The organism is Bifidobacterium parmae (genome assembly GCF_002860365.1).
GTDB classification, from domain to species: domain Bacteria; phylum Actinomycetota; class Actinomycetes; order Actinomycetales; family Bifidobacteriaceae; genus Bifidobacterium; species Bifidobacterium parmae.
Map to the genome: position 1 here is coordinate 1 of NZ_NMWT01000011.1, position 57,671 is coordinate 57,671.

The following is a 57,671-nucleotide window of genomic DNA, read 5'->3' on the forward strand; positions in this document are numbered from 1 at the left end:
CGGGGGTTCATGGCCATGAGCTCGCGGACGAACGCGGCGGCGTCAAAACGGCCGGCCTCGTTCTTCCCGGACTCGACGACCCGCATGCCGAGCTCGGCGGCGCGGTCCAGCATGCGCTGACGCAGCGTCACCACATAGCCGGAGCCTCGCGCGTAGTCGCGCTCGTTGTCGCGCAGCAGCGCCACGGTGCGGTGGCCGCGCTCATGGAGGTAGTCCATCGCCATCGTGGCGGCGGCATCGAAATCGACGTCCACGCACGCACAGTCGCCGCGGTTCGCGGGGTAGCCGATGGCGACGCACGGCTTGCCGTACGAATCGGCCTGCATGACGCGGTCGTCGTCCTCGACGATGTCGAGCAGGACCACGCCGTCGACCATGTTGCTGCGGGTCACGCGCTGGATGTCGTCCACCGCGTCCTCACCGGTCAGCAACAGCACGTCGTAGCCGGCGTTCTTCGCCTGCCACGCGGTGTGGAGGAAGTACGCGTTGTACTTGGCCTCGTTGATGTCGCCGCGGATCGGCTCGCTCACCGCCAGGATCTGGTTGCGGCGGCCGCGCATCTTCTGCGCCGACGCGTCCGGGGTGTACCTGAGTTCCCGGACCGCTTCCATCACCTTGCTTGAGGTCTTCTCCGAAATCGCGCGCTTGCCCGACAGCACATAGGACACGGTGCTGACCGAGACCCCGGCGGCACGAGCCACATCCTTGATTCCAGCCATCATCGCCTCCTTTCCACGGTCGCGTCCGCGCGTTGACGGCACTGTCTTCGATGATATCCTCACCGAACCGTTCGCGGCCGGTCCCGCGTTGTCATGTCGACTGCCATCGCCACGTCATTGCGGTCTCGTCCACGTCGTTCCCATTCCGACAGTCACTGTCGAAACGTTTCGCGAACATCATACGTCGAATCGTTTCGACTTGTCAACAACGCGACACGCCGCCGGGGAGACACGGTGCCGCGCAGGCAACGTCCTTGCGGGCAAAGCCGCCGCCAAAACCGCTTTGACGTGCCGCACCCCTAGAGTGGAGGGCATGTCACTTGGCCTGAACATCCTGCTGATCTTCGTCTTCCTGCTGCTCGGCTCCATCTTCTCCGGCACCGAGCTGGCGCTGGTGAGCCTGCGCGGCTCCCAGGTCGACCAGATGGAGCAGGAGGACGCACGCGGCGCACGCGTGGCCAAGATCGCCCGCGACCCGAACACGTTCCTGTCCACCGTGCAGATCGGCGTCACGCTGTGCGGCTTCCTGTCCGCATCGTTCGGCGAATCGTCGATCTCCCCGTACATCACGCCCGTCGTGGAGGGTTGGGGCGTGCCCGCGCACATCGCCGCGCCGCTGACCACGATCAGCCTCACGCTCATCATCTCCTACTGCTCGATCGTCATCTCGGAGATGGTGCCGAAGCGCATCGCCATGCAGCGCACCGAGGCGATCGCCCGTGCGGTGGTGCCCGCGATCGACATCTTCGCGAAGGTGTGCAGCCCGATCATCTGGCTCATCGGCAAGAACACGAACGGCCTGGTGCGTCTGCTCGGCTTCGATCCGAACGAGACCGAATCCGAGGTGAGCGACGACGAACTGCGCGTGCTCGTCAACTCGAACACGAACCTGAGCAAGGACGAACGCACAATCCTCGACGACGTGTTCGACGCCTCCGAGACGATCGTCGCCGAGGTGATGCGCCCGCGCGCCGACGTCGTGTTCATCGAGGGCGCGATGCCGATCGCCGACGCCGCCGCGTACGTGCGCGAGATGCCGTACTCGCGCTACCCGGTCACCGGCAAGGACTTCGACGACGTACTCGGCTTCGTGCACGTGCGCGACCTGCTCGACGTGCGCGACCCGGACGCGAAGACCGTGGCCGACGTGACGCGCGAGGGCATCTCCCTGCCCGGCACGTCGAAGCTGCTGCCCAGCCTCGAACTGCTGCGCAAGCGCGGCATCCATCTGGCCGTCGTCATCGACGAGTACGGCGGCACGGACGGCATCGTCACGTTGGAGGATATGACCGAGGAGCTGGTCGGCGACATCCGCGACGAATACGATCTGCCGAGCGAACCGGGCGGCGCGCGACGCGACCGCCGCACCGCGTTTGTCAACGGCGTGGCCACCATCGAGGGCGGCATGACGCTCGAGGACTTCGAGGACCTGACCGGCATCGAGCTCGAGGACGGCCCGTACGAGACCGTCGCCGGCTACTTCCTCGCGCACACCGGCAAGATGGGCGAGGTCGGCGACGTGCTCCACTCCGACGGCTACGACATGGTCGTCACGAAGGTCGACGGCCGCCGCATCGACACGATCGAAGTCCGCAAAGCCGGCGCGCCCGATCATGCCGAAGCGTGAAACTCACAATCCAGTGGATCGTGAGTAGCTGAGGCCTGAGCGAGGCGACAGCCGAGCGAAGGCAGGTCTGAGTCTCGCCGCAGGCGAGTCCTTAATTGCTGATCGAGGCGTAAGCCGCAGTCCAGTGGACTGCGGCCTATAGGAACTTTTGTGGTGTTTTAGGCTTCGTTTCCTAGTCACCCGATTTCCATGGGGTGTGGGTGTGGAACTCGTTCCAGTCGATGCCGGTGCCGTATACCGGCCCGCCGCTGTCGCCGTCGCCCGATGGTCCGGCCGGCCTCGTCGTCTTCCACTGCTCCGGGCGGATCAGTGATGCGGGGTCCGGGTCCCGGCTTTTCATGTAGCATACCCATTCGCAGGCGCGTCTCATGTGCTTCTCGGGCAGACCGTGGTGGTCGAGGAGCACGTGCTTGAGCGGCGAGTTGACGCCGCCCTCCAGACGGTTCGTGGTGCGCGCCACCGGGCCGCCCGCCGTCAGCGAAGGCTCGAGGAACGCAAACAGCTTGCCCTCGCGGAACAGTTTCTCCAACCGCCGGTAGCAGCGTCTGACCTCCTGGTGGGTCCACCACCACTCCTGCCTGGCGGCCTTCGGGTTCGCGGGGTCGGCCTTCGCGAGGGTGCGTTCGTTGACGAAGTCCTTCCAGCGCAGGTGCCATGCGTTGAGGGCCTCGCCCCATCGGGCCGCCTGTCCGGCGTCATGGACCTTGGTGAGCCGGTCGGAGAGTCTCTTGAGCTCCCCGCCGGCCTCGAGCCTGGGCTTCGAGGTCAGGTCGGTGCGGGTGTTTCGCTGCACGTGCACCAGGCAGCGTTGGATCCGCGTGGCCGGCCATGTCTCATGGCATGCGGTCTCGGCGCCGCGCAGCCCGTCGGTGACCAGCACGTCGGGCGCGGGGATGCGGGAGAACAGCGCCATGTACGCGGCCTTCGACTCATGCTCGCACCATTGGAAGCCCAGCACCTCGCCGCTCTCGCCGTCAATCGCGACGATCAGGCACCAGTCGTGGTTCATGTACGTGCCGTCCGCCATCACCGTGTGATGCCTGACGGTCGGCGGCGGGATGACGGGCCGGATGTTCCAGCACCACGCGGTCCGCTTGCGCAATGCCCGCGCATCGCCGTTCGCGTCGCACGCGGACTGGGACGCGCGGCCGAGCAGCCAGCCGAGGAACGCGTCGAGCTGCCTGCCGCGCGCGGCCCTCTCCTGCGGCATGGTCGAGCTCAACGAACAGGCCGTGCACTTCCAACGCTGGGTCCCCTTCGCCGTCAACCCGTTCTTCCTCATCGGCAGGCCGCACACCGGGCATTTCCTCGCCTTGCTGGATCTCGTTCTCATGGACCCAGCCCACCACCGGAACGCCCCTATTTTCCCGCCGGGGAAAATAACACCCCGACACGCTTACTCCCACAAGGCCAAACCCCGGTTATAAACACCACAAAAGTTCCTATAGCCCTGGACTGCGGGTAGACTCGGAGTCAAGGCTTCCTGCGGGAGATTCCTGCAGGAGGGCGTTCCGATCACGGAAGGAAGGAACACCATGACACTTGCATTCATCGTCCCGGGTCTCGACGAAGCGACCTCCGAGAAGGCCATCGCCATCCTGCAGAACCGTCTCAGCCAGGAGCAGGAGGCGGCGCTCGTGCTGAAGCACGCGCATTGGAACGTGACCGGCCCGAACTTCATCGCCGTGCACGAGATGCTCGACCCGCAGGTCGAGGTCGTGCTCGCGCAGGCGGACGAGACCGCCGAGCGCATCGCCACGCTGGGCGGCACCCCGGACGGCCGCGCCGACGCGATCACGCGCAACCGCACGTGGAAGCCGTTCGACGTCGAGGGCCGCGCCGGCACCGAAGCCTACCTCAAGGCGCTCATCGAGTACTATGACGCGTTCATCGCCGACGACCGCAAGGCCATCGCCGAACTGGACGAGCTCGATCTCGTGAGCTCCAACATCATCCAGGACCACGTGCAGGAGCTCGAGAAGTTCCAGTGGTTCATGCGCTCCCACCTCGCGTGAGAACGTGAGAACGTGCCGGGCACGGGCGTAGAGACCCCAGCCCGAGGCGCAATCACTTCGCGTGAGGGCGCACAACTCCGAGCGGCGGAAAACACGGAGATAAGACACACCCTTCGCTCCGATGTTTCCGCCGCTCATTCGTTCCCAGCGCCGGTTCCCAGTGTCCCGTTTCCAGCGCCCCGTTTCCAGCGCCGGTTCCCGGCATCCCGTTGTCCGGAAATGACCCCATTGCTACCGACAAAGCGCCGCTGAGCAGGTGTAAGCGTCCCATAGTCGGGAACACGGCCCATTGCTCCCGACAGCGGGACGCTGAGCAAACGTCAGCGTCCCGCAATCCGGAGCAATGGGTGGATTTCCGGACTACGGGACGCTCCCACCCGGGACACTTCCACTGCGGGACGCTTACGCGGTTATTCACTGCCACGAACAACCACCATCGACCACCCTCAGTCCGACGATGCCAGACAGCTCCCGCCAGCGGGAGCGGTTTCACGGAAGCAACACCACGGGAACGACCACCCTCAGTCCGACGATGCCGGACAGCTCCCGCCAGCGGGAGCAACATCATATGGCCGTCTACCCCACCTACTCCTTCACGAGGTTCTGGTACTCGGGCAGACCCATGTAGTTGAACTTCACGTTCTTGACGCCCTTGGACGCGCCCGCGGAGACGTTGCCGTACCACAGCGGGATCACCGGCAGGTCCTTGAGCAGCAGCTCCTCGGCCTGGTGGTAGTACTTGACCGAACCGTCGAGCGTGGTCTGCTTCGCGGCCTCGTCGATCAGCGAGTCGAACTCGGAGCTCTTGTAGTCGCCGTTGTTGAGCCCCTTGCCGTCGGCGGCGGAGGAATCGTACGCCTGCACGAGGTAGCCCTCCGGATGCGGGTAGTCGGACTGGAGGCCCTGCGTGAACGCGGCGTCGATCGTGCGGTCGTGCACGGCGCCGGAGAAGTCCTTCTGCGTGGGGAACGGGTACGACTTCGCGTCGATGCCGAGCGCGTTCTTAATCGAGTTGACGATCGCGTCCACCCACTGCTTCGAGCCGGAATCGGAGGCGTAGGCGAGGCGGAACGTGCCGTCCCACGGCGAGATCGCGTCGGCCTTCGCCCACAGCTCCTTCGCCTTCGCGGCGTCGTAGGAGAGCACGTCGGAGCCGGAAAGCGACTTCGAGTAGCCGGCGATCGAGGGTGCGGTGAAGTCGGTGGCGACGGTCGCGGTGCCGCGCAGGACCTTGTCGACGATGCGGTCGCGGTTCACCGCGTACGAGATCGCGGCGCGGCGCAGACGGCCCTCCTCGCCGGTGAAGTGCTTGAGGTTCGAGGGGATCGTGAACGCCTTGAATCCGGGGCCCGCCTTGCTGAACGACTGAATCGAATCCTCGTTCTTGTACGTGGCGAGCGCGCTGTTCGGGATCGAGTCGAGCACGTCGAGGTTGCCGGCGGTGAGGTCGGCGTACGCGGATTCGAGGTTCGTGTACAGCTTGTACGTGACGCCGCCGTTCTGCGCCTTGCGCGGGCCCGTGTACTTCGGGTTCGGCGTGAGCTTGATCTCGCTGTCGTGCCTCCACGATGCGAACTGGTAGGGGCCGTTGCCGACCGGCTTCTCGCCGAACGCCTTGATATCCTTGTACGCGCTGGACGGCAGCGGCAGGAACGCCACGTCGCCCACCTTGTAGTCGAACGACGAGTCGGGCGCGGCGAGCGTGACCTGCAGGGTCTGGTCGTCGATCACCTTGAGGCCTTCGAGCTGCGCGTTCTTGTCGCCGTGCTCGTCCTGCAGCTTGTCGTAGCCCTTGATCGTCGCGAAGATCGCGGCGCCCATCTGGCCGTTGGCGGCGTTCGCGGCGAACGACCACGACTTCGCGTACGTCTCGGCGGTGATCTTCTCGCCGTCGGAGAATTCGAGGCCGTCACGCAGCTTGATTGTGTACTGGGAGGCGTCGTCGTTCGGCGTGATCGACTCGGCGTCCGCGTAGATCAGCTTACCGGTGCTGCTGAACGTGACGAGGCCTTCGAACAGCTGCGTCACGACCTTCCAGCCGGCGAGGTCGTTCGTGTCGGACGGGATGAGCCCGCTCGCCGGTTCGACGTCGTTGACGACGACCACCTGTTTGCCGTCGGCGCCGGTCGCGTCGGCGTCCACGCTTGCGCCGCCCGTCGCGCCGCAGCCGGACAGCGCGAGCGCGAGTCCGAGCGTCGCGGCGAGCGCGGCGGTGATGCGTTTCGTGAGTCCTGTGCGCATGATGGCCCTCTTCTTCCGTTACTTCCGTTGGTGTTTCGACATATCTCGAATCGACATGTGCGATGACATATCACCATACAATCGCCACGGACATTACGCTTTCGGAGGGGAAACACGCCGCCGCCGTCATCAACGTTGCCGATGACGGGTTACAGCACCGCACGCCACGACACCGCACAGCACCGCGTTACGGTGTCGCGTTACGGTGTCGCGTTACAGCACCGCGCGCCGATTGAGTTCACGTCGCAACGCGCGCCAGCCCGGCAGATACGCGTCCATGCGCGCGCGGAACCGCGGGCCGTGGCCATGCTCCCACAGATGTGTCAGCTCGTGCACGAGCACGTATTCGAGGAACCGCGGCTCCATCAGCCCCAGTTGCAGGTTGATGCGGATACGGCCGGTCTTCGGCGTGCACGACCCCCACCGCGACGTCATCAACCGCAGCGTGACGTGCGTGGGCCTTTTGCCGACGATCGGCGCCCACTTGTCGAGCAGCGCGGGCAGCTGCGACTCGATGGACGACGCCGCCTCACGCCGGCGTTCGTCCGTCCAGACGAACGCGCGAGCGAGGTCGGGCGAGCCGCTACCGCCATTGTCGCCAGAACCGGCATCCGCTGTGCCGTCGGAGCCACGGGAGTCATTCAAGCCATCTGCGCCTCCCATCGTTTTCCCGCCATTGGCCCCATCGAGGCCAGCGAACGCGGCATCGTCGAGACCTTCCAACGGCACGTCGACGGCACCGCCGCGCGCCGCCATCTCCTCGACCACCAGACGACGCGACTGCGCGATGCGCTCCCGCTGCTCGATAATCCAGTCGCGGCGTTCGCGCACGAAATCACGGATGCGATACTCCGCCATGCGCATCGGCGCGGATACTTCGACCGTGCCGGACGGCGGTTTGATGCGCAGATACAGGTTCCTGATGCGCTTGCGCGTCACCGTCACCTCGATGCCGTCGATGTCGATGACGCGGACGGGCGCGGCGGGCCGAGGTGCGGGGTTCGGGGCGGACGCGGCGGACCGCCGGGGGAACGCAGCAGACCGTGAGGCGGACGCGGGGGAAGGACGACGATACGGCATACCGTCATTGTCCCGCGCCGACGGACAAGGTTCGGCGACGCCATGGATTCACGCGCGACACGCCGAAGGGCAGCTCGCTTTGACACAACCGGAATCGCATGTAATATATCTACTCGTTGCGCTTCTGAAGCGCGATGGACGGGCCCGTAGCTCAGGTGGTTAGAGCGCATCCCTGATAAGGATGAGGTCGGAGGTTCAAGTCCTCCCGGGCCCACAGGAAAAACCAGCGGCCATGTTTGAGCCGCTCTTTTTTTCTATCCAGACAAGTTCAGATTCGTTGCGTGCATCCCATTCGGGGCATTGGCGCAGCTGGTAGCGCATCTGCTTTGCAAGCAGAGGGTCACCGGTTCGAACCCGGTATGCTCCACGAACGCAGCGATTGGACTGGTTGAACGAGGCCCTTGGAATCGGTTTGATTCCAAGGGCCTCGTCGTTATCACGCCATCCGACCGGCTTCCTGAAAACACCTGGTTTTGACACGATGTCAAAACCAGGTCTACAATAGGCGGCGAGAGAAATTGACACCGCGTCAACGTGTGTGGATCACGCGTCGCGGCGTCACGGTCCGGCAACGACGCGGACCGAATACCAGGCCCAGGAAAGGACAGTCATGCTGTTTCAGGTCTATGGCGACAACGCCGTCTACCAGTGGATCGGATGGATCCTCGTCTTCTGCTGCCTCATCGGCGCGAACGAACTCGCACGCCGTACGAAAACCGGCGGCATCATCGCCTTCCTCGTCGTACCGGCCATCCTCACCGTGTACTTCGTGACCATCTACACAGCCGCCGCGATGGGTGCCGACTGGGCACTCAGCAACCCCACCTACGTGCACATGACCAGCTGGTTCCACTACGCGAAGCTGTACGCCGCCACCGCCGGCTGCATCGGCTTCATGGCGCTCAAATACCAGTGGGGATCGATCGGCAAATCCGAATGGTTCAAGTGCTTCCCGTTCGTGATCGTCGCCATCAACATCCTCATCGCCGTCGTCTCCGACTTCGAATCCGCGATCCGCGCGTGGGGCACCACGTGGGTCTCCACCGAAGGCGTGACCCTCATGGGCGGCTGGCATAACGTATTCAACGGCGTGGCCGGCCTGCTCAACATCGCCTGCATGACCGGCTGGTTCGGCATCTACGTCTCCAAGAAGAAGCAGGACATGCTCTGGCCGGACATGACATGGGTGTTCATCGTCGCCTACGACCTGTGGAACTTCTGCTACACGTACAACTGCCTGCCCACCCACTCCTGGTACTGCGGCCTGGCACTGCTGCTCGCCCCGACCGTCGCGAACGCGATCTGGAACAAGGGCGGATGGATCCAGAACCGCGCCAACACGCTCGCCATCTGGTGCATGTTCGCGCAGGTGTTCCCGATGTTCCAGGACTACTCGGTGTTCTCCACCCAGTCGGTGAACAATCCGAACGTGAACCTCACCGTCTCGATCATCGCGCTCGTCGCCAACGTGCTCGCACTCGGCTATATCCTGATCCGCGCGAAGAAGCAGGGTGTCAACCCGTGGACGCACGAAGTGTTCAAGGGCACCAAGGATTATGAGCAGGCTATCGCCCGCGCAGAGTAACTGCCTCACGACTGCCGCCGCTCGGCGTCGCCTACGGGGAACCCACCGGGTTCCCCGCCACACGGCTCCGTGAGCAGGCTATCGCCCGCGCAGAGTAGCCGTGGTGAGGCCGGACGGGTCCGGTCTCACCACGATCCGGCATCGAAAAGGGGCATTCGAGTATTTCCTTTGGTTCTTGCTGCACTCCTTTGGTACATCACGCCGGCAACATGAACAGCCCGGAATATGGAAACCTCCACATTCCGGGCTGTTGCGCATCTGCCGACCGCCGTCTCATCGGCGGTTCCGCTGCTCAGTTACCAAAGGAAGACCACAGGGACCAAAGGAATGCCCTCACGGCTCGAATCCGGGACTCAGAACGAGATGCCTTCGCTCTTGGCCTTCGCCATGAAATCGCTGACCTCGTGATCGTCGACGGACACCGCATCCTTGTCGCTGAGCTTCAGATCCACCGTGGCATGTCCGGTCGAATCGCCGTCGACCGTGACCTCCAGCTCGTTGAGCGAGCGCTTGGCACCATAGTCGACCATCACTTCAACGGACGGCAGGGCACCGCTGTCGTAATCGCCTTCGGCGAGCTTCCGCACGGCCTTGTCGAATTCGCTGTCGGCTTCGCTGGACGAGTATCCCTCCTGCTCGCGCAGCTGCTTGACGAGGTACGCGCGCAGTTCGGGATACTGCTTCTCGTTCTTCTGCCAGTACCCGCCGATGTCCTGCAGGAACGCATCCAGGTCGAGGTCATAAGTCAGACGCGTGCTGCCGCCGGATTTCACGCGCTCCTGCTTGGGGAAGATCTTGCTTTGCACATCCTTTTTCTCCAAGTGTTCGCCGAAGTACTTGAGAGCGAACTTCGCGTACTCCTTCTGCACGGATTCGTTCATCTGGCCTTCGTTCCAACGCTTCACGTCGTAGTTGTCGTCCAGTTGCTTCGCACCCTTGTTGAACGTCTGCAACGCGCCGGCGAAGTCCCAGTGGCCGTTGTTCACGACGGCGTCCTTCGTGTCGAGGATGACGTCGTCCCACTCGCTGCCGGCGAGGTCGCGGATCGCATTGCGGATGTCGCCGCGCGACGCGTAGGCGTACTGGGTTTCCACGTCACCGGTCCAATAGGATTTGCTCTGCATGGAGAAGCCGAAGTTGCCGTTCTGCCAGGCGACGGCGATACGCCCGTAATCGTCGCTCTTCGTGGTGAAGTACAGCATCGACGAATCGGTATCCGTACCGAGCGACCACGCGCCGTCGGCGGAGAAAGCGCCGGTCTCGTCGCTGCTGCCGGAAATCTCGTAGCGCGTGCTGGAAAGCTTGCCGACCGATGCGATCGCGTCGGAAGTAACGACGATCGGGTTGTTCGGACGGAATCCGAGCAGTGCCTTCACCGCGGTGAGATTCGGAATGATGATGGCGAGCGCGATGACCACGAGCACCGCCACGATGCCGCCCACGATAGCCGCGATCTTGCCGCCACTCATCCTGCGCTTCGCCGCGACGGGACGCATCGGCGCCCCGGGGGCACCGGAAACACCGGGCATTCCGGGAGCGCCTGGCACTCCGGGTACGGCAGGAGCGCCAGGGACGGGAGAAACCACGGAAGAGGACGGGACTCCGGGAACGGGAGGAACCGTACCGGAGGCCGTCGGGAAGGGCGATTGCGCGGGAGCGCCTGGACCGACGCCCGTGACGGCCGGAGGCGTCGCGGGATTCCCGGAATTGGGTGCCGGGATGGGCGAAGGATCGGGCGAGGGGATTCCTCCCATCATTCCGCCGGGAACCGCCGGCACGGCGGGAGCCGCCGGCGCAACGGGCGGCACCGGCGCGAACTGCTGCGTGGGGGCCGGTGGAGTCTGGGGGAGCGGCGGCAATGCCTGCGTCGGTTGGGTGGAGATGGGCGGCACCGGCTGCTGCGGCAATGCCTGCGTCGGCATGGCGTGCGGATCGGCGGCATACGGATTGATTGGTATGGGACCAGTTGGAGCAGGGCCGGATGGCACGGAGACCTGCGGCATCGGCGCGGAAACCGGATTGAGTCCCTGCGCGGAGACCGGAGCCCCGCACGATGCGCAGAATTGTTCTCCGACCGGTACCGGTCTCCCGCATTGCTTGCAGATGTTCATTGTTCCGACCACCCTTCCCACCGGCATACCGGCGTTTACGTCGGCTTCCCCACCAGCCTCATGAACCGTCTTTGGCCGACCGTTTCTCCCATTCTATCGCCGGGAGACCAATCGGAAAGCCCGGGACACGGCAATCGCCATGTCCCGGGCTTTCCGGAATCATGAGGGTGAGCATAGGTCTTCGGAAGACTTCGGAGAATCGACCTAGAACACGCTCAACGTGCTGGGAAACGCGATCCACACCTCACAGGCGCGGCCAACACGCCTCAGGCCTTGGTGACGTGGCCGCCAAACTGGGCGCGCATCGTGGAGACGACGCGCAGCGTGTCGTCGCCGCCGCCGCGCGAGGTCTGGCGGGCGTACAGCGCGGCCGCGGTGGCCGGAGTGGGCACACCGAGTTCGAGCGCCGCCTCGATCATCCACTTGGCTTCGCCGGATTCGTTGGCGACCGGCGGCATGGATTCCAGCGTCGGGTCGGTCTTGAACGCGTTGGCGAGCAGGTCGAGCAGCCAGGACCCGACGACCGAGCCGTCCTTCCAGGAGGTCATCACGGCGGCCGGATCGGCGATGAGCTCGGAACGCACCATCGTGGCGAAGCCTTCGCCGAACGCCTGCATCATGCCGTATTCGACGCCGTTGTGCACCATCTTCGCGAAATGGCCGCCGCCGACCGGGCCGGCGAGCACAAGGCCGTACTCGCTGTCCGGCTTGAGGGTCTCGTAGATCGGGCGCATGAACTCGAAGTCTTCCTGGGAGCCGCCGACCATGAGCGCGTAGCCGCGGTCGATGCCCCACACGCCGCCGGAGACGCCGCAGTCCATGAACCGGATGCCGAGCTCCCCGAGCTGCTTGGCGTGACGGGCGTCGTCCACGTAGCGGGTGTTGCCGCCGTCGACGATCATGTCGCCGGCGTCGAGCAGCGAGGCGAGACGGTCGATGGTGTCGTCGGTGGGCTTGCCGGCGGGGACCATGACCCACACGACGCGCGGGGCGTCGAGCGCGGCGACGAGCGCTTCGAGCGAGTCGACGTCGCGGCCCGATTCGGGGGACATGTCGTAGCCGACGACCTGGTGGCCGCCTGCGGCGAGACGCTTGGCCATGTTGCCGCCCATGCGGCCGAGTCCGATCATTCCGATCTGCATTTCAGTGTCCTTTCACAGCGATGTGGGTGCGATGTGGGTGCGATGTGGATATTTGACGTTTCCAGGGGATTGGAGGCGATGCGAGGGTTCGACAGATTTCGAGAGATGGGCCGGCCCGAAGCGGTTTCCCCGGACGGACCGGCCCGGGACGTCATAGGACGAGGGAGAGGAGCATGACGCAGCCGAGGCCGACGACGGAGAGCACGGTCTCCATCAGGGACCAGGTCTTCAGGGTCTGCGAGACGGACATGCCGAAGTACTCCTTGACGAGCCAGAATCCGGCGTCGTTGAGGTGGGAGAAGAACACGGAGCCGGCGCCGATGGCGAGCACGAGCAGCGCCAGATGGGTCGGGCTCATGCCCTGCGCGAGCGGCACCATGATGCCGGAGGCGGTCACGGTCGCGACGGTGGCGGAACCGGTGGCGAGGCGGATGAGCACGGCGACCAGCCAGCCGGCGATGAGCGGGTTCATCGCGGATTCGGTGATGCCGTTGGCGATCACGTCGCCGATGCCGGAGTCGACGAGGGTCTGCTTGAAGCCGCCGCCGGCGCCGACGATGAACACGATGCCGGCCACGGAGGCGAAGGCCTTGCCGACTTCGCCGTTGATGAACTCGCGGGTGCGGCCCTGCATGAATCCGAGCAGGACCATCGCGACGACGGCGGTGATGAACAGCGCGGTGAGCGGGGTGCCGATGAAGACGAGCACGCGGCCCCACATGGCTTCCTTCTGACCGGTCAGATCGACGACGGAGGCGGCGAGCATGAGCACGACGGGCAGGAGGATGACGGTCATCGCCTGGGCGAAGGAGGGGCGCTTGGACTCGTCCTTGACGGCGTCCTTCTCGGCTGCCTGCTCGGGGGCCTGGATCGGCACCCACTTGGCCATGATGCGGCCCATGAGCGGACCAGAGATGATGACGGTCGGGATGGCGACGAGCAGACCGAGGGCGAGGGTGACGCCGAGGTTGGCGTTGAGCGCGGAGATCGCGACCAGCGGGCCGGGGTGCGGGGGCACGAACGCGTGCAGCGTGGACAGGCCGGCGAGGGCGGGGATGCCGATGAGGATGACGGGCATCTTGGCGCGGCGTGCGGCGAACAGGACCACCGGGATGAGGATGACGACGCCGACCTCGAAGAACATCGGGATGCCGACGATGAATGCGATGAGCGCCATGGCCCACGGCAGCAGCTGCAGCGGCGTCTTCGCCATGATGGTGTCGACGATCACGTCGGCGCCGCCGGAGGCGAACAGCAGCGTGCCGATGATCGAGCCGAAGGCGATGAGCAGACCGACGTTGGAGACGGTCGAGCCGACGCCGGAGGTGAAGCTGTCCCATGATTCGTCGAACGGAACGCCGGCGCACACGGCCATGACGAACGAGCCGACCATGAGCGAGATGAACGGATGGACCTTGGCCACGGCGATGAGCAGCACGATGGCCGCGATGCCGACGATGGCCGCGATGATGAGATTCATTGGTGGTTCCTTACAGTCGTTGGAAGGATCTCTGTGTTCGGTCTCCCACTTGGGGGAGCTGGCAGCCTGAGGCTGGGAGAATAAGTGGGGGAGCGGCGGCCTCAGGCGGCGACCGGGACCTTGCTGTCCTGGTAGGCCTTGACGGCGGCGACGGCCTGCTCGACGACTTCGTCAATGGTGCCGTCGACGGGGACGACGACGCCGTTCTCATCCGGTCCGAGCGGCTGCAGGTCGGCGAACTGGCTGGCAAGCAGCGACGGCGGCATGAAGTGGTCCTTGCGGGCGGACAGACGGCTGTAGATCAGCTCCTCGGAGCCGGCGAGGTGCACGAAGAACACGTCGACATTCTCGCTGAGCAGGTCACGGTAGGCGCGCTTCAGGGCGGAGCTGGAGACGACGGTGTTCTGGTCGAGGGCCTCGCGGGCGACCATCCACGTGTTGATGACGCGCAGCCAGGGCCAGCGGTCCTCGTCGGTCAGCGGATGTCCGGCGCTCATCTTGTCGATGTTGGCCTGCGGATGGAAATCATCGCCTTCGGCCATGGTGTAGCCGAGCCGGTCGCGGATCGCCTCCGCCACAGTGGATTTGCCGCATCCGGCGACGCCCATCACGACGACATGAATGCTCATGTGCGAATCTCCTTCGGTTCCTTCACCGGACCGTTGCGGCCGGTGCTCAACTGCCTTGTTGATTTGTTGGTATGACTATATCCTGTTTTAATCATACTTGTCAAGTCAAAAGTACTACCTTTTTGGAAAAACTTGGATCATTCCCGAAATTGGTATGATGAAGGCGTCATATCACGCGAACAGGCAGCATCGAAAAACGCCATCATCACGGCATCAAGGAGACATCGTGAGCGACAGCACCCCGGTATCCGCCGCCGGTACCACCACGAGCAACGACCGCGGCACCACGGACGCCCCCGCACTCAACCTGACCTTGGGCACGCCGAGCGAACTGCTGCATCAGGCCATCACCGACGAACTCGCCGTCGACATCCTCGAAGGGCGCTGGAATCCCGGCGAACCGCTCACGCTGGAAGCCATCCAGGACCGTTTCTCCACGTCACGCACCGTCGCGCGCGAAGTCGCCAAATATCTGGAATCGATGAACGCCGTGACCGTGCGCCGCCGCGTCGGCCTCGTCCCGAGGCCGGTCGCGGAATGGGCGGCGCTCAACACGCAGGTCATCCGCTGGAAGCTCATGTCGACGCGGCGCAAGGAGCAGCTGCGCGCGCTCACCGAACTGCGCCTCGCCATCGAACCGGCGGCGGCGGCCGCAGCCGCACGCAACGCGGCGATGGAGGCGAAGGCGATGTTCCCCGTGATGGCGGGGGAACTGCGCAAACTCGGCGAGACGGGCGACCTCGCCGACTTCCACGACCTCGACGTGCGGTTCCACTCGGCACTGCTGCTCAACAGCGGCAACGAACTGTTCGCCGGCATGGCGGACATCATCGGCATCGTGCTCAAGGGCCGCGTCGAGCTGCACATGTACCCGCAACGGCCCGAACCGGCCGCGCTCGACGCGCATGACGCCGTCGCCGAGGCGGTGTGGCGCGGCGAGCCGGACCGTGCGCGCGAGGCGATGCACGCCATCGTCGACGAGGTCGCCGAGGCGCTCGACCTCACGTGAGCGGCGGATGGTCCGATGTCACGCGGCCGGGGGTATCGCGACGCCGCGATGTCCATCTGATGGCGAATCTCACCCTCACCTCTTGAGCGATTCCTCGTTGCGCGCCTACAATCGGAATCGTCTATTGATGGTCCAACCCAAAGGGGAGTTTCACTATGCTCACGAATGAGTACGTCAAGCGCGTCTACGCGCAGGTCGAGCAGCGCGACGGCGATCAGCCGGAGTTCCTGCAGGCCGTGCAGGAGGTCTTCGAAAGCCTGCAGCCGGTCGTCGAGAAGCATCCGGAATACGAGAAGGCGGGCGTGCTCGAGCGCATCGTCGAGCCGGAGCGCGTGGTCAAGTTCCGCGTCGCCTGGACCGACGACGAGGGCAAGGTGCAGGTCAACCGCGGCTACCGCGTCCAGTTCAACTCCGCGATCGGCCCGTACAAGGGCGGCCTGCGCTTCCACCCGACCGTGAACGAGGGCGTCATCAAGTTCCTCGGCTTCGAGCAGATCCTCAAGAACTCGCTGACCACGCTGCCGATGGGCGGCGGCAAGGGCGGCTCCGACTTCGACCCGAAGGGCAAGTCCGACGCCGAGGTCATGCGCTTCTGCCAGGCGTTCATGACCGAGCTGTGCCGGCACATCGGCCAGTTCACCGACGTGCCGGCCGGCGACATCAACGTGGGCGCGCGCGAGATCGGCTACCTGTTCGGCCAGTACAAGCGCATCCGCGACGAGTACTCCGGCGTGCTCACCGGCAAGGGCCTGGAGTTCGGCGGCTCGCTCGCCCGCACCGAGGCCACCGGTTACGGCGTCTGCTACTACACGGCCGAGGCGCTGCGCGTGCTCAAGGGCGATTCGTTCGAAGGCAAGACCGTCGTGATCTCCGGTTCCGGCAACGTCGCGATCTACGCGACCGAGAAGGCCGAGCAGCTGGGCGCGAAGGTCGTCACCGTGTCCGACTCCAACGGCTACGTCGTCGATCCTGAGGGCATCAAGGTGGACGTCGTCAAGCAGATCAAGGAGGTCGAGCGCGGCCGCATCAAGGAGTACGCCGAGCGCGTGCCGGGCGCCGAATACCACGAGGGCTGCTCCGGCGTGTGGACCGTGCCGTGCGACATCGCGCTGCCGTGCGCCACGCAGAACGAGATCGACGAAGCCTCGGCCGAGGCGCTGGTCGCCGGCGGCTGCAAGGTCGTGTGCGAGGGCGCGAACATGCCGTCCACGCCGGAGGCCATCGCCGTGTACCAGAAGAACGGCCTGCTGTACGGCCCCGCCAAGGCCGCGAACGCGGGCGGCGTGGCCGTCTCCGGCCTGGAGATGAGCCAGAACAGCTACCGCCTGAACTGGACGTTCGACGAGGTCGACGCGAAGCTCAAGTCCATCATGGAGTCGATCGTCGCCGAGTCGCTGAAGGCCGCCAAGGAGTACGGCCACGAAGGCGATCTGATGCTCGGCGCCAACGCAGCCGGCTTCGTCAAGGTCGCCAACGCCATGGTCGCCCAGGGCGTGCTGTGATCCGATGAGGAGTCGTGATGATCGGGGAGGCCAATCCCCGACCATCACGACTCCCTCCCCACCCCACACGGTTCCCTCCTCGGGTTGCCACGGTTTTCCGTGACGACCCAAGGAGGGAACCGTTACTCATAGGGACCGACCCGTTACCTTCCCGGACCGAACCGCGTCTACAGCAGCTCCAGGGTCACGTCGAGCTTGAGCGGCCGATCCGCCGGCACCTGGAACTCGTCGTGCACGGGCGCACCCCACGTGTCGTCGCCGCCGACACCCATCTGGGCGGCGAGCAGACGCAGGTAGGTGTTGCGCACCGGCGGCAGCTCGTCGGGGTGCATGGTCTCCTCAAGCATCAGCGAGCTGTACGGCAGCAGGCTCACCGCGAACGGCTTCGCGTCGCCATCCGCCGCACCGGAGCCAGCCGAAGCACCGTCACNCCCGCAGCCGCGCACGTCACCCGCCGAAACGCGCATGCCGTGCCCGTATGCATCGGTGATCTCCGCCCAGCGCACGCCCTCGTGGTTGCCGGTCTCCTGCGGCACGAGGTACGGCGCGAAATCATCCTCGGCCGTGCGCGAGAACACGCCGAGCTTCGCGCCGTGCAGTCGGTCGGCGTAGGTCTCCTCGGGTCCGAATCCGTAGAAGCGCAGGCGATCGTACTGCGCGGGCAGCTTCCATTCGAGTCCGAACGCGGGCAGCGTGGCCGCACCGGCCTCGCCCGGGTATTCGACCGTCAGGTGCACGCGCAGACGGTCGTCCACGTCGTAGCGCACGACGACCGGCGTGTGCGCGGCATCGGCGAGTTCGTAGTCGTAGCGTGCGGTCAGGCCGTGGCCGTCGGCCGTCGGTTCCACCGACGTGCCGGTCACGCGCGCGTACCGGCCCGCCGCGAACCACTGCGCGCGGTCGAATCCGGAGCCGTTGCCGCGGTCGTTGTCGACGAGCGCGCGGAACGTCGTGAGATTCGGCCGGCGGATGACCATCTCACGTCCGTCGCGACGGAACGACACGATGCCGCCCTGCGACTTCGACAGGATGATCTCGTCGCGGCCGTCGTGGATTCCCGCGTTGAAGCCGTCGGCGGCGACGGTCGCGCGCGGCGCGGCACCGTCGCACGCGCGACCGCCCGCCGCACCGGCACCGTCGCCGTCCACGGACACGACGGTCGTGTGCTGGCCGAACGTGAGCTCGTACCCGGCCGGCGCCCAGTCGGTGGCGACGGCGAGACGCTGGTCGACCTCATACGTGACCTCGTACCGGCCGCCTGCCGCGCAACCGCAATCGCCGCCCGTCACGTCCACCAGATCGGTGACGGACGGGAACCCGACCGCCTCGCGACGGGTCTCGCCGGCCGGCACGTCGAAGCGGTAGTCGGCGTGCCAGCGTTCGACGCCGTCGACGAGCACGCGCGCGGTGAACACATAGCCGGCGGTGGACACGAACAGGTTGTCGTTCGTGACCGTCACGCCGTGCGCGTCCGGCACGAGCCTGACGTTCGCGTAGCACTGCTTGACTTCGGCGGCCTTGGGGGATGGGGTGCGGTCGGCGAACACGATGCCGTCACCGCTGAACTCGTAGTCGTTCGGACGATCGTCGAAGTCGCCGCCGTAGGCGAGGCGCTCGGTGCCGTCGGGGAGCCTCTGGACGAGCGCCTGATCGACGAAGTCCCAGATGAAGCCGCCCTGGTACTTCGGGTACTTCTCGAGCGCCGTGTACAGGTGCAGGCCACCGGTGGAGTTGCCCATCGAATGCGAGTATTCGCAGGAGATGTACGGCTTGGCGTTGTCGCCGAGGTAGAGTTCCTCGATTTCGGCGGGCTTCGCGTACATGCGGCTCATCACGTCGGAGACGTCGTTGTATTCCTGCTGCCAGAACACGCCCTCGTAGTGGACCGGGCGATGCGGGTCGTTCGCATGCACGAAGTCGTACATGGAACGGAACACGTCGCCGCCGAACGACTCGTTGCCGAGCGACCAGATGACGACGCTCGGATGGTTGTAGTCGCGGCGCATCATGCTGCGCGTGCGATCGACACATGCCCCGCGCCATTCGTCGCGGCTCGCGGGCACGGCGAGGTCGGGCGTGAGCACGTCGCCGGGGGAGGTCCAGCTGCCGTGCGTCTCGAGGTTCGTCTCGTCGATCACGTAGATGCCGTATTCGTCGCACAGTTCGTACCAGCGGCTCTCGTTCGGGTAGTGCGAGGTGCGCACGGCGTTGATGTTGTGGCGCTTGAAGAAGCGGATGTCGGCGATCATATCCGATTCGGGCACGGTGCGGCCGGTGCGGGCGTCGAATTCGTGGCGGTTGACGCCCTTGAACACGATGCGCTTGCCATTGAGCTTCATCAGTCCGTCCTCGATGGCGAAGCGGCGGAATCCGATGCGCTGCGGGACGGCTTCGACGAGCGCGCCGTCCGCGCCGGCGACGACGAGTTCCAGCGTGTAGAGGGCTGGATCCTCGGCGCTCCACGGGTTCACCTGGCCGACGTTCGCGTGCCACGTGACCGTGCCCTGCGCGACGGCGGGGGCGGTCACGTCGACGGGGGTTGTCACGTCGGCGACGGTCTTCGTCTCGCCCCACACGACGACGCCGTCCGCGTCGCGCAGCGCGAGATCGACGGTCGCGCCGGCGAGGTCAGCGTCGCAGCCGGCGAGCGTCGCGACGACGTCGAGCACGCCCTCGCCGGTCGAGGCGTCATAGTCGGCGTCGACCTTAAGGTCGGCGACATGGACGCGCGGATGCACGGCGAGTTCGACACTGCGGAAGATGCCGTGCAGACGCCAGAAGTCCTGATCCTCCAGCCAGCTCGCGGATGTGAACTCGAAGCAGGCGACGGCGAGCGTGTTCGCGCCTTCGCGGATGATTCCGGTGACGTCGAACTCGCTCGGGGTGAAGGAGTCCTCGGCGTAGCCGACGAACGTGCCGTTGAGCCACACGGCGATCGCGGTGGCGGCGCCGTGGAAGGTGAGGGTGACGGTGCGTCCGTCGCGGATCGCGGCGGCGGTCTTCAGAGCGGGGGCGAACACGCGGCGGTACAGGGCGACGTGGTTGTGTTCGGGGATGCCGGGCGCGACCGGGGCCTCATGGCCGGACCACGGGTACTGCTGGTTCACGTACTGGTGCTTGAGGAATCCCTTGACTTCGAGCGCGGAGGGCACGTCGATGGGGGAGAATGCGGAGTCGTCGTAGGCGGGCTGGGCGAAGGCGGCTTCGGCGAGCGTGCTCTTGCCGTAGCCGGCGAGGTCCACGAGTTCGACCTTCCACGTGCCGTCGAGGCTCTGCCTGAGGTCGGACGCCTCGCCCGCGGCTGGGACGTGGTCGTAGGCGCGGTGGCTGGAGTGGGCGGCGAGACGGTTGACGGCGAACGTGCGCGGGTCGGTGAGCCATGCCGGATCGAAGCGGTCGGCGGCGACCGGTTGCGCGGATGATTGCCCGCCTGTCCATCCGGCTGTGGTGAGACTGGTCATAATCATTGCCTTTCTGCTGGTCCCGATGGTGCGCCGATGCTTGATTGTTGTGCACCACGACTTCGTGATTTCCCACCGGGATAAATCGTTTACTAAATTTACCGTCGCCAATACGATAACGCAACCACGACACGCGCCCACTCCGACGGCAGGGCATTTCAATCACCGCACTACCACCAACGCAACATCACACACGACACCGCACACGACACCACACACCGCACCACCAACACCAACCTCCGGCAGCACGCCAACACACTCGCGACACGCCTTACCGACAGCCGTTTTTATAACGATATTTAGTTATGATTTTACTTATTCCAAGTAATGCGATACACTCAATCGCATCTGTCCGGACAACAACGTCCGGGCGGCTTCACCGTCGAAAGAAGGCACAGGATGTCCGCCACGCCCACGGAACCCACGCATACGCCATCAACCCAGCAATCCGATCCGCAACGACCGGCAGCACCGAACCCGAACCAATCCGCCACGACCGCCACGACCGCCACGACCACCGCGCCAACGATCCACAAAGGGCGTCTCGCCGCCTACGCGTTCGGCAACTTCGGCCAAGCGCTCTTCTACAACGCGCTGAGCACCTACTTCGTGGTCTACGCGACCACGTCGCTGTTCGCCGGCATCGACAAGGCCCTCGCGGCCAAACTCATCGGCGTCATCACCTCGCTCGTGATGATCATCCGCATCGCCGAGATCTTCATCGACCCGCTGCTCGGCAACCTCGTCGACAACACCACCACGCGGATCGGCCGGTTCCGCCCATGGCAGTTCATCGGCGGCACCGTCTCCGCCATCCTGCTGCTCATCATCTTCACCGGCATGTTCGGCCTGGTGAACGTCAACACCACCGCGTTCATCATCACGTTCGTCATCGTGTTCATCGTGCTCGACGTGTTCTACTCGCTGCGTGACATCTCCTATTGGGGCATGGTGCCGGCCATCTCCTCCGACTCGCACGAACGCTCCGTCTACACCGCCGCCGGCACGCTGTTCGGCTCGCTCGGCTACAACGGTCTGACCATCGCCGTCATCCCGATCACCACGATGTTCGCGATGGACCACACCACGCAGACGCAGGGCGGTTGGACCGCGTTCGGCGTCATCGTCGCGCTCATCGGCATCCTCACCTGCTGGACCGTCGGCTTCGGCGTCAAGGAGAACGACAGCGCGCTGCGCAGGAAGGCCGAGGCGAACGGCAACCCGCTGCAGGCGTTCAAGGCACTCGGCCGCAACGACCAGCTGATGTGGACCGCCCTCGCCTACCTGTTCTACTCGTTCGCGAACGTGGCCACCGGCGGCGTGATGGTGTACCTGTTCAAATACGTCGTCAACCGTTCCGACCTGTTCTCGATCACCGGCATCATCCCGTTCGTGGCGGGCATCCTGCTCGCGCCGCTGTTCCCGATCGTCACGCGCCGCGTCCCACGCAAGGCCGTGTTCCTCACGGGCGTCGCGATGATGGGATGCGCCTACGTGCTGTTCATCATCGCGCCGACCAACATCACGGTCGTCATCACCGCGCTGGTGCTCTTCTACGCGCCGCAGACGCTCATCCAGATGACCGGCATCCTGTGCCTCGAAGACTCCGTCGAATACGGACAGCTCAAGACCAGCCGCCGCAACGAGGCCGTGACGCTCTCCGTGCGCCCGATGCTCGACAAGATCGCCGGCGCGTTGTCCAACGGATTCGTCGGCTTCGTGGCCGTCGCCGCCGGCATGATCGGCACGGCCACGGCCGGCGACATGACCCCGGCGAACATCGCCACGTTCAAGGGGTTCGCGTTCTACATGCCGCTCGCGTTCATCGTGATCAGCTTCCTCACGTTCCTGTTCGGCGTGAAGCTCAGCGAGAAGGCGCATGCCCGCATCGTGCGCCAACTCGAGGCCGGCATGGGCGGCGACGGCGAGCCGGAATACGGCAAGGAGATCGCCAAGGCCGCGTTGCTCGGCTAGCGAGGTACCTACCGTCAAGGCCGCGTGACGTCGGTTCGATCCCCGTCGATCACGGTCGGTTCCCAGACTCTCACGGTTCCCTCCTTGGTGTGCCACGGTTTTCCGTTGCACACCAAGGAGGGAACCGTGCTAACGAGGGAGGGAACCGTGACAATCGATGAGCCCGGTGCGCCCGCGCGCGACGCCGTGCGATCTGATGGGATTAGTAAACGAATTTACCTGTGATTCCGCAAGGGAGCGTACTGAACAACCATCATGGTCACGATCAAGGAGATAGCGAAGCAGGCCGGCTTCTCACCGGCGACGGTCTCCCGTCTGCTCAACGGCGACCCGACGTTCTCCGTCAAGGAGGAGACCCGCCGACGAATCCTCGAGGTGAGCGAGCGCCTCGGCTACGACATGCAGGATCGCCGCGGAGGCATGCCGGCGCTGCGTGACGTGGCCGTGCTGTCCTCGCTCGCCGACGACGAAGAACTGCAGAACGCCTACTTCGCCGAACTGCGCGACGTGCTTCTCGCCGCCGCCGAACAGCGCCGCGTCACGCTCACGTTCCGTTCCGACATCGACCGGCTCATCGAGGAGGCGGACCAGTACGACGGATTCATCTCCATCGGACCGGAGATCCACGCCGCCGAAAGCCTCTCCCGATTGCATGACGCGTTACCGCACGGCGTGTTCATCGACGTGAATCCGGCCCCGAACCTGTTCGATTCGGTACAGCCCGATCTCGCGCAGACCGTACTCGACGCGATCACCGAGGCGCGCCGGCGCGGCATGACGCGCATCGGATTCATCGGCGGCGACGGCTATTCGATGGGCGACTACGAGTATCCGGAGGATAGCCGTTCGATGGCCTACCGCAACTGGTGCGAACGGCTCGGACTTGACACGACCGGATTGTATTTCGTGGGCGGCAAGACCAGTGTGACCACCGGACGCGAGCTCGGACGACGGATCATCGCACAGGTTGGAGACCTGCCCGACTGCTTCATCGTGAGCGCCGACCCGATCACCGTGGGCGTGCTCCAGGAGTTCACGCAGGCCGGCATCGTCGTACCGCGCGACGTGGAACTCATCTCCATCAACAACCAGTCGATCGCCCGCTACACGTCACCGCCGTTGACCACCTATGCCATCGACCTCAAGGCCATGGCGCACACCGCGCTCAGCCAACTCGTCGAATCGGTGAGCTACGGCGGCGACACCAAGCGCCACACGTTCCTCTCCACCAAGCTCGTGGTCCGGGGCAGCTTCACCCCGGCAGGGAAGTGAGACTACATGTTCAAACCTTCGGGGCATCTCAACAGCAGTTTCACCCCGGCGGGGAGTGAGGGCACGCGGGCACGCCCCGCTCTGTAGCGAACGACACGCATAGGCCCGTCTTTCGCTACGGAATCGGCGGCGCACTCCACCCAGCGGGTGCACCGCTCCACGACTCCGCATACAGATCGCCCGCGGCGATATGGGCGCAGGGAACCGACAAACCGCGGTCGGCTCTAACGCCAGCCGGCAAGGAAGGAAGCGGCCTTTGCCCGGTCATCACGGTAGGCCTTGCCGAACTCGTCGATGAGGCCGTGGAACTCCTGAAGCTGTGCGACGTCGAGCCCGGAGGCGAGCACCACGGGCGAGAACGCCTTGTGGAACGCCGGATACCCGGCCGGCACGGCGAACCCAAGGAAGGCGAACAAACGCCGAGCATAGGTGTCGGCGACGAACGCGCGTCGGGAGAACACGTAGAGCATCAGGTCGTCGGCGGTCTCACCCCCGATGCCGAACAACGACAGCAGCTCGGCGCGCAGCGCGTCGTCGGGCACGCCGGCGACGCCACCCGGATCGGCGCCGCACCGATCGACGTACCAGCGGCTCAGCGACCGTAGCGTCCGGGCCTTGTTCCGGTAGAAGCCGGACGAACGGATCAGGTCCTGCAACGCCTGAGAATCCGGTTCCACAGCAGCGATGGCGTGCGGCTCCAGCATGCCCGCCGCCTTCAGCGCCTTCAACGAGCGGTCGACGTTGCCCCATGCGGTGTTCTGCGTGAGCACCGCGCCCACCATGATCTCGAACGGCGTATCCGCCGGCCACCAATCAGTGGGACCCAGCTCCCGTTCCATCACCGCGTACAGCCGCCCGATATCTTCGGGATCCGGGCAACGATAAGACGTCATGATCTGACCGCCATTTCATTTGCAGGAACGATCCACAGGAATATGGCCATGTGGATAGGTGATCCTGTAGGTGATCTTGACTTCGTCTCCGATCATACGGCAATTACCGGGGCCGGTTTGATACCGCGCCCGACATCATGATTCTCGATCGGGGACCGCATGGACTTCGCCCTGCGGCTCTAGGCCCTCACATCCACCGCCGCTGTCGCGGCATGACACCGGCACCGTGACCGCGGCAGCCCCTCGCCAAGGCAATCTTCCCATAAAGGCAGCTTCCCCATAGAAGCAGCCCCATAAAGACGGCATCCCCCATAAAGGCATTCCCCATAAAGGCAACCCCCATAAAGGCATTCCCCATAAAGGCAACCCCCATAAAGGCATTCCCCATTCTCCTATAAGGGTTGTGAACTGCTGAGGCTTTGGTTTGTTTTGCCTTGTTGGTGTGTGGTATGATTTGCCTGTGCGTGCGAAGGAATGGGCGGCTCGTGAGGGTTTGAACGAGCAGACGGTGTGGAAGTGGTGCCGTGAGAACCGTATGCCTGTTCCCGTGGAGAAATCCGGGAGCGTGTGGCTGGTCCACGACCCGAAGTATGAGAAGACGGATATGCCGGCGACCGGTTCGCGCGTCGTGTGCTATGCGCGTGTCTCGTCCTCCGATCGGAAAGCCGACTTGCAGCGTCAGGCGGACCGGTTGAAGGCGTTCGCCATCAACATGGGGGTCGAGAAACCGGAATTGGTCATGGAGACCGGTTCCGGCATGAACGACAAACGTCGCAAATTGAACCGCATCCTCGCCGACCCGACCGTGGGCACGATCATCGTGGAGCATCGGGATCGTCTGGCCCGTATGAACGCCGGACTGGTCGAATCCGCGTTGAACGCGCAGGGACGACGACTGATCGTCGTGGACGATTCGGAGCTTGACGACGACTTGGTGCGTGACATGACCGAGGTATTGACCTCGTTGTGCGCCCGACTGTACGGGCGGCGCGCGGCGAGGAGCAAGGCGAAGGCCGCGTTGAAGGCGGCGCATGATGCTTGAGGCCGTCAAGGTGGCGTTGGACCCGACGCCCATACAGGAACGGTTGCTGTCGTCGCACGCGGGAGCGGCTCGGTTCGCGTACAACGCGGGCCTCGCCCACGTCAAAACCGCCATCGAGGCCGGGGAGGGGCCGGAATGGTCCCTGTATGCGCTGCGCCGCTGGTGGAACGCGAACAAGGACAAGCTGGCCGTGGATGCGGACGGGAGACCGTGGTGGCGGGAGAACTCGAAGGAGGCGTACGGCAGCGGGCTTGAATCGTTGGCGGACGCCCTGTCGAACTGGTCGAAAAGCCGCAAGGGCGAACGGAGGGGACGCAGGGTCGGCTTCCCGAGGTTCAAGGCGAAGGACAGCGCCACGCCACGGTTCGCGTACACGACCGGCAGCTTCGGCCTCGTCAAGGACGACCCGAAAGCATTGCGACTACCGCGTATCGGCCGCGTGCACTGCATGGAGGACATAATGAGACGCGTGGACGGGGCGAGGGTGCTGCGCATGACGGTCTCGTGCCGCGCGGGACGCTGGTACGCCTCATTGACCGTCGAACGCGCCGACCCGACGGCGAAACGAACCCCGCAGGGAGGGGCGGTCGGCGTCGATCTGGGCGTCAAAACGCTCGCCACGCTCTCGGACGGCACCGTCATCGACAACCCGCACACGCTCAGAACGGCCGAACGCCGGCTGAAACGCGCGCAGAGAGCGTTGAGCCGCAAGACCAAGGGGTCAAAGCGACGTCTCAAGGCGCGAAACAAGGTCGCCCGCATCCACGCGCGCATCACGAACCAGCGGCGCGACCTGCTGGACAAGCTCACCACCTGGCTCGCCGGAACATACTCGGACATCAGCATCGAGGATCTGAACGTGACGGGCATGGTCCGAAACCACCGGCTCGCCAAGGCCGTCGAGGACGCGTCCTTCGCCGAACTGCGACGCCAACTCGAATACAAGACCGCGAGAACCGGTACAAGACTGCATGTGATCGACCGCTGGTATCCGTCCAGCAAAACGTGCTCGGACTGCGGGAGCGTGAAAGCCAAGCTCTCCCTCGCCGAGCGCACCTACCACTGCGAGAAATGCGGTCTGACCCTGGACCGTGACCTGAACGCGGCCATCAACATCATGGTCGCCGGGAGTGCCCCGGAGACCCTAAACGCGCATGGAGGGGACGCAAGACCCGCCGTCCATCAGGATGGAAGGCAGACCCCCGCGAAGTGCGAACCAAGCAGCCGGGCGACCGGCGTCAGACTTGGAGCGGACGGCCGCAAGACCGTCCTGCAAACTAGAACAAACTAGCTTGCAACGGCAACCTCCCCCAAACGCGTTGGTTCCGTGCCAAGCTTGGCACGCATATGATGCTGACGGAGCGTTGGCGGCGGAAGCATGCCAGCCTTGGCACGGAACCAACGCGTAAGAGGGGCCATCCGGCACCACCGTGCCAAATTTGGCACGGAATCAACGGCGAGAGCCTTCCAACGAGGGGAGCGTGCCAAGCTTGGCACGGATGCGACGGTAAGACGCCTTTCAACGAAGGAAGCATGCCAGCCTTGGCACGCAAGCAACACAACCGGCACAGAACCAACGGAGACGGCACGGAGCCAACGGACGGGTACGAAACCGACGGAGACGGGTACGAAACCGACAGAGGTGGTACAGAACCGACGATTCCGATCATCACGCCGGTATGGCGCCGCAGCCGGGTCACCCATGTCAAATCAGCGCCGTCAATCCCACCCGTTACGGTATGGCGCCGCAGCCGTATCTCCCGCCGAGCCACCAGACATATCACCCAGTCGTATCACCCGCCGAACCGCCAGCCGTATCGCCCGGAATGAGGTCCCACGGCATACGACGGAAAAGTACGGCGAAGGCGAACAGGATGATGAAGCCGATCATGGAGGTGCGCAGCAGCCCGTTGCCGGCCATCAACGAACCGGATGCGGCGGCGGCCACGGCCGAGGCGCCGTCCGAAGCCAACGCCCCGGAAGCACCATCCGTCCCGGAGACTCCAGAGACTCCAGAGACTCCAGAGACTCCAGAAACCCCGGACATATCCGCCGATCCGGCCGCCACGAACCCGGTGATCGCCATGACCGTCAGCACGCCGAGCACCACCGTGCGCACCGCATAGAACGCCACGCGAAGGCCGCCATGCCGCGGCACCGTCTCGATGGTCATATGCGTGAACATGCCACCGAGCGTGGCTCCGCGGTGCGCGAGCGGCACGAGCAGCTCGAACACGAGGAACGCGAGCGCCGCCGCGGTCGGCGCGATCGCGTTCATCCAGCCGATGCCCACCGTGATGCGCCCGCCGAACAGCGCGAAATCGCCGTTCGCGAGCGGCGTGGCGAGCGCGTGGAACAGCAGCACGACGGCCATCGTGAGCGGGAAGTACGCGGCCACAACGAGCATCATGTCGATGACGAACGTGACGGCGCGGTGCAGCGCTCCCGGCCGCGTATTCACCTCGTCGCGGCCCGGAAGCGCGGCGGCCGGCACCCATGCGCCGAACAGTTTCGCGATGCCGAGGCCGACGATCGCGCCGAGCGTGTTCGTCATCAGATCGTTGACGTCGAACTGGCGGTAGGCGCACGGGTAGAGTCCCCAGAATCCGGTGAGCTGCGATGATTCGATGAACAGCGACATGGCGAACCCGCCGCCGACCACCGCCCACCAGCGCCAGCGCAGCCAGCGGGCGAGCACGAAACCGAGCGGCACGAAGAACACGACGTTCATAACGAGCTGGAGCAGCCCGTACAGGCCTCCGTACTGGAGGTCCTCAAGGAAGCGCAGCGGGTTGAGCTGCGGCGCGTAGTCGCCCACGTGCGCCACGCAGAAGGCGTCCGGATCGTCGGGCATCGGGTAGAGCGTGAACGCGATGAGACCGGTGAAGTACAGCACGCTCAGATAGGACGCGCCGACCGACAGCGCGCGCAGGCGATGGTATCGGTGGTAGAGGCCGGCGAGAATCGGCAAGGTGAGTACAAGCGCGACCAGCGGCCACAGCAGCAGCGCGATTGCGAACGACGTGGAGAAATAACCCAAATAGCCAAGCATCGCGCCCCACTATAGCGGTTCCGCTTCCTCGAACGATGGGAACCGCCCGGCCACACGCGCGGGATGACAACGGTTTCACCCCATCGTTATCATGGGCGGCAGCGGCATGATTTCCCGTATGCGAGACGCACAACCGACGCCCACGCGGACCGAGACTGCCGCGATGACAACCGAGACGCGAGGAGCAGTATGAGCGCGAAACGGAATGATTTCAATCACAGGCCCACTATCTACGATGTGGCCGAGCGCGCCGGAACCTCGTATGCGACGGTCTCCCGCTATCTCAACGGGCGCAGCGGCGTGGCCGCGAGCACGGCGAAACGCATCGAGCAGGCGATCAAGGACGTCGACTACACGCCGAGCGCGGCCGCGCGGTCGCTCGCGCAGCAGCGCACGCATCTCATCGCATTGATCATCCACGCGCGATCCGAGGACATCATCACCGATCCGAACATCATGCAGATCATCGCCAGCGCGAATGCGCGCGTCACGCGTGAGGGATGGCAGATGGTCACGTTGATGAGCGAGAACGACGGCGAGTCGCGCGCCAATATCGAACGGCTGGTGTCCGGCGGATTCGCGGACGGCTACCTGCTGTACACGATGGAGGAGGATGACCCGCTTCTCCCGCTGTTCGAACGCCGCTCGATGCACGCGGTGATCTCCGGCACCGGATACCATCAACAGCCACCGTTCGTGTCGGTGGATGTCGATAACGCCGCCGCGATGAGCGAGCTCATCCGGTACGTGTTGACGGGGGAGACGCACTCCACCGGCGGTGACGCGGATGATGCGGACACCACGGACACCACTGCCGGCGACGCGACGGCGGCATTGCGCCGCACACGCCCCGCCTACATCTGCGGCCCGTTGAACATGCCGGGCGCCCCCGAGCGTCTCGCCGCGTTCCGAGCCGTCACCGGCGAGCTGCTGCCGGACAGCGCCGACTCCCTGCCCGTCCACTACGCGGCGGACTGGAATACGACGAGCGCCGCCGCGGCCGTCCGCGCATGGGCGGAGGACGGCACGTTGACGACGCGTGACGCGATCATCTGCGCGAACGATACGCTCGCTGTGGGCGCGATCGAGGAGCTGCACCGGTTGGGGTACGACGTGCCCGGCGACGTGGCGGTGTCCGGGTTCGACAACAGTTCGGCGGCCACGTCGATCACGCCGCAGCTGACCACGGTGGATCAGCATATGGAGCGTCGCGGATGGGTGATGGCGGGACTGGTCATCGACCAGATCCGCGATGCCGACAAGAACGGTGACAGGAACGGTGACAGGAACGCGAGCGCGGATGACGCGGGGAACACGGATGATGCGGGCGCTGCACCGTCGAAGACCGTGATGCTCGCCACCGATCTGGTAATCCGCGAATCCGCGTGAGCCTCGCGCGTGACAATCACGGACGGTCCACAACCGTCACGGTTCCCTCCACAACCATCACGGTTCCCTCCTTGGTTTGGCTCGTTGTTCCGCGACCAACCAAGGAGGGAACCGTGATAACGAAGGAGGCCGGACCCCGGAGGAATGGGACCCGGCCTGATGTGAAGGAGCTTCAGGAGAAGTCTGGAGGGGGAGCGGCGCCGAGGCACCGCCCCGGTTGAACCGGACGGGCGTGACCGGCGTCAGCCCTGCTTGACGGTGAAGCCCTGATCGCTGCCGTACTTGGCGAGCGCCTTCTGGAAGGCCGCGAGGCCCTTCTCCAGCGTGGTGGACTTGTCCGTGTAGGCCTTGCCGACGTAGTCGCCGTAGATGCTGTTGGCCTGGCCGGCGTAGGGGAGGAACTGGAAGGATTCGGTCACCTGGTTGGCGGCCTCGGCGAGCACCTCGTTGTAGGCCTGGTCGCCGAAGTAGGCGCGCACCTCATCGGAGCCCTTGAGGAAGTCGGCGTCCTTGAGCGTGGCCTTGTCGGCCGGGAAGGCGCCGCCGTCGGTGCGGATCTTGATGCCTTCCTTGCTGTGGTTCGCGAAGTCGATGAACTTGAACGCGGCGTCCTGGTTCTTGGAGGCGGCGGTCACGGCCAGCGCGGAGCCGCCGTTCTCGCCGTTGGACGGCTTGGAGGCGTCCCAGTTCGGCTGGAGGGCGACGCGCATGTTGCCCTTGGCGGCCGCGGAGTTGGAGACCAGGTTGGCGGGCATCCACGCGCCTTCGAAGATGGTGGCGATGGTGCCGTCACCGATGCCGCGGTTCCATTCGTCGGCCCACGTGGCGACCTTCGTGTTGATGAGGTCCTCGTCGATCATCTTCTGCCAGAAGTCGGCGACGGTCTTCACCTGCGGATCGGACGTGAAGTTGATGGTGACGTTCTCGCCCTTGGACTCGTACGGCTTGGCGCCGGCCTGCCACAGGAACGCGGTCATCACCTTGATGTCGCCGGCGTCGGCGGTGATGTAGTAGTCGTCGCCGAGGGCGCGGATCTTCTTGGCGTCCTGGTAGTACTCGTCCCACGTCTTCGGGGCCTCGGTGATGCCGGCCTTGTCGAACGTGGCCTTGTTGTAGAACATGGCCTGCGGACCGGAGTCCATCGGCAGCGCGTACACGCCGTCGTTGAGGCTCACCGAGTTCCAGGTGCCCGGCGTGTAGAACTTGTCGTAGCCGGAGGTCTTGTCCTTGATGTTCGCAAGCTGGCTCTGCTCGCCGATCACGAACTGCGGGACGGTCATGTATTCGAGCTGGACGACGTCGGGGATGCCGCTGCCGGCCTGGATCGCGTTGTTGAGCGAGGTGACGGTGGTGTCCGCCTTGCCGGTGTTGTTGAACTTGATCGTGATGTTCGGGTACTTCTTCTCGAACGCCTTGATGACCGGCTTGAGCGTGGGCTCCCATGCCCACAGGTTGAGCGTGACGTCGCCGTTCGCGTCGCCCGCGGCGCCTTGGCTCGACGATCCGCCGCATGCGGCCACGGATACGAGCATCGCGGCGGCTCCGACCACCGCCACGGTCTTCTTCAGTGAGAACTTCATGGTTTCCGTCCCTTCCTTGGGTACTGCCGCACGTCGCTCCATCATCGGCGTGTGACCGGTTACGCTTCGGTAGTATACACTGGTGTGTGACCGGTCACAACCTGTGTGTCGTTTCACCGGCGAGACGAACGACGGCCACGAAGGACGGAAGACCTATGACGACGAAGCAGCCATCTACGATGTCCACTATGGCAACCGCACCGAAGAAACCCACCATCCGCGACGTGGCACGCCTCGCCGGCGTCTCCTACGGCACGGTCTCGCGCTATCTCAACGGCAACGAGCACGTCTCCAAGGACGCCGCCGAACGCATCGCCGCAGCCATCGAACAGTCGCACTACACCCCGAACAAGGCCGCCCGCTCGCTCGCGCGACAGCGCACGCAGACCGTGGCGCTCATCATCCAGGTCGAGTCGAACGAGACGATGGTGCAGGCCAGCGTCTCCGAGGCGATGGTCGGCGCCAACCAGGTGCTCGGCGACGCCGGATACCAGATGGTCACCATCATCGCCAATTCCGACGAGTCGACGCAGCGCATCACCCAGCTCGTCAACAGCGATTTCGCCGACGGCTACCTGCTGTTCTCGCTGAGCGAGGACGACAGTCTCGCCAACGCGTTCCTGAACGTCCGACGCCCGGTCGTGCGCTCCGAAATCAGCGACCGTGGCGACCTGCCATACCCGGCCATCGACTTCGCCAACAGGGACGGCCAGCGCGCGATCACACGGTACCTGCTCGACAACGGCAGAACGCGTCTCGCCTATGTGTGCGGACCTGGATACTCGCCCACAGCCGGCAATCGTCTGGACGGGTTCAAGGATGCAGTGGGCGACGACTACGACGAACGCCGCGTCTACTACGCGGATGATTGGGAGATCACCAGCGGTGAGATGGCGGCTGTGGCGTTCCAGCCGCAACTCGACCGGATCGACGGCATCGTATGCGCCAACGACAGCATCGCCATCGGCGTGATCAACCAGCTCGCCCGGTTCGGGTACACGACTCCCGACGACATCGCCGTCACCGGATTCGACGATTCGCCGCTCGCCCTGCTCGTCAACCCGAAGCTCACCACGGTCAGGCAGGATTCGCAGCTGCACGGCCGCGCGATGGCCGAGACGCTGCTGCGCATGCTGCACGGCACCGCCATCGAGCCCCATCATGTGGAACTGCTGCCCACATCCATCGTCAAACGTCAGTCCGCCTGACCTCGCCGTCAAACGGCCCCGGACCGTGTCATGCGGCCCCGGATACGACGAAGGCCCGCCGAAGCGGGCCTTGCAAAGCGCGGTCGATGGCGATCAGTCGTCGCCGAGCGTCACGTGAACGCCGCCGACGAGCGAGCTGACGACGTTGTAGATCGCGGCGACCACCACGGCGAGAATCGTGAGCAGCACGATCTCGACGATGGAGAAGATCGTCACGGCGGACAGCACGGTGGGCAGGGAGAACACCTGCGCCAGGTTGAAGCCGTCCGCGTTGAGGCCGGTGGAGGCGACGATCTGCGTGATCTGGTCGAACACGCCGACCGCGTTGAGCAGCAGCCAGACAAGGGCCGCGGCGACGATCTGGATGAGCGCTCCGGCGATGGACATCATGAACGACACCTTCGCCACGCTCCACACGTTGAGACGCGTGAGAGACAGGTTCATACGACGGGCGCGCGGCGTGCCGCGGCGCACGGCCGGACGGACCTTGATGCCGCCGGACGCCTTCGCCTTGGATTCGGCGTGCTCGCGGGCCTGGGATTCGTCGATCAGCGGCTTGTTGGACACGGAACGGGCCACGCGCGGCGCGTGCCCGTCCGCCGGGGCGACGGCGGGGGCTTCGGCCGGGGCGGCCTCGCCTTCGGGCCGCTCAGGCAGCTTCACTTCCGGCACGGGCTCCTCGTGCAGCTCTTCTTGGTTGTCGCTCATGTTGCTCCTTCACGATTCGCTGAATCTCTAGCCGAGACTAGCAATCTTCGCAGACGATTACGCCTGCTCCGGTTCGTTGTTCACAGTCTCCGCGCCGGTCTCAGCCACGGCGGGGGCTTCGGCGCCGGCACTCGTCGCATCCGCGACGGTCTCCGGCTGGTCCTCGTCGTCCTTCTCCTCGTTGCGCGCGATGGAGATGATCTCGTCGCCCTTGTCGGGCTTGGCGAGGGTGACGCCCTGCGTGTTGCGGCCGGTGCGCTTGACCTCGGCCACGGCGGAGCGGATCACCTTGCCGGACTTCATGATGGCGAGCACCTGATCGTCCTCGGAGACGACGACCGCACCGACCAGCGAGCCGCGGCCCTCGGCCAGCTGGACGGCCTTGATGCCGAGGCCGTTGCGGCCCTGGAGACGGTACTCGGAGATCGCGGAACGCTTGGCGAAGCCCTCGTTCGTGACGACGAGCAGATCCTTGTCGGTCTCGGAGGGCACCACGTCCATGGCGAGCAGCTCGTCGCCGTCGCGGAACTTCATGCCCTGCACGCCGGCGGTCTGGCGGCCCATCGGACGCAGCTGGCCGTCGTCGGCGGCGAACTTGAGGCTCATGCCGAGCTTGGAGACGAGGATGATGTCGTCCTCGGCGTTGCACAGCGCGGCGCCGATCAGCTCGTCGGCCGCCTCGCCGTTCTCGTCGGCCATGAGACGCACGGCGATGAGTCCGCCCTGACGCGGCGAATCGTATTCGGACAGCGCGGTCTTCTTCACCTTGCCGGAACGCGTCGCGAGCACCAGGTACTTGGCGACCTCGTAGTTCGGGATGGACAGCACGGCCTGGATGGTCTCGTCCGGGCCGAACTGCAGCAGGTTCGCCACGTGCTGGCCCTTCGAGTCGCGCGAGCCTTCGGGCAGCTCATACGCCTTGAGGCGGTACACGCGGCCCTTGTTCGTGAAGAACAGCAGCCAGTTGTGCGTCGAGGTGAGGAAGAAGTGGTCCACCACGTCGTCCTCGCGCAGCTTGGCGCCCTTGATGCCCTTGCCGCCGCGGTGCTGCGCGCGGTATTCGTCGGCCTTGGTCCGCTTGACGAAGCCGGAGTGCGTGACGGTGACGACCACGTTCTCCTCGGGGATCAGGTCCTCCTCGGTCATGTCGCCGGAGAACGGCAGGATGCGCGTGCGGCGGTCGTCGCCGTACTTGGCGACGATCTCGTCGAGCTCGTCGCCGACGATCTTGCGCTGGCGTTCCGGCTTGGCGAGGATGTCCGCGTAGTCGGCGATGCGGCGCTGGAGCTCGTTGTGCTCGTCGATGATCTTCTGCGCCTCCATGTTGGCCAGTCGCACCAGCTGCATGGACAGGATCGCGTCGGCCTGGACCTGGTCGATGTCGAGGAACTCCATGAGTTTCGGACGGGCATCCTCACGTCCCTGGCTGGAACGGATGAGGCGGATGACCTCCTCGATGGCGTCGAGCGCCTTCAGAAGGCCCTGCAGGATGTGGTCGCGCTCCTCGGCCTCGCGCTTGAGGTACGCGGTGCGGCGGGCGATCACGTCGAGCTGGTGGGCGACCCAGTGACGCACGAACGCGTCGAGGGAGAGGGTGCGCGGCACGCCGTCGACGAGCGCGAGCATGTTCGCGCCGAACGTCTGCTGCAGCTGGGAGTGCTTGTACAGGTTGTTGAGGACGACCTTCGGCACGGCGTCGCGCTTGAGCACGAGCACGAGGCGCTGGCCGGTGCGGCCGGACGTCTCGTCGCGCATGTCGGCGATGCCCTGGATCTTGCCGTCGCGCACGGCCTCGCGGATGGAGACGACGAGACGGTCCGGGTTCACCTGGTACGGCAGCTCGGTGACGACCAGGCACATGCGGCCCTTGATCTCCTCGGTGTTCACGACGGCGCGCATCGTGATGAGGCCGCGGCCGGTGCGGTACGCCTGCTCGATGCCCTTGTGTCCGAGGATCGTCGCGCCGGTCGGGAAGTCGGGGCCCTTGATGCGGGCGATGAGCGCGTCGAGCAGCTCCTCGCGGCTCGCGTCCGGATGGTCGAGCGCCCAGTGCACGCCGTCCGCCACCTCGCGCATGTTGTGCGGCGGGATGTTCGTCGCCATGCCGACGGCGATGCCGGACGAGCCGTTGCACAGCAGGTTCGGGAAGCGCGCGGGCAGCACGGTCGGCTCCTGCGTCTTGCCGTCGTAGTTGGGCACGAAGTCGACGGTCTCCTTGTCGATGTCGCGCACCATCTCCATCGAGAGCGGGGCCATGCGGCACTCGGTGTAACGCATGGCGGCGGCCGGGTCGTCGCCCGGGGAGCCGAAGTTGCCCTGGCCGTCGACGAGCATGTAGCGCATCGACCACGACTGGGCCATGCGCACGAGGGTGTCGTAGATCGCGAAGTCGCCGTGCGGGTGGTACTTGCCCATCACGTCGCCGACGACGCGGGAGCACTTGTTGTAGCCGCGGTCGGGGCGGTAACCGCCGTCGTACATCGCGTAGATCACGCGGCGGTGCACGGGCTTGAGGCCGTCGCGCACGTCCGGCAGGGCGCGGTCCACGATGACGCTCATCGCGTATGCAAGGTAGGACTCGCGCATCTCGACCTGCAGGTCCTTGCGCTGGATGCGTTCGCCGGTCATCAGACCGTAGTCGGTGTTGTCGGCCTCCTGCGGGCTCAACGGCTCCATCGAGCCGTCGCCGGTCGGCTGGCCGTCGACCTGGCCCTCGTTCAGGCCCTCATCGTTGTTGTTCTCGTCTGCCACTGGTCTTCCTTCAATTGTCTGTCAAGTCGTCTCGCCCCCGCCGGCGGGGGCTCCCGGCGGGGCCGGGTGGGGGTGGTCCGTGTGCCGGGCCGGCACGACCACCCTCAGTCGCGCTGCGCGCGCCAGCTCCCGCCGGCGGGAGCGGGGAGGGCATCGCGGTCTCTTCCCCGCCCGCTTCGCGGGAGCCCCTCGTCAGAGGGGGCCGGAGGATCGGCATCCCCGCGTATGCGGGGATGCAGTCCGCACTACGCGTCGATCCAGGCGGCGTTGCGGGCGTTGCGCTGGATGAAGAGGCGGCGGGGTTCGACCTCGTCGCCCATGAGCATCGAGAACGTCTCGTCGGCCGCGGCGGCGTCCTCGATCTGCACCTGCTTCAACACGCGATGCTCCGGGTCCATGGTCGTCTCCCACAGCTCCTGGTAGCTCATCTCGCCCAGACCCTTGTAGCGCTGGATGCCTTCGCCCTTGGGCAGCTGGCGTCCCTTCGCCTTGCCTTCGGCGAGCACGCGGTCGCGCTCGGAGTCGGTGTACACGAAGTCGTGCGGGCCCTTGGTCCACTTGAGGCGGTACAGCGGCGGCATGGCCACGTACACGTATCCGGCGGTGATCATCGGGCGCATGTAGCGGAAGAACAGGGTGAGGTTCAGCGTGGCGATGTGCGCGCCGTCCACATCGGCATCGGCCATGATGATGACCTTGTGGTAGCGCACCTTCGACAGGTCGAAGTCCTCGCCGTAGCCGCCGCCGACCGCGGTGATCAGCGATTCGATGGTGTCGGACTTCATCATGCGGTCGAGGCTGGCGCGCTCGGTGTTGAGTATCTTGCCTCGAAGCGGCAGGATGGCCTGCGTGATCGGGTTGCGCCCCTGGATCGCGGAGCCGCCTGCGGAGTCGCCCTCCACGATGAACAGCTCGCACTCCTCCGGGTTCGAGGACTGGCAGTCCTTGAGCTTGTCCGGCATGCCGGCCGATTCGAAGATCGACTTGCGGCGCGTGTTCTCGCGCGCCTTCTTCGCGGCGAGGCGCGCGCGGGACGCCTCGATGGCCTTCTGGATGATGTTCTTCGCCTCGCCCGGATGCGCGTCGAACCAGTCGCCGAGCTTGTCGGTCATGACGCGCTGCACGAAGGTCTTCGCCTCGGAGTTGCCGAGCTTGGTCTTCGTCTGGCCTTCGAACTGCGGGGTGGTGAGCTTGACGGACACCACGGCCGTGAGTCCTTCGCGCACGTCGTCGCCGGACAGGTTCTCGTCCTTGTCCTTGAGGATGTTCTTCTCGCGCGCGTAGCGGTTGACGAGCGAGGTGAGCGCCGCGCGGAAGCCCTCCTCGTGCGTGCCGCCCTCGGTGGTGGAGATCGTGTTGGCGAACGTGTGCACGGCCTCGGAGTAGGCGGTGGTCCACTGCATCGCGATCTCGGCGGAGATGCCGAGCTTCAGATCCTCGGCGTCGAAGTTGATGACCTCGTCCTCGACGGGCGTCGCCTTGCGGGACTTGACGAGGTAGTCGACGTAGTCCTTGATGCCGTTCGCGTACTGGTAGGTGACGCTCTGGTGCAGCTCCTCGGCCACGTTGTCGCCGTCGCCGGCCACCTCGTCGCCCGCCTGGTCGACCTGGCGCAGGTCGGTGAGGGAGATCTTGAGGCCCTTGTTGAGGAACGCCATCTGCTGGAAGCGGGAGCGCAGCGTCTCGAAGTCGTAGACGGTGGTCTCGAAGATCGCCGGATCCGCCCAGAACGTGACGGACGTGCCGGTGGACTCGCCTTCGGTCATCGGCTCGCCCTTGGCGAGGCGGTCGGTCGGATGCTGGTTGATGTACGTCTGCGTCCAGTGGAAGCCCTGGCGGCGCACCTCGACGTCGACGCGCGTGGAGAGCGCGTTGACGACGGAGATGCCGACGCCGTGCAGGCCGCCGGAGACCGCGTAGCCGCCGCCGCCGAACTTGCCGCCGGCGTGCAGCTTGGTCATGACGGTCTCGACGCCGGAGACGCCCTCGCCGGGCACGATGTCGACCGGGATGCCGCGGCCGTCGTCGACGACGCGGATGCCGTTGTCCGGCAGGATCGACACCTCGATGTGGCTCGCGTAGCCGGCGAGCGCCTCGTCGACGGAGTTGTCGACGATCTCGTACACGAGGTGGTGCAGGCCGCGCGGGCCGGTCGAGCCGATGTACATGCCCGGGCGGATGCGCACCGCCTCGAGTCCTTCGAGCACCTTCAGGTCGGAGGCGTCGTAGTGCTCGGGGGTCATCGACTCGTCGAGCTCGCCTTCCTGCAGTTCGGTGGTGTTGATGTGTTCGTCCGCGGCCTTGAGCTGTTCTTCCTTGCTCTCGGCATTGTCCAACGAATCCGCCACAGGGCTTCCTTCCTACATGTTCCCTGCATGTTCTTCACGCGAAGGGTTGTTTCGCGGGCCTATGCCCCAAAATCGCCCGTTACGGGCCCTTGGAGCGTTTCGGCCATACTGCGGGTAATTCTACTCGTTTTTGCCGACGAACGCCATAGCGCCCCGTAGAAACGCGTTTAGGGGCATATCGGCCGACCTGGCGCCATCGCGGCGCCGTCACCCCGTCACGCCGCCGCCGAGCCGCCCTTACCGCCGCCGCGCCCACTTGCGCGTGTATCCGGCGGCGGGCCCGACCACGCGGATCCGTTCGACCGTCAGTCCCTCCAGATTGCGCCGGATCGTGCTCTCCAACTGCGGGATCAGGTAGGTGAGCTGCGTCGCCCACACCTGCGATTCGGTGCCGATCGTGAGCACCCCGTCCTTGAGGGCGATCACGTGCGAGTGCTGCGCGATGGCGGGTCCGACGACGCGGTCCCAGTGGTTGTTGAGTTCGGAGAGCTTCAGGTGCGGGATCCAGTCGCCGTTGCGCGCGATCAGGTTCGCGACGCCGCCGAGCCGGGCCGGGTCGCGCCCGGGCTTGCCGAAGCTCTCCCACGCGGCTTCGGCGCGTGCGGCGCGCGCCTTGCGCGACGATTCGCGCGCCGCGTAGCGCTCGAACACCTGCGCCGGCAGTTCGCGCGGGTCGAGTTTCAGCGTCACGGCGATCGGCGGCTTCATCGCGTCGCCGCCGCTTCCGGCGTCGCGCCGCCACCCGCGCCGCCCGTCGCGACGGCCGCGGCGTCGCCGGCCTCCGCCGCGCGCCGCAGATCCTCCACGTCGATGACGTTCACCGTGCGTCCGGCCGCGCTCTCCGGCATCGCGGGGATGTCGCCGGCGGCGGCGACGGTGATGAGCACCTGGTCCTGGTGCATCGCGAAATCGAGGATCTGCTCGCGCCGCGACTCGTCGAGCTGCGCGAACACGTCATCGAGGATGACGACGGGCCTGACGCCGCGCTCGTCGGCGACCGCCTCGAACAACGCCATCTTGAGCGCCAGCGCCATCGTCCACATCTCGCCGTTCGACGCGAACTCGCGCGCCGGGACGCCGTCGAGCGTGACGGCGAGGTCGTCGCGCTGCGGCCCGATGAGGTTGACGCCGCGCGCCACCTCGCCTGCGTACAGGCGCTGGAAGTGGGCGGCGATGGCGGGACGCGGGTCGAACGCGGCGTCGCCGTCGTGGCCGGCCGGAACGGCCGTGGCCTCGGCGAACGACGGCGCGTAGGCGAGGCCCGCCTCGCCGCGCCCGGACGCGAGCCGCGCGTAGATCGCGGCGAACGGGCCGGCGAGACGGTCGACGATGCGCGCACGCACGCGCGTCAGTTCGAGTCCCGCGTCGATGAACTGGCCGGTCCAGATCTCCAGTCCGCTCAGGGCCGCGTCGAACGCGCCCTCGCGGCTCTGGAGCTGCTTGAGGAGCGTCGCGCGCTGCCGGGCGATGCGCGTGAAGCGCTGCTGGCGTTCCGCGTACCGCGGGACGAGCAGCGCGCCCGCCTGGTCGAGGAAGTTGCGGCGCGTGGCCGGGTCGCCGGCGACGAGACGCTGGTCGTCCGGCGTGAACGCGACGGACGGCACCTCGCCGACGATGTCGCGCAGGTAGCGGGAGGGACCGGCGTCGACGCGTGCGCGGTTCGCGCCGCGCGCCGCGATCGTCGCCTCGTAGGTGACGGTGCGCGCGGGCGCCGCGGCGTCGCCGTCGCCCGCCGCGCGACCGTCGCCGTCCGTCACGTTCACGCGGATCGTGGCCTTCGTCGCGCCGCGCTCGACGAGCGGCAGCGACGACGACGTGCGGTGGCTGGTTCCGGTGGACAGCACCTCGACCGCCTCGACGATGTTCGTCTTGCCGAGGCCGTTCGCGCCGTGGAGCACGTTGACGCCGGGCGCGAAGTCGACCACCAGCTGCCCCCAGGAGCGGTAGTGGTCGAGCGCGAGGCGGGAGACGTACATGGGATTGCGGCCTTTCGATGATGGGTGATTGCGCGGGGATCGGCGGGTGGCCGAGTGGGGCGGGGGAGTGGGGCGAAGTGGGGCACGCGCCGGGATGTTCGGTTCTGTGCGGTTCGCGGGGGCTTTTCGGATTGGGAAGGCCGGAGCGCGGAGCTCCGGCCGTGGTATCGGTGATGATATTCGTTGCGGTGGCTGAATCTGCGATATCGCTAACGGTATTGCATGCGCCGCCGGTCCGACTCGTTCCGGGTCGGCCGGTTCAGCTGTTGAAGCGCATCGGGACGAGCAGGTAGCGGTAGTCCATCGACTCGTCGGAGTCGGCCTCCTGCTGGCCGTTGAACTCGACCGGCTTGACCGCGGTCGTCATCTTCATGCGGATGAACGGTTCGGTGATCGCGCTCAGGCCCTCGATCAGGTAGGCCGGGTTGAACGCGACGGTGATGTCGTCGCCGTCCATGTCGATGTCGAGCACCTCGGTGGCCTGCGCCTCGTCGATCGCGCCGGCGGACAGCGTGACCTCCTGGCCGGAGAACACCATGCGGATCGGGGCGTTGCGCTCGGCGACCAGCGCGACTCGCTTGATCGCGTCGATCAGCTTCGAGCGGTCGACCACCGCCTGGATCGGGTAGTCGTCGGCGAACAGGCGGTCGACCGCCGGGAACTCGCCGTCGATGAGCTGCGAGGTGGAGGTGCGGCCGGCGTTCTCGAAACCGAGCAGCGAGGGGGAGTCCACGTCGAAATCGACGACGACGTTCTGGTGCTCGTCGAGCGAACGGGCGATGTCGCGCAGCAGCGAACCGCGCACCAGCGTCGTCGTGTTCACGTCCATGTCGTTCGGCGTCCAGGTGAAGCTGGCGCGCGACAGGCGGAAACGGTCGGTCGAGGTCATAATCACCTTGTCGCCGTCGAACTGCATGCGCACGCCGGTGAGGACCGGGCGGTTCTCCTCGCGGGAGACCGCGACGCACGCCTGGGTGACCGCCTGCACGAAGGTCGGGGCGTCGACCTGGCCGAGTTTGCCCGGAATTCCGGGCAGATCCGGGTATTCGGCCTCGGGCATGAGCTGCAACGTGAAGGTCGACTTGCCGGAGGTGATCGTCATCGTCGAGCCGTCGGTGGCGAGGTAGGTCTTCTCGCCGGGCAGCGACTTGGTGATGTCGGCGAGCAGCTTGCCGAGCACGAGCACCGAACCGGCCTCGTCGACGCCGGCCTCGATGTGGTGGCGCGCCGAGATCTCGTAGTTGAACGCCGACAGCTGCAGCGTGCCGTCGACCGCTTCGAGCCGGATGCCGGCGAGGATCGGGTTCGACGGGCGGGCGTCGATGACCCTGGTGGTCCACGCGACGGCGTCCGCCAGCGCGGAGGAGTTGACTTCGACCTTCATGGTGCCTGCTTTCGTTCGTTTTCGTCGTTTTCGTTCGCCACGCGTGATTCTCCCGGACGGATCCTTTCGACGGATCCCGCACGATGCGTTGTGGCGAACGTTTTTCGCGTTTTCGTGAGCTGGAAATCATTCTAGGCGATGGGTCGCGCGCTCGCTTCGCTCGCGCGGAAGGTGACGTTCAGGATGATGGTGAGATAAGAGAACACGTAAGTAGTAGTCGTAATAAGGCTTGTGGATAGTGTGGATAACCCCCGCTGAGGGCTTGCGCCCGTTCGTTTCGGTGGACGTGGAAAAATGTGGATAACTCATCGAGATAATGTGGATAAACCGGCGAGTTATCCACAGGATTTCGGTCGCTCTTGAGTTTTCCACATTCGGTGCGATGTCATCCACGTGTTATCCACAGCGAAACGGGCAGTCATCCACCGGTTTTCCACTGAGGTTACCCACATTTGTGAATAAGTATGTGGATAACTTTACCCCACTTTTTCTTGGTTTTCGGAGTGTCGCGGGCCGATTTCGGCTGGGAGAATCGATTCTGGCGAACGTTTTCGGGGTGATTTTCGGATGCGTTCCGACGGGATGCGAATTCGTTCGCCACGCGCGATCGAGACGGCCGAAGGCCGTCGATGGCCTTCGATGCGGTTGCCCGCGGAACTGCCGCTCGGTCGCGTTCCGCGAGCCGGCTCCCCCTTGTCAGGAGAGCCGAGAGCCGGTCCTACTTCTGCTTGAAGTCGGTGTTGCCCTGCTTCAGTCTGACGGTCAGCTCCATCACGTAGTTGTAGATCTCCTGACGGTCCTGCATGCCGTTGGAGATGCGGTCGCACGCGTGCATGACCGTCGTGTGGTCCTTGCCGCCGAACACCTTGCCGATGTCGACGAGGCTCAGACTGGTCATCTCGCGCGTGAGGTACATGGCGACCTGCCGCGCGATCGCGATGTTCTTCATGCGCGACTTGCCGACGATGTCCTCGAACGTGAGGTGGAAGTACTTCGCCACCTGCCCGATGATGTCGGTGGGCTTCACCTCCACGTCGGTGGTGAAGAAGTCCTGCAGCGTCTGCTCGGCCATCGTGCGTGTGACCGGCTGGTTGCTCAGGGACGCGACGGCGGTGACGCGCGTCAGCGCGCCCTCCAGCTCGCGGATGTTCTCGGTGAAGCGTTCGGCGATGAGGTCGAGCACATCGTTGGGGATGTTGCTGTGGTTCATCGACGCCATCATGCGCAGGATCGCGATGCGGGTCTCGAGGTCCGGCGGCTTCACGTCGACGGTCAGACCCGAATCGAAGCGGGAGATGAGTCGCGCCTCGAAGCCCTTGAGGTTCTTCGGCGCCACGTCGGAGGCGATGACGATGCGCTTGTTCGCCTGATGCAGCGCGTTGAACGTGTGGAAGAACTGCTCCAGGGTGGCCTCCTTGCCGCCCAGGAACTGGATGTCGTCGATGAGCAGGACGTCGACCTCGCGGTACCGCCGGTTGAATTCGGCGATCTGGCCCTGGTTCTGGGTCGTGTTCTGCAGCGCCTCGATGAACTCGTTCGTGAACTCCTCGGAATTCACGTAGCGCACCTTGAGGCTCGGGTCCTTGACGAGCGCGTAGTTGCCGATCGCGTTGAGCAGGTGGGTCTTGCCCAGACCGGAGCCGCCGTAGATACACAGCGGGTTGAAGTCGCGGCCCGACCCCTCGGCCACGGCGAGGGCGACGGTGCGGGCGAAACGGTTGGAATCGCCGGGGACGAACGTGTCGAACGTCGCGTTCTTGTTGAGATGCGTCTCCGGATCGCGGGCCACCTTGTTGCGGCTCATCGGGTATCCGGCGGCGGTGGCCACGTCGACCGGGGTCGGCATCGTGGCGGGCATCGACGACGGCACGTTCGGCACCGGTCCGCGCGAGCCGTACGGCTCCTTGCCGAGGTCGGCGATCGTCGGCGGATTGTCCGCGTCGATTCCCGAGGCGCGCTTCGGTGCGGCGGCCCGTCGGGAGGGCGCCGGTTTCGGCTTCGCCGGAGCGGGTTGGCGCGGCGCGATCTTGAACGCCGGCGTCATGTCCTGGCCGGTGACCATGTTCATCGCCTCGAGCAGCGGCTGGCGCAGCTCGTTCTCCAGCGCCTGGCGGGTTCCGGCGTTCTCGACGCACAGCACGATGGTCGTGCCGAACACGCCCTCCGGGTACACGCCCTCCAGCCATCCCTTGTCGCGGGGGGAGAGCGAGGAATTATGCTTGAGCAGCGTCAGCGTGTCGGACCAGATATGGTTCGCCTCGGCGACGGGATCGCGGGGTTCGTCGGCCATGCCGGTCCTCCTTCCACTGCTCGAACGAATAAAGTGCGCACACCATTGTTACTCATAGCTTGGAAGTTATCCACAGGCTTGCGTGTTGCAATCATTGGATTGTGAATAACATTCCTGTAATTTGTGGATAACTCGCCGCCTGTAATCGGCTTCATACGGCGCTTTCGGCGTGTCGGGCGTGTCGTGTCGCCACGGTGAATTGTGAATGAAATGCACCCGTGTTGACGTTGGGGGAGGGGTGAGGGTACTTTGGTATAGCTTGACTCACGTGGGAGCCGCGCGTCAGCGTGGCCGAAAGACTTAGGAGCACAACTATGAAGAGGACCTTCCAGCCCAACAACCGCCGTCGTCACATGAAGCACGGCTTCCGTCAGCGCATGCGCACCCGTTCCGGCCGCGCCCTGATCAACCGTCGTCGCGCCAAGGGCCGCAAGACCCTGGCCGCCTGATTCCAGACGGTCGGCGACTGAAGACTTTTCCAAGACGGTCGTGGAACGGCTGAAAAGCCACAGCGAATTCGTCGCCGTGCTGAAGCGTCGCCACAAGGTCTCGCGCAACGACATCGTCGTGCACTATCTGGTGCGCGACGATTCGCATACGCGGCCCTCGGTGGCACCCGAAGCGCGGCGCATGGGTCTCGCCGTATCAAAATCGGTCGGGAATGCCGTCACGCGCAACACGGTCAAACGTCGTTTCCGCGTGCTCGCGCGGGCGTATGAGGACCGGCTGCCCGAAGGATGCGACATCGTGATGCGCGCCAAGCCGAGTGCGGCGGGCGCGCCGTTCGCGTCGTTGGACACCCAGGTCGCGTCGGCGTTCGCGAAGATCGCCGAACGCATCGACCGGGAGCGGTGACGCGATGAACGGCATGGCCGGCATGATGATCCGCGGGGTGCGCTGGTACCAGCGCACGTTCTCCGCGCATCGGGCGGTGCCGTGCTGCCGCTACTATCCGAGCTGCTCGAACTATGCCATCCAGGCGGTGGCACGGTTCGGCGCCTTGCGCGGCGGACTGCTCGCCGTGCTGCGTCTGCTGCGGTGCCGGCCGTGGAGCCGCGGCGGCATCGACGACGTGCCCCGACGTTTTTCCGTCTTCTACCGGTTCCGATGGTCGAAAGCCCATGAGGAGCCCCGACTGACGCCGTTGCCGACTGACGAATGGGGGAATCCCTTACCATGAACCAAAATCAATTCCTGTTGGACAGCGGCTTCTGGGGTTGGCTGTACAAGATCCTGACCCCGGTCGAATGGCTGATGACGCAGATCATGAAGGTCGTCCATGACTTCCTCGTCATGCTCGGCATGAACCCGGTCGGCGTCTCGTGGGTGCTGTCCATCATCGTGCTCGTGCTCGTCGTGCACGCGTGCATCCTCCCGATCTTCTACAAGCAGATGCTGTCGATGCGCAAGATGCAGGCGCTGCAGCCGAAGATGCAGAAGATCCAGAACAAGTACAAGGGCAAGACGGACCAGGCCAGCAAAGAGGCCCTGAGCCGCGAGATGATGAAGCTCTATCAGGACAACGACGCGAACCCGGCCGGTTCGTGCCTGCCGATGCTCATCCAGGGCCCCGTCTTCATGTGCATGTTCTACGTGCTGTCCGCCATCCCGTACATCGCGCGCGGCAAGCGTGCGACGCTCGGCGCCTTCGACGTGGAGACCGCGAAGCAGTTCTCCGAATCCAAGGTGCTCGGCCTGGTGAACACCACCAGCACGTTCGGCAACGGCGACCTGACGGCCAAGGCCATCATCGTGGTGTTCGTGGCGCTCATGTGCGGCTGCATGTTCTTCATGCAGTGGCTCAACATGAACAAGAACATGAACCCGGCCACCATGCAGGGCCAGGCCGCCACGATGCAGAAGACCATGCTGTGGATCTTCCCGGTCATGTACATCTTCTCCGGCATCACGATGCCGTTCGCCGTGCTCGTCTACTGGCTGACGAACAACGTCTGCAACCTCCTGCGCACCTTCTGGCAGTTGCGCGTCTTCCCGACGCCCGGATCGCCCGCGGCCGACGCCAAGGAAGTCCGCGACCACGAGAAGGAGAACGCCCGCCGCGCCAAGGCCGGCCAGCTGTCCCTCGAGGATGAGGCGCTGGAGAAGGCCAAGGTCGAAGCGCAGCAGAAGGAGACGCAGGGCTACCAGCGTCAGCAGCCGCAGCGCAAGAACAAAAACAAGAACAAGAAGAAATGATCGAGTAAGTAAGGCCCGGTGTTTCACGTGAAACGGTGAGACACCGGGCCGAGCTATCCCGGCTCGCCTGCGCGGCTTGAGCGGATGGCTGGTTTAGACTGTTCCCATAGACCCATGATCGAAGGAGGACCGCATGGCCCAGAATGACGACAAGACGGTGGATCAGCTCAACGACGAAGCTGACATCGCGGCCGACTACCTCGAAGGACTGCTCGACATCGCCGACTACGAGGGCGACATCGAGATGGGCGTGCGCAACGGCCGCCCGATGGTCCAGATCGTCGCGGACGACGACACCGACATCAAGCATCTCATCGGCCGCAACGGGGAAGTGGTCGACGCGCTGCAGCAGCTCACCCGTCTCGCCGTGCAGCAGAAGACCGGCGAGCGTTCCCGCCTCATCGTCGACGTCGACGGATTCCTCAAGCGCAAGCGCCAGCGTCTGCACGACATCGCGCTCGACGCCGTCGACGAGGTGAAGGAGACCGGCGAACCGGTCGACCTCAAGCCGATGAACTCGTTCGAGCGCAAGGTCGTCCACGACGTCGTGCGCGAGGAGGGGCTGAAGTCCCGTTCCCACGGCGAGGAGCCGCGCCGCTACGTCACCATCTACCTGCGCGCCAACGCGGATGGCGACGACGAGGAGTGACCGGACGACAACCGTCGATTGTCATGACTGACGAGGGGAGAGGTATGGCCGACCAGCTGGACGGTTCGCCGATGCTGCGGGAAGTGCTCGGCGACGCCTTCGAGCCGTTGCGCGTGTTTCACGTGAAACTCGCCGAGGAGGGGGAGCCGCGCGGACTCATCGGTCCGCGCGACGTCGACATCATCTGGGAGCGGCATATCCTCAATTCGGCGGCGATCGTGCCGTTCGTGCGCGAGGCGACCGCAGGCGAGCGGTTCAAGACCGTGGCCGACGTCGGCAGCGGCGGAGGATTCCCCGGTCTGGTGGCCGCGGCCTGCCTACCGGATCACGAGTTCACGCTGATCGAGCCGATGGAGCGTCGCGTCGCATGGCTCAAGGAATGTCGCGACGCGATGGGACTCCGGAACGTGAGCGTGTTCCGTGCGCGTTCGGAGGAGGTCATCGACGCCATGCGCCGTGACCGTGATCTGCACCCGTACGCCGCGGTGACCTGCCGCGCCGTCGCCCCGATGACCAAGCTCGCCGGGTGGACGCTGCCGCTGCTGAAACCGCATGGCCGCCTCGTCGCGCTCAAGGGGCGTTCCGCCCAGGCGGAGATCGACAAGGCCGTCAAGGAGATCGGCAAGCGCCGCGGCGTGAATCCGCGGGTCGTTGAGGCCCAGGTCGGACCCGGTCTGGAACCGACGCACGTCGTGCTGGTCGACAAGCGATAGGGGTGCGGTTTTCCACATTTCCACAGGTCGAACAAAGTTATCCACATTATCAACTGAACGGTGGCTGTGCCGATGAACGTTGATATATTAAGGATTTGAAACCAACGAAAACAGTCCGTCCACAGCCAGAGAATCGAGTTATCCACACTTATCCACATTTTTGTGGATAAGTGGGCAGTGCAGGAATCCATCTCCGAACGGGGGTGGATTCCGGCATGTTGTGTTGTCAAGGAGAGGTCATGGCCGATAATCACAAGCCGATGGAATCCGCCGAGCAGACCATCAAGCGCATCTTCGCCGAGGGGGAGTCGCCGGTCGGTGCGGAGATCGCGCTGGAATCCAACCGTTTCGCCAAACTGCAGCAGCAGGAGTTCCCGAAGCCGTCCAAGACGCGTCTGATCGCAGTCGCGAACCAGAAGGGCGGCGTCGGCAAGACCACGTCGACGGTGAACCTGGCCGCCGCGCTGGCCGAGCACGGGATGCGCGTGCTGGTCATCGACATGGATCCGCAGGGCAACGCCTCCACCGCATTGGGCGTCAGCCACGCTTCGGGGGAGCCGTCCGTCTACGACGTGCTCGAAGGGCGACTCACCCTGGCCGAGGTCAAGCAGCCGTGCCCCGACTTCAAGAACCTCGACGTGGTGCCCGCCTCCATCGACCTGTCCGGCGCGGAGCTCGAGGTCGCCGACCTGCCGAACCGCAACTCCCTGCTCAAGGAGGCCGTCGACAAGTTCCTCGGGGAGTCCGAGGACCACTACGACTACGTGTTCATCGACTGCCCGCCGAGCCTCGGCCTGCTCGTCATCAACGCGATGTGCGCCGTGCATGAGATGCTCATCCCGATTCAGGCGGAGTACTACGCGCTCGAAGGCCTCGGCCAGCTCATCAACACCATCGGTCTGGTCCAGGACCACTTCAACCCGAGCCTGACCGTGTCCACGATGCTCATCACGATGTTCGACCGCCGCACGCTGCTGAGCCGCGAGGTCTACAACGAGGTGAAGAAGCACTATCCGTCCATCGTGCTCGACACGACGATCCCGCGCACGGTGAAGATCTCCGAGGCGCCGAGCTTCAGCAAGAGCGTCATCGTCTACGACCCGCACGGCATGGGCGCCATCTCCTACGGCGAGGCCGCGCTGGAGATCACCCGCCGTTCCGAAAACGTATTGGAAGCCATCGCGACCAGAATGAAGGAGGCCTGACATGTCATCGAAGTCCCGTCTCGGCAAGGGCCTCGGCGCACTGTTCCCCGAACTGCCGGGGGAGGAGTCCCCGGAGGAGAAGTCCAAGCACGCCATGCCCCAGCGCAGGAAGCTGGAGGTGAAACCCGTCGATGTTCCACGTGAAACGCCGAAGAGCGAACCCAAGCCCGCCTCCAAGCCGAAGAAGCAGCAGCGTGCGGCGATGCCCGCGCTGAGCGACATCGCCCACCCGAGCGACATGTTCTTCAAGGACACCGTCACCAGCGCCGTCGTGGAGCAGCCGATCCAGCCCGCGGACAACTCCCGTCATTCGGTGTTGGAGAAGTCCACCGAACAGGTTGTTTCACGTGAAACCAAGAAGGACGACGCGGAGGAGAAGCCGGAGCTGAAGCCGGTCGAGGGCGGCTATCTGGCCGAGCTCAAGCTGTCCGACATCGGGCCGAACACGCACCAGCCGCGTACCGTCTTCGACGAGGACGATCTCAACGAGCTGTCCGCCTCCATCAAGGAGGTCGGCGTCCTCCAGCCGATCGTCGTGCGGAAGCGTCCCGCCGCCCAGATCGAGGCGGCGCGCAAGGCGCAGGAAGGCCACGAGCCCGCCAACCAGTTCGACGGCCGCATGGACAGCCCGTACGAGCTCATCATGGGCGAACGTCGTTGGCGCGCCTCGCAGCTCGCCGGACTGAAGACGATCCCCGCCATCGTCAAGACGACCGCCGACGACGACATGCTGCGCGACGCCCTGCTGGAGAACCTGCATCGCGTCGCCCTGAACCCGCTCGAAGAGGCCGCCGCCTACCAGCAGATGATCGACGAGTTCGGTCTGACGCAGGCGCAGCTCTCCAAGTCGGTCTCCAAGTCGCGCCCGCAGATCGCCAACACGCTCCGACTGCTCAACCTGCCGGCCGGCGTGCAGAAGAAGGTCGCCGCCGGCATTCTCACCGCCGGCCATGCGCGTGCGCTGCTCGGGCTCAACGACCCCGAGGCGATGGACAAGCTCGCCGTCCGTATCATCGCGGAAGGCCTGTCCGTGCGCAGCACCGAGGAGATCGTCGCGATGGCGAACCTCGCCGGCGACGAGCCGAAGAAGCCGAAGGCGCGCAAGAACGATCCGTGGGCCGGCTCGCCGATCAAGAGCAATCTGGAGGACCGTTTCGACACGAAGGTCTCGATCAAGGGCACCCCGAAGCACGGCCGCATCGAGATCGTCTTCTCGTCCCCCGAAGACATGGACCGCATCCTCGGTCTCCTCATGCCCGAAGCCGACCACAAAGACGACTGGCGCTAACCCCCTCCGGACATGCACCTACGGGCATGTCAGCATTCTCGGCCCCCTCGTCAGAGGGGGCCGAGTCTTCGTTTTCCTCAATCGGTGAGGTAGGCCTGGGCGTCGAGGGCGGCTCGGCAGCCCATGCCGGCGGCGCTGATGGCCTGACGGTAGGTGCGGTCGACGCAGTCGCCGGCGGCGAAGATGCCGGGCGTGGACGTGCGTGTGCTCGCGCCGTCCACGAGAATGTAGCCGTCGTCATCCTTCCGCACCACGTCGCCGGTGAACGCGGTCGCGGGGGAGTGTCCGATCGCGACGAACACGGCAGCCGTATCCAACGTGCCGGTCTCGCCGGTCACGGTGTTGCGGATGTCGATGGACGTGACGCTGCCGGCCGCCGGCGCGGCCGCGGGCAGCGTCACGCCGCCGAGCGCGTTGCCCAGCTTGAGTGAGATGCCTGCCGCATTGCCGGCGTTCAGGGTGATGCCGCCGACCGGATTGAGGGCGTCCGAAGCACCGGTGCTCGCGTTCCCGCCGTGGATGGCGGTGACGACGGTGTCGGTGAGGAGCGTGAGTTTGTCGTTCGCGCGGGCGCGCTCCACCATGATCGCGGAGGCGCGGAACGAGTCACGACGGTGGATCAGCGTGACCGACGAGCCGAAGCGCGTCAGATACAGCGCCTCCTCGAACGCGGAGTCACCGCCGCCGACCACGACGATCGGCTTGTCCTTGAAGAAGAATCCGTCGCAGGTGGCGCAGTAGGAGACGCCGCGGCCGGAATACTCCTCCTCGCCGGGCACGCCCAGCTTGCGGTAGGAGGAACCGGTGGCGACGATCACCGCACGCGCGTCCAGCACGTCGTCGGACTCCAACGTGACGCGTTTGATTGTGCCGTCGGACGCGACGCCGCCGTCGACGACTTCGATCGACGTGACGTCCTCGTGGATGAACTCGGTGCCGAACCGTTCCGCCTGCGCGCGCATCGCGTCCATCAGATCCGGACCGAGGATGCCGTCCGGGAACCCGGGGAAATTCTCCACCTCGGTGGTGTTGACGAGCTGCCCGCCAGGGGCGAGCGCGCCGGTGACGAGCACCGGATGCAGGCCGGCACGTCCCAGATAGATGGCCGCCGTATAGCCGGCCGGCCCCGAACCGATGATGATCACGTTATGCACAGTCATAACTGACAGCCTAGCAAGGGGGTTCTCTCCGTGGCGCGGGTTTCCACGGGTCAGCTTTCGGCGGATACCCCCTCAGTCACACGAAGCGCGACAGCTCCCTCTGCTGGGGTAAAGAAAAAATGCTCCCCCTGCACGAGACAAGGGGAGCGAGGAACGACGACGTCAGCGCTGGTAGGCGTCGGTCACGTCGATGAGTTCGACCGCGCCGTCGGAGGCCGCGGAGGCGCCGTTGGAGGCGGACTGGCCGGAATCCTTGGACGAACCGTTGGACGAGCCGTCGCCCGACTCGTCGCCGAACGGCACATCGTCCAGATTCTGCTGCGACGGCCACTGGTTGTTCTTGTCGACGCCGGAATCCGCGGGGTTGGCGTTGCTGTGCATGAACGTCACCACGGCGAACGCCAGTGCGGCGACGATGAGCACGCTGGCGATGATGACGACCGCCACGGTCGTGGTCATCTTGCCGAACAGACGCTGCTTCGACAGGTTGTCGACATCCGCCGCGGCTTCGGCGGCGCCGGCCGGAGCCTCCTTCGGCGTGAAGCTCGGCGGCTGCTGCATCGACGCGTCGGTCGCGGCGACGCCACGGGCGTGCGGCGCGGGCGCGAACGCCACCGGTGCGCCGCCGTCATGGTCGATCGGCTTCATGCCGACGATCGTCGCGTCCATATCGGGCGTATGCGGCGCGGCGGCGTTCGCGCCGGCAGTGCCAGCAGCGCCCGCAGCGGCGGCCTCGGCGGCGCCGGTCTTCGGCGCGGGCAGCGCCGGCGACGGCTTGGCGGACTGCATCTCCTGACGCACCGACGACACGTCGATCGCCTCGGTGGCCATGTTCGGGTCGACGAACACGGGGATGCGCGTCGTCTCCTCACCGGGGTTCGCGCCGGATGCCGTCGGCAGCGCCTGCGTCTGGAACGAGAATTCATGGAACAGGTCATCGCCCTGATAGCCGGCGTCGCCCGCGGCGGCGGGACGCTCGGGCAGGTCGGGCATGCGCGTGAGACGGCTCGCCGCCTCGGCGGACAGACGGCCCGGCTGGTCGCCGGCCGAGGCGCCGAGCACGCTCGGCGAATAGCTGTCGAAATCGGCCTGCATCTCGGCGAACGTCTGCTTGTTCTGCTCGGCGACCACGCGTTCGGCGTGGCGGGCGGCCTCGGCCTCGGTCAACGCACGGTTGATGGTCAGATCGGGCAGTTTCTCCGTCGTGACCACGGTGTCGGGCAGTTCGACCAGCGTGTCGCCGTCGATGGCGCGCACCTGCGCGGTGGAGATCGAGCCTGCGCCGGCGTCGGACGGCAGGGCGATGTCCTGGTCGGTCAGATCGGTGAGCGGCTTGTATTCGCCGAGCAGCGCGGTCAGCTCGCTCAGCGTGAGCATCGGCTCGCCGTGGCTGCCGTCCTCCTTGGCGAGTTCGAGGCCGCGCGACAGGATCACGCGGAATTCGCCGGGGATCTCGCCGAGCGAGGCGAGGTCGTACGTCGTGTCCGGCGAGGACGGGCGGCGCGTCAGCAATGCGTAGAGCACGGACGCCAGCTGGCGGATGGCGAGCTGTTCGCCCTGGATCGACTCCGGCGCCTTGGTCGGTTCGGCCAGCAGGCCGGACAGCGGCGCGTCGGCGATCTCGACGCCCTGCACGGACACGCGGATCGTGTCGGTGGACAGTCGCGGCGTCTCCAACGCGGTCGCGACGGCCGCGGTCTCGCCGATGATCGAACGCATCGCCTCGAAGCTGATCGTGCCGCTGGCCGGACCGTTCAGGTATTCGGTGAGGGACAGGCCGGTCTCGATGCGGGTGACGAGCACCGCCGCCTCGCCCGACTTGCGGAACTGCAGCACCGGCGTGATGCCGTTCTTGCGGCCGAGCTGCGTGGCCAGGGAGGACACGTCCTCCAGCGTGCTCGGATCGGTGAGGACGAACAGCTGACAATCGTGGGCGAGCACGCGGTCGTTGGCCTTCCAAGCCTGCACACCGGGCTCGTCGCGAAGCAGCGTGACCAGGGTATAGCGGTTGAAAAGCGTGTCTCCCAGCTGAGGCTTCATAGTTTCTTCGACTCCGTAATGCGTAAGCGCTTCGACGCCACCATACGAGTCGATGGCGCTGAGGCCATTCTAGTCATGGGGATGGTCGAACGGAAGGCGTCGGGAGACCGACGCGAGGATCGTCGCGAACTCCTCGCAACGCAGCACGATGAGCATCGACGCGTAGACGGCCGCCGTGGCCACCGTCATCAGCGCGCAGAAGCCGAACGCCTGGAACCAGTTGAGCCGGTCGAGGCGCATCGAGGCGCCGAGCAGCAGCATCACCGGATCGGTGAGCAGCCACGCGGCCAGTCCGGCGACGAGCGCGGCGATCAGCGCCTTGAGATACGTGACCGCGATGCGGCGTCCGTCCAGATGCCCGTCGAAGCGACGCCGCAGCATCGCGACCAGCGACGGGAAGCTCAGCAGGTAGCCGACCGTCATCGACAGTCCCACGCCCGCCGTCCACCAGCGTGGCGGCGCGAGCAGCATCACGGCGATCTCGAACACGACCTGGATGATGCTCACCTGCAGCTGGAACAGGAACGGGTGGCGGCCGTCCTCGAACGCGAAGAACGTGCGCTGGATGAGCAGGTAGGCGCTGGTCAGCGGCAGGCCGAGCGCCAGCGCGACCATCGGCCCGGCGATCAGTTTCGCCTCCTGCACGCCCACGCTGGGCAGCAGCGCGATCGTGATCGGCACCGGCATCACGACGATCGCCATCGTGAAGTACATCATCATCACGCCCACGTTGCGCAGGGCGCCGCTCAGGTCGTCGCGCGCCTCGTCGAGATTGCGTTCGGCGACCGCGCGCGAGATCTTCGGGAAGATCGCGGTGCCCACCGACACGGCGATCAGCGAGTACGGCAGGATGTACAGCGTGAACGCGTTCTGGTAGGAGCCGTTGCCGGCGATGCCGTACAGGTCGTTGCCGGCGAACGGGGCGCCGTTGGTGATGCGCGCGTTGACGATGTTCGCGAGCTCCTGCACGCCCATCACGCCGACGCTCCACGCGGCCACCGGGCCCATCGCCTTGAGGCCGATGCCGCTCACGCCCCACTGCGGACGGTAGTGCAGGCCGAGGCGCATCAGCGGGACGAACAGGACGATCGCCTGGAACGCGACGCCCAGCGTCCACGTGCCGGCGGTGAGCATCACCTTCTCGGTGGTCCAGAATTCGAGCGGCGCGCGGGCGGCCCTGCCGAACAGGATGAGGAACATCGTGAAGCCGGCGCAGCTGATCACGTTCGCGCCGACCGAGCTCCACGCGTAGGTGACGAAGTTGTCCTTCGCGGCGAGGATCTGGCCGAGCACCGTGTACAGGCCGTAGAAGAAGATCTGCGGCATGCACCATAGGGTGAACGCGTTGACGAGCGCACGCTCCGCCGGGCCCCAGCTGTTGTCGAGGTACAGCATCGTGAGCAGCGGCGTGGCGAGCATCATCAGCAGCGTCATGCCGGCGAGCAGCGCGATCGCCAGCGTGATGAGCTTGTTGAGCCGCTCCTGCGCGTCATGCTCCTTGAGCGTGCGCACGATCTGCGGCACGAGCACCGCGTTGAAGATGCCGCCGGAGATCACGGTGAACAGCACCTGCGGGATCATCGATCCCGTCTGATAGGCGTTCGCGGCGATGCCGGTCGTGCCGAGGCACGCGGCGAGCAGGATCGTGCGGATCTGGCCGGTGATGCGTGAGGCCATCGTCCCTGATGCCATGATCAGGGAGTTGCGGCCGACGTTGGAACTCATTCGTCGGGGTCCTTCTTGCGGTTGAACTGTCGCCACAGGCCGAGGGCGCCGAGCGCCACGGCGAGGCCGATGATGATGAAGCCGGTCTTGTCGCTGATCTTGAGCACGCAGTTGATCGCCGTGTCCTGCGAGCCGCCGAACGTGACGCCGCCGCGGTCCTGCAGCGAGACGTGCGCGGTCGCCGAACCGGAGGTGGCGGCGCGCAGCGTGAACGTCACCTGCGCCTCGCCGCGCGCCGGGATCGTCACCGTGTTGCGGCGCGACGTGACGATCTCCGGCGAATCGGTGATCGAGAAGACGCGGATCGTGACCGGGTAGGGGGTGCTGTTGCTGACGGTCACCGGCATCGTCGCGGTCTCCGAGACCATCGTCACCGTTTCTGACGGGGTGAGGCTCACGCCGCCGAGCAGGTCGTTGGCGAGTTGTTGCGCGCCGCCGACGGCCGTCATCGACGTGGTCGTGTCGACCTCCGCCGAGCCGCCGTCGATGGCGAGGGCGTGCAGCGCGAGTTCCGCGTGCGCGTCGAGCAGCCGCCCGATCCACGCGGACGCCGCCTTGCCGTCGTCGCCGTTGTTGCTGCCGTTGCCGTTGTCGTTGTCGTCGCCGTCGCCGAGGATGCTGTCGCGGAATCGCGTGATGTCGCCGCGGCCCGCGGACAGGGAGGCGAGCACGTTCGTCACGTTCGACGAGTCCGCCGCGGACATGCCGGAGTCGGCGGGGACGGCGTTGCGCGCGTCGTCGCCGCTCGCATACGGGTCGGCGTGCGCGAGCGCGTCGAGGTCGCCGGTCTTCAGCCAGGACGCCGATTCGACCGCGTCCATGAACGCGTCCACGGTGGCGGCGTCCGAGTCGGCGGAGAAGCAGACGAGCAGGTCGCGTTCGTTGTACGGCTGCTCCATCTGGTAGAACGCGCTCTGCGCGACGAAGCGGGCGAGACGGCCCGCCATCGTCGACTCGGCCGTGGCCTTCGCGTTCGTGGCCTTGCCTTTGGCGAGGTTGCTCAGTTCGCGCTGTTCGACAAGCACGGTCACGTCGCCCGCGTCTGTCGGCACGACCACGGTGCCCGTGTGCACGGTGTCCGTTTCGGAGGATTCGAAGTCATGCGTGGAGACGACGGTCGTGTAGCCCTGGCGGCGGGCGGCGGTGAGCGCGTCGAGCGTCCACTGGCCCTGGCCCTGCCAGGCGATCGTCCGCGACGTGGCCTTCTGGTCGCCGAGCGCCGCACGGTAGTCGGCGAGGGCGGCGCTCGCGTTCCACGCGTCGTCGCCGATGCCGGCGTTCGCGTAGCGTTCCGCGGCGTTCTCCTGCGCCGTGTAGGCGGTGATGTCGAAGCCTGCGGGCTGCATGATCGCCGTCGTCTGCGGCGGCATCGCCAGCGCGTCCAGATACGTCGGGTCGGCGATGGTCTGCAGCGAGGAGTGCTTCGAGATCGTCTGTTCGAGCGAATGGTCGAAGCGCGTGTGGTCGCCTTCCAGCACGGCCGCGCCGATCGCCGTGGCCTTGCCGGTGCTGCCGGTGCCGGTGGATCCGTTGTTCGATCCGTTGGAAGATCCGGCGGAATCATCGGTGTCGTCGGTGACGAGCTTCGTGAGCGTGTCCGCGTCGGCGGTCCAGTGGCCGCTGGTCAGCGGCATCGCCATCGTGATGGTCATCGCCGGCGTGTTCGCGTTGTCGAGTCCGGCGGACGAACGCGTCAGGAACGTGTGTACGGCGACGTTCGCGCCGTCGTGGGTGTACGTGACGAGCAGCGGCTTCGGACCCCAGTTGAGCATCTGCGTGAGCGCCTGCGCGTCCGCGCCCTGGTCGATCGTGACCGTGGCGCTCTGCTTCGGCTGCAATGCGGGCACGGAGGCGGAGCCGAGGCTCGCCGGCGCGGGGATTGGGCTTTCGGACTGCGCCCACTCCTGCATGTCGGTGCGGGAGGTGAACGTGAACATCGGATTCGTGTCGAGCGTGACCTCGCCGGCCGCCCATGCGGCGTCGCCGGTGTTCGTGACGGTCGCCTTGAGGTGGAAGCCGGACGTGTCGGTGACGACCGCGGTCATCTCGGTCAGCGCGAGCGTCTGCGCGGAGGTGTCCGTCGTACCGTCGGCGTTCGCGGCGCCGCTCGCGGATCGCGCGGTGCCGGCGTTCGCGGCGTCGCCGTCGGCGGCGGATGCGGACGCCGGAAGCGCCACGGCACCTGCCACGAACGCCGCGGCGAGCAGCATACCCGCCGCGATGCGCC

The 57,671-nt window shown here is 65.6% G+C and carries 42 protein-coding genes and 2 tRNA genes (1 of these 44 running past the window's edge); 21 read left to right on the top strand and 23 right to left on the bottom strand.

All coding sequences use genetic code 11. The annotated features are described in order from the left end of the window. Window positions 1-719: LacI family DNA-binding transcriptional regulator (locus Uis4E_RS05005; protein WP_101622130.1), on the bottom strand; the 719-nt coding region annotated here is incomplete at its 3' end. A 313-nt stretch (window positions 720-1,032) separates the two neighbouring features. Here Uis4E_RS05005 and Uis4E_RS05010 point away from each other — a divergent pair. Further along, window positions 1,033-2,346 (top strand): hemolysin family protein, encoded by a 1,314-nt coding sequence (locus Uis4E_RS05010; RefSeq protein WP_165784855.1) that lies wholly within the window; start codon window positions 1,033-1,035, stop codon window positions 2,344-2,346. A 172-nt stretch (window positions 2,347-2,518) separates the two neighbouring features. On the opposite strand, the gene Uis4E_RS05015 is transcribed toward Uis4E_RS05010, so the two are convergent. Beyond that, a complete protein-coding gene (locus Uis4E_RS05015) occupies window positions 2,519-3,679 on the bottom strand; it encodes an IS1249 family transposase (RefSeq protein ID WP_101622132.1) in 1,161 nt (386 codons plus the stop codon). A 202-nt stretch (window positions 3,680-3,881) separates the two neighbouring features. Here Uis4E_RS05015 and Uis4E_RS05020 point away from each other — a divergent pair, with 202 nt between their 5' ends. Beyond that, complete coding sequence (locus Uis4E_RS05020) at window positions 3,882-4,361, top strand: Dps family protein (protein WP_101622133.1); 480 nt, start codon at window positions 3,882-3,884, stop codon at window positions 4,359-4,361. A gap of 585 nt (window positions 4,362-4,946) precedes the next feature. On the opposite strand, the gene Uis4E_RS05025 is transcribed toward Uis4E_RS05020, so the two are convergent. Then, complete coding sequence (locus Uis4E_RS05025; protein ID WP_101622134.1) at window positions 4,947-6,602, bottom strand: peptide ABC transporter substrate-binding protein; 1,656 nt, start codon at window positions 6,600-6,602, stop codon at window positions 4,947-4,949. A gap of 213 nt (window positions 6,603-6,815) precedes the next feature. Beyond that, window positions 6,816-7,682: a M48 family metallopeptidase gene (locus Uis4E_RS05030; RefSeq protein ID WP_101622135.1), complete on the bottom strand. Its 867-nt coding sequence runs from the start codon at window positions 7,680-7,682 to the stop codon at window positions 6,816-6,818. A gap of 140 nt (window positions 7,683-7,822) precedes the next feature. Between Uis4E_RS05030 and Uis4E_RS05035 the strand changes: the two genes are divergently transcribed. The 3 genes from Uis4E_RS05035 (at window position 7,823) to Uis4E_RS05045 (ending at window position 9,267) form a co-directional block, all read left to right on the top strand. Then, window positions 7,823-7,896: transfer RNA gene (locus Uis4E_RS05035), tRNA-Ile, on the top strand. A gap of 80 nt (window positions 7,897-7,976) precedes the next feature. Next, window positions 7,977-8,049, top strand: a tRNA-Ala gene (locus Uis4E_RS05040). Window positions 8,050-8,292: 243 nt separating this feature from the next. Continuing rightward, a complete protein-coding gene (locus Uis4E_RS05045; RefSeq protein WP_101622136.1) occupies window positions 8,293-9,267 on the top strand; it encodes a DUF5692 family protein in 975 nt (324 codons plus the stop codon). 353 nt (window positions 9,268-9,620) lie between these two features. On the opposite strand, the gene Uis4E_RS05050 is transcribed toward Uis4E_RS05045, so the two are convergent. The 4 genes from Uis4E_RS05050 to Uis4E_RS05065 all read right to left on the bottom strand — a co-directional run bounded on the left by Uis4E_RS05050 (window position 9,621) and on the right by Uis4E_RS05065 (window position 14,629). Further along, window positions 9,621-10,736: a hypothetical protein gene (locus Uis4E_RS05050; protein WP_133125397.1), complete on the bottom strand. Its 1,116-nt coding sequence runs from the start codon at window positions 10,734-10,736 to the stop codon at window positions 9,621-9,623. Between the two features lie 908 nt (window positions 10,737-11,644). Continuing rightward, entirely contained in the window at window positions 11,645-12,520 is an 876-nt protein-coding gene (gene gnd / locus Uis4E_RS05055; RefSeq protein WP_101622138.1) for a phosphogluconate dehydrogenase (NAD(+)-dependent, decarboxylating), read from the bottom strand. A 151-nt stretch (window positions 12,521-12,671) separates the two neighbouring features. Further along, on the bottom strand, window positions 12,672-14,000 hold the full coding sequence (locus Uis4E_RS05060) for a GntP family permease (protein WP_034525620.1): 1,329 nt from the start codon (window positions 13,998-14,000) through the stop codon (window positions 12,672-12,674). Between the two features lie 101 nt (window positions 14,001-14,101). Next, window positions 14,102-14,629 carry a gluconokinase gene (locus Uis4E_RS05065; protein WP_034525623.1) on the bottom strand — a complete coding sequence of 176 codons (528 nt, stop codon included), beginning with the start codon at window positions 14,627-14,629 and terminating at the stop codon, window positions 14,102-14,104. 307 nt (window positions 14,630-14,936) lie between these two features. Between Uis4E_RS05065 and Uis4E_RS05070 the strand changes: the two genes are divergently transcribed. Both Uis4E_RS05070 and gdhA read left to right on the top strand, forming a co-directional pair. Then, the gene (locus tag Uis4E_RS05070; protein ID WP_034525765.1) at window positions 14,937-15,638 is read left to right on the top strand and encodes a FadR/GntR family transcriptional regulator; all 702 of its coding nucleotides are present in this window, start codon (window positions 14,937-14,939) and stop codon (window positions 15,636-15,638) included. A 155-nt stretch (window positions 15,639-15,793) separates the two neighbouring features. Further along, window positions 15,794-17,140 carry an NADP-specific glutamate dehydrogenase gene (gdhA, locus tag Uis4E_RS05075; RefSeq protein WP_101622139.1) on the top strand — a complete coding sequence of 449 codons (1,347 nt, stop codon included), beginning with the start codon at window positions 15,794-15,796 and terminating at the stop codon, window positions 17,138-17,140. Window positions 17,141-17,307: 167 nt separating this feature from the next. Here gdhA and lacZ read toward each other — a convergent pair whose 3' ends face one another. After that, entirely contained in the window at window positions 17,308-20,601 is a 3,294-nt protein-coding gene (gene lacZ / locus Uis4E_RS05080; RefSeq protein ID WP_101622140.1) for a beta-galactosidase, LacZ type, read from the bottom strand. A gap of 399 nt (window positions 20,602-21,000) precedes the next feature. On the opposite strand from lacZ, the gene Uis4E_RS05085 reads away from it, so the two are divergent. Continuing rightward, window positions 21,001-22,575 carry a glycoside-pentoside-hexuronide (GPH):cation symporter gene (locus Uis4E_RS05085; RefSeq protein WP_101622141.1) on the top strand — a complete coding sequence of 525 codons (1,575 nt, stop codon included), beginning with the start codon at window positions 21,001-21,003 and terminating at the stop codon, window positions 22,573-22,575. A 255-nt stretch (window positions 22,576-22,830) separates the two neighbouring features. Then, window positions 22,831-23,847, top strand: coding sequence for a LacI family DNA-binding transcriptional regulator (locus Uis4E_RS05090; protein ID WP_101622142.1), 1,017 nt, complete (start codon window positions 22,831-22,833; stop codon window positions 23,845-23,847). Between the two features lie 224 nt (window positions 23,848-24,071). On the opposite strand, the gene Uis4E_RS05095 is transcribed toward Uis4E_RS05090, so the two are convergent. Next, window positions 24,072-24,740 (bottom strand): endonuclease III domain-containing protein, encoded by a 669-nt coding sequence (locus Uis4E_RS05095; protein WP_101622143.1) that lies wholly within the window; start codon window positions 24,738-24,740, stop codon window positions 24,072-24,074. A 460-nt stretch (window positions 24,741-25,200) separates the two neighbouring features. Between Uis4E_RS05095 and Uis4E_RS05105 the strand changes: the two genes are divergently transcribed. Together Uis4E_RS05105 and tnpB are read left to right on the top strand one after the other, a co-directional pair. Beyond that, window positions 25,201-25,782 carry an IS607 family transposase gene (locus Uis4E_RS05105; RefSeq protein ID WP_101622145.1) on the top strand — a complete coding sequence of 194 codons (582 nt, stop codon included), beginning with the start codon at window positions 25,201-25,203 and terminating at the stop codon, window positions 25,780-25,782. Continuing rightward, window positions 25,775-27,073: an IS607 family element RNA-guided endonuclease TnpB gene (gene tnpB / locus Uis4E_RS05110; RefSeq protein ID WP_101622197.1), complete on the top strand. Its 1,299-nt coding sequence runs from the start codon at window positions 25,775-25,777 to the stop codon at window positions 27,071-27,073. The genes Uis4E_RS05105 and tnpB overlap by 8 nt, the downstream gene beginning before the upstream one ends. 489 nt (window positions 27,074-27,562) lie before the next feature. Here the strand turns inward: tnpB and Uis4E_RS05115 are convergent, their stop codons facing one another. Then, window positions 27,563-28,834, bottom strand: coding sequence for a VanZ family protein (locus Uis4E_RS05115; protein WP_101622146.1), 1,272 nt, complete (start codon window positions 28,832-28,834; stop codon window positions 27,563-27,565). 189 nt (window positions 28,835-29,023) lie between these two features. On the opposite strand from Uis4E_RS05115, the gene Uis4E_RS05120 reads away from it, so the two are divergent. Continuing rightward, window positions 29,024-30,223, top strand: a complete 1,200-nt coding sequence (locus tag Uis4E_RS05120; protein WP_165784856.1) for a LacI family DNA-binding transcriptional regulator — start codon at window positions 29,024-29,026, stop codon at window positions 30,221-30,223. A gap of 242 nt (window positions 30,224-30,465) precedes the next feature. On the opposite strand, the gene Uis4E_RS05125 is transcribed toward Uis4E_RS05120, so the two are convergent. Beyond that, window positions 30,466-31,803: an ABC transporter substrate-binding protein gene (locus Uis4E_RS05125; RefSeq protein ID WP_101622148.1), complete on the bottom strand. Its 1,338-nt coding sequence runs from the start codon at window positions 31,801-31,803 to the stop codon at window positions 30,466-30,468. Between the two features lie 188 nt (window positions 31,804-31,991). Here Uis4E_RS05125 and Uis4E_RS05130 point away from each other — a divergent pair, with 188 nt between their 5' ends. Then, a complete protein-coding gene (locus Uis4E_RS05130) occupies window positions 31,992-33,011 on the top strand; it encodes a LacI family DNA-binding transcriptional regulator (RefSeq protein WP_423734915.1) in 1,020 nt (339 codons plus the stop codon). 93 nt (window positions 33,012-33,104) lie between these two features. On the opposite strand, the gene Uis4E_RS05135 is transcribed toward Uis4E_RS05130, so the two are convergent. The 7 genes from Uis4E_RS05135 to dnaA all read right to left on the bottom strand — a co-directional run bounded on the left by Uis4E_RS05135 (window position 33,105) and on the right by dnaA (window position 44,468). Further along, window positions 33,105-33,719 carry a DUF3566 domain-containing protein gene (locus Uis4E_RS05135; RefSeq protein ID WP_034525637.1) on the bottom strand — a complete coding sequence of 205 codons (615 nt, stop codon included), beginning with the start codon at window positions 33,717-33,719 and terminating at the stop codon, window positions 33,105-33,107. A gap of 57 nt (window positions 33,720-33,776) precedes the next feature. Beyond that, the gene (gyrA, locus tag Uis4E_RS05140) at window positions 33,777-36,470 is read right to left on the bottom strand and encodes a DNA gyrase subunit A (RefSeq protein WP_101622149.1); all 2,694 of its coding nucleotides are present in this window, start codon (window positions 36,468-36,470) and stop codon (window positions 33,777-33,779) included. A gap of 245 nt (window positions 36,471-36,715) precedes the next feature. Then, the gene (gene gyrB, locus Uis4E_RS05145; protein WP_423734913.1) at window positions 36,716-38,818 is read right to left on the bottom strand and encodes a DNA topoisomerase (ATP-hydrolyzing) subunit B; all 2,103 of its coding nucleotides are present in this window, start codon (window positions 38,816-38,818) and stop codon (window positions 36,716-36,718) included. 237 nt (window positions 38,819-39,055) lie between these two features. After that, on the bottom strand, window positions 39,056-39,526 hold the full coding sequence (locus Uis4E_RS05150) for a DciA family protein (protein ID WP_101622150.1): 471 nt from the start codon (window positions 39,524-39,526) through the stop codon (window positions 39,056-39,058). Continuing rightward, window positions 39,523-40,794, bottom strand: coding sequence for a DNA replication/repair protein RecF (recF, locus tag Uis4E_RS05155; RefSeq protein WP_101622151.1), 1,272 nt, complete (start codon window positions 40,792-40,794; stop codon window positions 39,523-39,525). The genes Uis4E_RS05150 and recF overlap by 4 nt, the downstream gene beginning before the upstream one ends. A gap of 259 nt (window positions 40,795-41,053) precedes the next feature. After that, window positions 41,054-42,178, bottom strand: a complete 1,125-nt coding sequence (gene dnaN / locus Uis4E_RS05160) for a DNA polymerase III subunit beta (RefSeq protein WP_101622152.1) — start codon at window positions 42,176-42,178, stop codon at window positions 41,054-41,056. A gap of 718 nt (window positions 42,179-42,896) precedes the next feature. After that, window positions 42,897-44,468 (bottom strand): chromosomal replication initiator protein DnaA, encoded by a 1,572-nt coding sequence (gene dnaA / locus Uis4E_RS05165; protein ID WP_101622153.1) that lies wholly within the window; start codon window positions 44,466-44,468, stop codon window positions 42,897-42,899. 314 nt (window positions 44,469-44,782) lie between these two features. Here dnaA and rpmH point away from each other — a divergent pair, with 314 nt between their 5' ends. From rpmH to Uis4E_RS05205, 8 genes are all read left to right on the top strand, one after another. Further along, window positions 44,783-44,917, top strand: coding sequence for a 50S ribosomal protein L34 (rpmH, locus tag Uis4E_RS05170; protein WP_034525651.1), 135 nt, complete (start codon window positions 44,783-44,785; stop codon window positions 44,915-44,917). 40 nt (window positions 44,918-44,957) lie between these two features. Continuing rightward, window positions 44,958-45,323, top strand: coding sequence for a ribonuclease P protein component (gene rnpA, locus Uis4E_RS05175; RefSeq protein ID WP_101622154.1), 366 nt, complete (start codon window positions 44,958-44,960; stop codon window positions 45,321-45,323). A 25-nt stretch (window positions 45,324-45,348) separates the two neighbouring features. Further along, window positions 45,349-45,648 (top strand): membrane protein insertion efficiency factor YidD, encoded by a 300-nt coding sequence (gene yidD, locus Uis4E_RS05180; RefSeq protein ID WP_165784861.1) that lies wholly within the window; start codon window positions 45,349-45,351, stop codon window positions 45,646-45,648. Next, on the top strand, window positions 45,645-46,664 hold the full coding sequence (yidC, locus tag Uis4E_RS05185; RefSeq protein ID WP_101622156.1) for a membrane protein insertase YidC: 1,020 nt from the start codon (window positions 45,645-45,647) through the stop codon (window positions 46,662-46,664). The genes yidD and yidC overlap by 4 nt, the downstream gene beginning before the upstream one ends. Before the next feature lie 133 nt (window positions 46,665-46,797). Then, on the top strand, window positions 46,798-47,313 hold the full coding sequence (locus Uis4E_RS05190) for a Jag family protein (protein ID WP_101622157.1): 516 nt from the start codon (window positions 46,798-46,800) through the stop codon (window positions 47,311-47,313). A gap of 44 nt (window positions 47,314-47,357) precedes the next feature. Then, window positions 47,358-48,026: a 16S rRNA (guanine(527)-N(7))-methyltransferase RsmG gene (gene rsmG / locus Uis4E_RS05195; protein WP_101622158.1), complete on the top strand. Its 669-nt coding sequence runs from the start codon at window positions 47,358-47,360 to the stop codon at window positions 48,024-48,026. 260 nt (window positions 48,027-48,286) lie between these two features. Beyond that, the gene (locus Uis4E_RS05200; protein ID WP_034525779.1) at window positions 48,287-49,231 is read left to right on the top strand and encodes a ParA family protein; all 945 of its coding nucleotides are present in this window, start codon (window positions 48,287-48,289) and stop codon (window positions 49,229-49,231) included. A 1-nt stretch (window position 49,232) separates the two neighbouring features. After that, window positions 49,233-50,519, top strand: coding sequence for a ParB/RepB/Spo0J family partition protein (locus Uis4E_RS05205; RefSeq protein WP_101622159.1), 1,287 nt, complete (start codon window positions 49,233-49,235; stop codon window positions 50,517-50,519). A gap of 77 nt (window positions 50,520-50,596) precedes the next feature. Here Uis4E_RS05205 and Uis4E_RS05210 read toward each other — a convergent pair whose 3' ends face one another. The 4 genes from Uis4E_RS05210 to Uis4E_RS05225 form a co-directional block, all read right to left on the bottom strand. Further along, window positions 50,597-51,679: an NAD(P)/FAD-dependent oxidoreductase gene (locus Uis4E_RS05210; protein ID WP_101622160.1), complete on the bottom strand. Its 1,083-nt coding sequence runs from the start codon at window positions 51,677-51,679 to the stop codon at window positions 50,597-50,599. 162 nt (window positions 51,680-51,841) lie between these two features. Beyond that, window positions 51,842-53,647, bottom strand: a complete 1,806-nt coding sequence (locus Uis4E_RS05215; protein ID WP_133125398.1) for a protein kinase family protein — start codon at window positions 53,645-53,647, stop codon at window positions 51,842-51,844. Window positions 53,648-53,788: 141 nt separating this feature from the next. Further along, window positions 53,789-55,444, bottom strand: coding sequence for a murein biosynthesis integral membrane protein MurJ (gene murJ, locus Uis4E_RS05220; RefSeq protein WP_243394343.1), 1,656 nt, complete (start codon window positions 55,442-55,444; stop codon window positions 53,789-53,791). Next, a protein-coding gene (locus tag Uis4E_RS05225) for a DUF6049 family protein (RefSeq protein ID WP_243394346.1) crosses the window boundary here: on the bottom strand, window positions 55,441-57,671 show its 3' portion. 40 nt of this gene lie beyond the right edge of the window; the window shows 2,231 of its 2,271 coding nt (coding positions 41-2,271); its start codon lies beyond the right edge, outside the window; its stop codon occupies window positions 55,441-55,443. Before Uis4E_RS05225 ends, murJ begins: the two co-directional genes overlap by 4 nt.

Bases quoted from the DNA above. Each gene is read 5' to 3' on its own strand.
- rsmG (WP_101622158.1), top strand. From the start codon at position 47,358: ATGGCCGACCAGCTGGACGGTTCGCCGATGCTGCGGGAAGTGCTCGGC.
- dnaA (WP_101622153.1), bottom strand. From the start codon at position 44,468: ATGGCCGACGAACCCCGCGATCCCGTCGCCGAGGCGAACCATATCTGG.
- Uis4E_RS05130 (WP_423734915.1), top strand. From the start codon at position 31,992: ATGGCAACCGCACCGAAGAAACCCACCATCCGCGACGTGGCACGCCTC.
- Uis4E_RS05150 (WP_101622150.1), bottom strand. From the start codon at position 39,526: ATGAAGCCGCCGATCGCCGTGACGCTGAAACTCGACCCGCGCGAACTG.
- Uis4E_RS05020 (WP_101622133.1), top strand. From the start codon at position 3,882: ATGACACTTGCATTCATCGTCCCGGGTCTCGACGAAGCGACCTCCGAG.
- Uis4E_RS05095 (WP_101622143.1), bottom strand. From the start codon at position 24,740: ATGACGTCTTATCGTTGCCCGGATCCCGAAGATATCGGGCGGCTGTAC.
- Uis4E_RS05045 (WP_101622136.1), top strand. From the start codon at position 8,293: ATGCTGTTTCAGGTCTATGGCGACAACGCCGTCTACCAGTGGATCGGA.
- Uis4E_RS05085 (WP_101622141.1), top strand. From the start codon at position 21,001: ATGTCCGCCACGCCCACGGAACCCACGCATACGCCATCAACCCAGCAA.
- Uis4E_RS05065 (WP_034525623.1), bottom strand. From the start codon at position 14,629: ATGAGCATTCATGTCGTCGTGATGGGCGTCGCCGGATGCGGCAAATCC.
- Uis4E_RS05025 (WP_101622134.1), bottom strand. From the start codon at position 6,602: ATGCGCACAGGACTCACGAAACGCATCACCGCCGCGCTCGCCGCGACG.
- Uis4E_RS05090 (WP_101622142.1), top strand. From the start codon at position 22,831: ATGGTCACGATCAAGGAGATAGCGAAGCAGGCCGGCTTCTCACCGGCG.
- Uis4E_RS05010 (WP_165784855.1), top strand. From the start codon at position 1,033: ATGTCACTTGGCCTGAACATCCTGCTGATCTTCGTCTTCCTGCTGCTC.
- Uis4E_RS05120 (WP_165784856.1), top strand. From the start codon at position 29,024: ATGAGCGCGAAACGGAATGATTTCAATCACAGGCCCACTATCTACGAT.
- Uis4E_RS05015 (WP_101622132.1), bottom strand. From the start codon at position 3,679: ATGAGAACGAGATCCAGCAAGGCGAGGAAATGCCCGGTGTGCGGCCTG.
- Uis4E_RS05115 (WP_101622146.1), bottom strand. From the start codon at position 28,834: ATGCTTGGCTATTTGGGTTATTTCTCCACGTCGTTCGCAATCGCGCTG.
- gnd (WP_101622138.1), bottom strand. From the start codon at position 12,520: ATGCAGATCGGAATGATCGGACTCGGCCGCATGGGCGGCAACATGGCC.
- Uis4E_RS05205 (WP_101622159.1), top strand. From the start codon at position 49,233: ATGTCATCGAAGTCCCGTCTCGGCAAGGGCCTCGGCGCACTGTTCCCC.
- Uis4E_RS05210 (WP_101622160.1), bottom strand. From the start codon at position 51,679: ATGACTGTGCATAACGTGATCATCATCGGTTCGGGGCCGGCCGGCTAT.
- Uis4E_RS05050 (WP_133125397.1), bottom strand. From the start codon at position 10,736: ATGAGTGGCGGCAAGATCGCGGCTATCGTGGGCGGCATCGTGGCGGTG.
- Uis4E_RS05190 (WP_101622157.1), top strand. From the start codon at position 46,798: ATGGCCCAGAATGACGACAAGACGGTGGATCAGCTCAACGACGAAGCT.
- Uis4E_RS05125 (WP_101622148.1), bottom strand. From the start codon at position 31,803: ATGAAGTTCTCACTGAAGAAGACCGTGGCGGTGGTCGGAGCCGCCGCG.
- tnpB (WP_101622197.1), top strand. From the start codon at position 25,775: ATGCTTGAGGCCGTCAAGGTGGCGTTGGACCCGACGCCCATACAGGAA.
- yidD (WP_165784861.1), top strand. From the start codon at position 45,349: ATGATCCGCGGGGTGCGCTGGTACCAGCGCACGTTCTCCGCGCATCGG.
- Uis4E_RS05200 (WP_034525779.1), top strand. From the start codon at position 48,287: ATGGAATCCGCCGAGCAGACCATCAAGCGCATCTTCGCCGAGGGGGAG.
- murJ (WP_243394343.1), bottom strand. From the start codon at position 55,444: ATGAGTTCCAACGTCGGCCGCAACTCCCTGATCATGGCATCAGGGACG.
- Uis4E_RS05135 (WP_034525637.1), bottom strand. From the start codon at position 33,719: ATGAGCGACAACCAAGAAGAGCTGCACGAGGAGCCCGTGCCGGAAGTG.
- Uis4E_RS05060 (WP_034525620.1), bottom strand. From the start codon at position 14,000: ATGAATCTCATCATCGCGGCCATCGTCGGCATCGCGGCCATCGTGCTG.
- Uis4E_RS05030 (WP_101622135.1), bottom strand. From the start codon at position 7,682: ATGCCGTATCGTCGTCCTTCCCCCGCGTCCGCCTCACGGTCTGCTGCG.
- dnaN (WP_101622152.1), bottom strand. From the start codon at position 42,178: ATGAAGGTCGAAGTCAACTCCTCCGCGCTGGCGGACGCCGTCGCGTGG.
- rpmH (WP_034525651.1), top strand. From the start codon at position 44,783: ATGAAGAGGACCTTCCAGCCCAACAACCGCCGTCGTCACATGAAGCAC.
- gdhA (WP_101622139.1), top strand. From the start codon at position 15,794: ATGCTCACGAATGAGTACGTCAAGCGCGTCTACGCGCAGGTCGAGCAG.
- recF (WP_101622151.1), bottom strand. From the start codon at position 40,794: ATGTACGTCTCCCGCCTCGCGCTCGACCACTACCGCTCCTGGGGGCAG.
- yidC (WP_101622156.1), top strand. From the start codon at position 45,645: ATGAACCAAAATCAATTCCTGTTGGACAGCGGCTTCTGGGGTTGGCTG.